This window comes from Streptomyces sp. NPDC001020, assembly GCF_053599115.1.
Map to the genome: position 1 here is coordinate 1 of NZ_JBSFLQ010000019.1, position 57,671 is coordinate 57,671.

Genomic DNA, 57,671 nt, shown 5'->3' on the forward strand with positions numbered 1-57,671 from the left:
AACCAGCCGTACACACCCGAAGAAGTCCGCGAAGCCCTGCAGATCGGCCCGGACGCCCCGATCATCACGACCGACGCCCGCCACCGCGCGGACGCGAAGTCGACGCTCATCACTCTCGTGGAGCACGCGCTGATGGCACGTCTGCGGTAAGCACCGCCGGGTAGCGGCTCGTTCGCCGGCGCCCCCGGGCCCCTCCTCACAGGAGGGGCCCTTCTTCATGTGTCGGCACACGCGATGTGCGGGTACGGCAAGAGGGGCCTCTCCGAAGCGGAGAGGCCCCTCGAAACGCGGCTGAGCGGCGGTCAGCCCTACGCGTGCCAGCTGTGCGGTGCGTGAAAACCCGGCTCGCGCTCCAGGCGGCGCCAGCCTGCCTTGGCGCGGCCTCGGTGGGCCGGGGTCGTGGTAAGCGGCTGGGCGGCGGCACGGGCCAGGAGGACGGCCGTGATGGCGGCCACTTCCTCGGGCTCGGCGTGGCCCTTCTCGACGCGGATGTCAGGGTTGCTCATGGGTCAGTCTCCGTGAGAGAGGGGTCCGCGGGGTCGCCGCGGCGGGTCCGCTCGGTTACTGCGGGGGGTTGCCGTGCTTACGGGAAGGCAGATCGGCGTGCTTGGACTGCAGCATCGCAAGTGACCTGATCAGGACTTCACGCGTCTCGGTGGGGTCGATGACGTCGTCCACGAGGCCTCGTTCGGCCGCGTAGTACGGGTGCATCAGCTCGGACTTGTACTCCTTGACCATCCGCGCTCGCATGGCCTCCGGGTCCTCGGCCCCGGCGATCTGTCGGCGGAAGATGACGTTGGCAGCGCCCTCGGCGCCCATCACGGCGATCTCGTTGGTCGGCCAGGCGTAGGTGAGGTCCGCGCCGATGGACTGGCTGTCCATCACGATGTAGGCGCCTCCGTACGCCTTGCGCAGGATCAGCGAAATCCTCGGCACGGTCGCGTTGCAGTACGCGTACAGCAGCTTCGCGCCATGACGGATGATTCCGCCGTGCTCCTGGTCGACTCCGGGAAGGAAGCCGGGGACGTCCAGGAACGTCACCAACGGGATGTTAAAAGCGTCACACATCTGAACAAAACGCGCAGCTTTTTCCGAGGCCTCGATGTCCAGGACCCCGGCGAGCGTCTGCGGCTGGTTGGCGATGATGCCCACCACCTGGCCGTCCAGACGGGCCAGCGCGCAGATGACGTTACGTGCCCAGCGCTCGTGGACCTCCAGGTATTCGCCGTCGTCGACGATCTCCTCGATGACCTTCGCCATGTCGTAGGGCCGGTTGCCGTCCGCCGGCACCAGGTCCAGCAGGCTGTCGCCGCGGCGGTCCGCCGGGTCCGTGGCCGCGACCCGGGGCGGGTTCTCCCGGTTGTTCTGCGGGAGGAGGGAGAGGAGGTAGCGCACCTCGGCGATGCACGTCTCCTCGTCGTCGTAGGCGAAGTGGCAGACGCCGGAGGTCTCGGCGTGCACATCGGCGCCGCCCAGCCCGTTCTGGGTGATCTCCTCACCGGTGACGGCCTTGACCACGTCCGGCCCGGTGATGAACATCTGCGAGGTGTCACGGACCATGAACACGAAGTCCGTGAGCGCCGGGGAGTAGGCCGCACCGCCCGCGCACGGGCCGAGCATCACCGAGATCTGCGGGATCACCCCGGACGCCTTGGTGTTGCGCTGGAAGATACCGCCGTAGCCGGCGAGCGCGGAGACACCCTCCTGGATACGGGCACCCGCGCCGTCGTTCAGCGACACCAGCGGCGCACCCGCCGCGATCGCCATGTCCATGATCTTGTGGATCTTCGTGGCGTGGGCCTCGCCCAGCGCACCGCCGAAGATGCGGAAGTCATGGGCGTAGACGAAGACCGTACGGCCCTCCACCGTGCCCCAGCCGGTGATCACACCGTCCGTGTACGGCTTCTTGGCCTCCAGGCCGAACCCGGTCGCCCGGTGCCGACGCAACTGCTCGACCTCTTGGAACGAGCCCGGATCCAGCAGCAGCTCGATACGCTCCCGCGCCGTCAGCTTGCCCTTGGCGTGCTGTGCCTCGGTCGCCTTCTCGCTGGGGCCTGCCAGGGCCCGTGCACGAATCTCGTGCAGTTCGGCGACGCGCCCGCGTGCGTCCGTGGGCCCGCTCCCGGTGTCTACAGCCTCGTCCAAAACGGTCATGTAGTGACCTTACGAAGCCGACCATGGAAACCGGGCCGTCGACTCCGCACAGTCTCCGGCCCGTTTTCCTGGTACCACCGAACAGAACCACACCCTTATGCAGCCGATCTGACTGCTCAGGGGGCCTTGGCGTTGTGGGGGTCACACAAACCCGTCAGTCGAGTGCCACTTCACACACATGGGTCACACATGCCATCCCTGGAGTGACACGGAACCTCGAACGGCCCCCTGAGGTCTCCACCTCGACGCTCGGGTCGGTGCGTACGACGGCTCGTACCGGACGGTCCCAGACGATCTCCAGTGGCTCCCCGGTGCGGGGTGGCTCGCTCACGCAGAGTGTCGCCGTCCTGCCCCGGTGGCGCAGAAGGACACTAGCGCCCTCCCCCATCGCGGTCAGCCCGTCCACGGTACCCGCCTGCCAGAAGTTCGCCGCCGTCACACCGAGGGAGGGCACACCGACGGCCTGGCATGTCGCGTCGTTCGCGAGGACGGCGAGCCAGTGGTGGTCGGCGGCACGGGCCGCGACCTGCCCGCGCGTGGCGCCCGGCATCAGGACGTAGGCGTACGAGGCGTCCCGCGGGTCCGTGCCGTGGTCGAGCCAGAGTGTCTGCCACTGCCGGGTACGCCGTTCGGGGGTACTGCTGGTGTTGATGTCGGACCAGGCGCCGGTGCGCTGCTCCCGCAGCGCGCGCAGGTCACCCCCGGCGGGGAACAGCCAGCCGCCGTGGCCCTCCAGGTGGGCCCAGCCGTGTCCCCGTACGAGGGAGTGCGTGCCGCGCTCGCCCAGGTCGCGGTTGTCGACGACCGTCTCGACGGGGACGCCGTCCGAGCAGGTGATCCCGGCGCCCAGGCAGATCACGGCTTCGTCGACACAGAACCACGACTTGCGGGCTTCGAGCGTGGACTGAAGGCCTTTCAGGTGCTGGCCGACCGCCGCGTAGGTGCCGTCGGTCGTGCCGCCCACCCACCGCACGTCCGGCTTCGGCTCGCCCCACTCGCCGCCCGCCCGGTCGGCGAGCCGCTTGGTGGAGACGGTGGTGCCGGGCAGGCGGTACCAGTCGACCGTGGGCCAGTACCAGTCCGTGTACTGGCCCGACTCCCCCGCCGCCCACCACAGCACCATGCCGGCGCCGGTGTGCCAGCCGCGCGGGTTCTCGCCGTTGCCGCTCTCGTAGTGCGCGATGCGGTTGGAGGACATCGAGATGTTCAGGGTGAAGCGGGCGCCTCGGTGGACAGCCCGGTCCATGGCGGCGAACAGGCGGTGGCCGGCGGGCTCGGGTGCGGCGGGCACCGCGGAGCGGGCGATGGCGTGCAGCCGGGCCAGGTCCGCGACGTCGAACTGAGGTGCGGTGAGGATCGGGGTCACGGTGTCCCGGGCGATCCACCCCTTGACCAGTCCGTGCCAGCGCCGGCGCTCGGCTTCACTCGCCGCGCCCGCGAGGAGGGCGATCGCCGCGATCAGCGCCTGCCCGTGGAAGTGGTCGCTGCGCATGACGTGCAGGTCGTCACTGGTGAGGTAACCCCGGCTGATGGCACGCCCGTTGACGCTGTCCATGACGAGTCCGTCATGGATGAGGGGTGCGTAGGCGTGCTCGACGCTGTCGAGGACGATCTGCCGCTGGGGGTCGGTGACCTCCCAGGAGGAGTCGGCGAGGAGGGTGAACAGCCGTCCGAGGCCGTCGAGCATGACCTGGCCGTAGGTGCCGGAGTACGCGATCTGGGTGTGCTGCACGAACGAGCCGTCGGCGTAGAGCCCGTCGCCCCGGGTGACGTACGGGAAGACCGGCGAGAGGGCGTCGCGGGCGAGGGCGATCCGGTCGGGCGCGCGTCCCGCGATGCCGCGCAGGGCGACGCTGCGGCAGAGGTCGACGCGGTTTGCGCCGGTGGAGGTGCCCGAGTAGTCGTGCAGCGCGGAGTCGGGGATGAAGTGGTCGACGGCGGCGAGGGCGGCGTCCCGCAGTGTGTCGCTCAGGTGGTCGTGCAGGGCCGTCACGATGTCCATGAGCGGGCGGGGGCTGCCGATCTGCCAGTGCCACCAGTTGCCGTAGGGGGTGGTCGAGGGGTTGAAGACGGCGGTGAGGACGTGCTCGAGGCCCCGCAGGACGTCGGCGAGGAGATCCGCGTCGCCGGTCGAGCCGGTGCCGCCTTGGACGTACGCCTGGGTCATCGTCCACAGCCGGTCGAAACTCTGGGTGATGCCGTCGGGCGGGTCGAACGGGTACTGGGGCCAGAGGGAGCCGGTGGCCGGTGCCATGGTGGCGCGAAAGCCCCGGGCGAGATCGCCGGTGCGGGCCAGGCGGGAGGCGTAGGGCTCGGCGGCGGGGTCGTAGCCGGTGCCCAGGGCGAGGTCGAGCCAGCGGCGGCGCAGGGTGTCGAACTCGTCGGAGGAGGAGGGGACTTCGCCCGGCGGGACGGAGGCGGGGACGGCGACGGTGGCCGCCAGGGCTGCGGTCAGGAACGTGCGACGGTCGGACGTCATGACCCTTCATCGTCGTCACGCACGGCAACACGGGCAACACGTTTTTCAATGCAGTTGAAACTTGAACAGAATGGGCTTACTGTCGACGTAGTCCAAGTCGTTGAAGCTTAAACAGCTTCGGCGTCGCGGCCTCCTGCGGAGACCGCGCACCCGTCCCCCAAGGAGCACCTCATGGGCATCTTCGGCCGCAAGACCAGCACCGACCTCACCGCCGCCGCCACCGTGCCGGCCGCCGCCGTGAACCCCGACCTCGCCGCGCTGACCGGCGAGTACACGCTGGACCCGGCGCACAGCACGATCGGTTTCGTGGCGCGCCACGCCATGGTCACCAACGTCAAGGGCGGCTTCCAGGACTTCGAGGGCACACTGCGCCTCGACGGTACGGACCCGTCGCGGTCCACGGCCTCGATCGACGTCCGGATGGAGAGCATCGACACCGGTAACGCGGACCGCGACGGCCACCTGAAGAGCGCGGACTTCTTCAAGACCGACGAGCACCCGACGATGACGTTCCGCTCCACCAAGGCGCAGGCGCTGGGCGGCGACGCGTTCCGGATCACCGGCGACCTGACGATCCTCGGCACCACCAAGCCGCTCGCCATCGACCTGGAGTTCAACGGCGCGGCCAAGGACCCGTTCGGCAACGAGCGCGTCGGCTTCGAGGGCACGACGCAGATCCTGCGGTCGGAGTGGGGCCTGACCTGGAACGCGGCGCTGGAGACGGGCGGCGTGCTGGTCTCGGACAAGATCAAGCTGGTGTTCGACATCTCGGCGATCAAGCAGGCGTGAGCCCGGCCGCCGGGTCACGCTCGGCGCCCGTCCTTGCGATGGGGAGGGCGGGCGCTTGGGCGTGGGACGGGCGGGCACCCAGGGTCATTCCCCTTCGTACAACCGCGGCAGATCGACCAGGATCACCTCACCCCGGGTCTCCGCCGCCCTCAGGTCGTCGTTGAATCCCGCCCCGCTGTAGCACGCGAGCCGCACGGCGGACATGTCGACGCCACGCGCGGCGAGCAGCGACCGGACCCGGCGCAGACGGTCCAGATGACCCATGCCCATGACCTGGTCCCACTTGGCCTCACCCAGGGACAGCAGCACTCCGTTGTCCTGCCCGACCGCGCCGCGCACCACCACGTCGATCTCATGGCTGGTGCGCGCTTCCGGATCTGCGACGGTCCCGTACGACACCTCGATGGGCATGCCGCCCAGCGTGTCCGGCGACGCGAAGTGCGCCACCCACTCCCGGCAGACCTGCTCGAAATGCGGTCCCACGACGGCGGAGAGGAATCGGGCGCGGGAACTCTCCCAAACCTGTTCCGCCGAGCCGCGGTCCAGCAGGGCACGTCTGGGCCGGGCGATGGCGTGGTCGAAGCCGATCAGTGGCTCGTCCACCCGGTAGACGCTCCGGTTCGCCCGGAAGGCGTCAGTCTCTCTGCGCACGAGTCCGCAGTCCTGCAGGACGGTCAGCGGATGCGTGATGTCGCTGGTGGGGCGTTCCAGGAAGCTCGCGATACCCCCCGCTGTGGCGTTGCCCGAGGCGAGCGCGGCGAGGACGGAGTGGTACAGGGCCCGGTCGCGCAGATCGGATTCGTCCGCCAGGAGATAGCGGGCCTCGCGGTACAGCGGAGAGCGAGGGGAGAGCGCGGTACGGCAGACCCAGGCGTCGAAGTCGTCAAGGCCATCGGGTACGTCGTCGCGTACGAACTCCTTGCGGTACGCCGGGGTACCGCCCACCACGCTGTGGACGAGTAGCGCGAGCCGTGGGACGTCGATGCCCCAGAAGGCCGCGGCCTGTCGGAAGTCCAGTGGCTGGACGACGAGTTCGAGTCCCGCGCGCCCTCGCAGGGGCGAGGCGTCACTGAGCAGCTTGCCCATGAAGGAGAGCGAACTGCCGCAGAGCAGCAGCCTGGTACGGGATTCCAGCCGCTCGGGGCGGCGGGGGCCATAGGCGACCTGCACGATGGAGGGCAGGGACGGCGTCGCCCTGGTCAGGTAGGGGAACTCGTCGAGGACGACGGGCAGGGGCCGCTCTTTGCCGAGCGCCAGGAGCGCGTCGATGGCGTCCTCCCAGCGGTCGAACCGCATCGGGGCGACGCTGCCGCTGTACTGGCCCAGCTCCTCGCCGAAACGGCGCAGCGACTCCGCCTCGGTCGCCTCGTACGCACAGAAGTAGAACCCTCCGGCTGCGCGGGCGAGGGAGTCGAGGAGGAAGGACTTGCCCTGCCGCCGTCGGCCGGAGACCACGGCCATCGTGGCCTCCGGGCCGTCGTCGGCCGCGAAGGCGGTCAGCTCGCTCCACTCCCATTCGCGGTCGAACATGTCGGAGGGCCGAGGGACGCTGGGCCGGGGGCGGGGCATGGGTCTCCAGAGGATAGGGAAGTGCGTTTCCCGGAAGTACGTTTCCCCTAACGAGCGACGCGGGTCGGTCACGGCGTAGATGAACGTAGGTTCGAATTCGCAACCAATACGATCTTGCCGAGCGCCGCTCCCCGACGCGGAGGACTCCGTCGGCGTGCAGGGTCAGGCGCAGGCCGAAGCCCGCGAGGTTATCGCCCGATGCTCCGGTGCCATCGGAGCTCGCCTTCGTGCCATTCGCCGGTGGGCGTGAGCCCGGCGGCGGTGGCGACGGCAGCGGATGCCCGGTGCTCGGGGTGGATGTGGGCGATGACGGTGTGTACCGGCTGTCCGCTGAGCCAGTCGACGAGGCCTCGGGCCGCTTCGGTGGCAATGCCTCTTCCCTGCCACGGGGTCCCCACAACCCAGGCGATCTCGGCGAGGAGGCCCTGCCCGGAGGGACTGACTGTCGCCTGGACCGTGCCCGTCAGGCAGGAATCATCGCGGAGTCGGATCACCCAGTTCAGCCAGGTGACGGCCGGATCGGGAGAGCCTGCGCTCATGCGCTGGTAGCGGGAGCGCAGGGCCTGCGGGGTGTCCGGAGTGCCGCCGATGAAGGCGTGCAGGGCCGGATCGGACAGTGCTGCGGCCATCTCCTCGGCGTGCTCGATGTCCAACGGCAGCAGGTCCAGCCGCCTGGTTCTGATGGCCTGGGCCACGAACGTGCTCACACTGCTCCCCCGGTGCGTCGACCTCACGATCAGGCGGTGACCGGCGTACCGATGCCGTGCAGCAAGGTGCCGACGACGCGTGTGGCAAGGGCGTCCATGGCGGCGTCGCTGTCCGGCGCCTGAGTGGCGGCTTCGTGGATGAGGGCGTAGTAGACGCGCCGTGCCCAGTCCAGGTCGGCGTCGGGTGGGAGCAGCCCGGCGTCGCGGGCGCGGACGAACAGCCGCTCGCACTGGGCCAGTACGTCGGCGTGCACGCGTGCCACCTCGGGAGAGTCGGTGGGCAGAGCACCCATGGCGAAGCCCCATCCGATCTTCACGCGGAGCACGTTCACGGTGACCTGGTAGAGCGCGACGGCGGGCGGGGCGGTGTCCGGCCGGGCCGCTTGGACGGCCTCGTGGAACCGCTGCGTCGCCCATGCTGCCAGCGCCCCGATCAGCGCCTCCCGTGAGGCGAACCGCCGGTGAACGGTGGTCCGCGCGACTCCGGCGGCCTCGGCGATCTGCTCCATCGTGGCCGCCGGGTTCGCGGACAGCACGCGCTCGGCGGCTTCGAGGATCGCACGCACCGTCCGCTCGGTGTCGGCGCGCAGCGGTTTCGCGGAGGCGGGCAGCGCCATGGGTGCGGATCCTTCCGGATGGGTGACGACCCCATGAGAGTACGCCCGTGCGGCAACTCATCAATAACTTGCAACATTGGTGATGCATGTTCTAGCTTCTGTGCAGCTTTGGAGATGCATCTAACTGTGGAGGACCTCATGGATCTGCATTTGAGCGGGAAGACTGCCCTGGTCACGGGCGCCAGCCGGGGTATCGGGCTGGCCGTCGTCCGCGCCCTGGCCGCCGAAGGGGTACGCGTGATCGCCGCTGCCCGGACTCCCACCCCGGAACTGACGGCGGCCGGCGCGATACCGGTGGCAGCGGACCTGTCCGACCCCGCCGCAGCCGGGCCTCTGGTCGCCGAGGCCGTGGGGGAGCTGGGCGGTATCGACATCCTGGTCAACAACGTCGGCGGCGGCGACGGTGGTCTGAACGGCGGCTTCCTCGATGTGACCGACGCGCAGTGGGCACAGGTGGTGGACCTGAACTTCTTCGCCACCGTCCGCGTCACCCGCGCCGCCCTGCCCACCCTGACAGCCACCCGCGGCGCGATCGTCAACGTCTCCTCCATCGGCGCCCGCGTCCCGCACGGCGGCCCCATCGCCTACACGACGGCCAAGGCCGCGCTCACGGCGTTCGGCAAGGCGCTGGCGGAGGAGTTCGGGGCACAGGGCGTACGGGTGAACACCGTCTCGCCAGGGCCGGTCCGCACCGCCATGTGGGAGAGCCCGACCGGCTACGGCGCCGAACTCGCCACGGCCATGGGTGTTCCCCACGCAGAACTCCTGGCCGGACTGCCCACGGCGATGGGCATGCTCATCGACCGGCTCGTCGAACCCGAGGAGGTCGCAGCCCTCGTCACCTACCTCGCCTCGCCGCTCGCCGCCGCGACAACCGGCACCGACCACCTCATCGACGGTGGAGCGGTCAAGACCGCGTAGTCGCTCACGCGTCACGCCACCTGAACAGGGCCGAGCCCACCGCCAGCAACCCCAGCGCGTACGCCGCCAGGACGCCCAGGCCCGGCCAGGGGGCGATGGGCAGGTGGGCCAGGTTTCTCGTCGCCTGGATCGACAGGGCCGCCGGCATCGGAGCCCAGCGTTCCAGCCGGTGCTGCCAGGTGGGTGAGTGGAGGATGTCCGCCATGAGCGGGGCGAGGTAGAGCAGGCCCAGGCCGAGGGTGATCGCGGCTGCCGTGTCCCTCAGCAGCGTGGCCAGGGACAGGCCCAGCAACGCCACCAGCATGAGGCAGAGGACCGTGCCCGTCGCGGGGCGCGCCGGGTGCACGAGCCGGACGCGCTGCGCGACTCGTCGATCAGCTCCATGAGCTGACGCAGGCCGGGCTGCGGCCGGCGCTGCACACCGGTGTCCGCGTCCTCCCGCAGCACGCCCAGCAGCCGCCGCATCTCCGGACCGGCTGCTGGCGGAGGGGCTGTCGAACCCGGAGCTCGCCGGCCGCCTGCGGGTCGGTGAGGAGACGGTCAAGACGCACGTCAGCCGCGTGCTGTCCAAGCTCGGGCTGCGCGACCGTACGCAGGCCGTCGTCCTGGCGTACGAGTCGGGGCTGGTCGTGCCGCGGATGCCGTAGGCCTCCCGGGCACCGGGAGGCCCCTGCGGACTCCGCCGGCTGAGTCAGAACCCTCCGCCGAAGTCCCCGCCGCCGCCGAAGTCCCCTCCGCCGCCGTCGCCGAAGCCGCCGCCGAAGTCTCCGGGGTCGAAGTCGGCGCCCGAGACGTCCCCGCCGTCGTAGCCGGCACCACCGAAGTCGCCGTAGCCGGTGCCGTAGTCGGCCGCGTACGACGGGGTGGACATCATGCTGCCGAGCACCGTGCCCACCAGCAGGCCGGGCAGCATGCCGCCGCCGAAGTAGCCGCCCGCCCAGGGGCCGTAGGCCGGGCCGGCGTCCCAGTAGGGGCGGCGGCCGTACTCCGTGTCCACCTCGCGGACCATGGGATCGCGGCCGTCGGCCAGCCGGGCCTGGTCGGCCGCGCAGACGGGAACCTCGCGCGGGCTGCCGCCCGGGGGAGTCCAGGTCGCGTCGGCCAGGGACGGGCCGTGGCGCGGGTCGAAGAAGCAGGGCGCCCGGCGTTCGGGCAGCGGCCTGCCCTCTCGCCTGGCGGCGAGCACCGCCAGCGAGAAACGACCGTCCTCCAGGGCCTGGGTCACGGCCTTCACGTCCTCGGGGCGCTGTGCCGACGCCATGAACGACTTCGCCTGTTCGTACGCGTCCAGCGCCCGCTCGTAGTCCGCGCGCATGGCGTCGTCCGCACCCGGCTCCCCCGGCTGGAAGTCGAGGCGGTCCAGTTCTTCGCCGAAGGCGGTGATGTCCTCGTCGACCACGACCCGCAGCCGCTCGAGCGAGGCCCGCTGCTCCTGCTCCCGCCGACGCCTGTTCACCCGTACGAGTGCGTAGGCGCCCGCGCCACCCGCGACGATCACCGCGCCCGCCGTGATCAGGGCGGTGGACGAGAGGCCGCCGCCCGTCCCCGAGGTGCCCCAGGTCGACGGGGCGTGGCCGCGGACATTGGCGAGCGACCGGTCGGTGAAGTCGTTCAGCTGGGCCGTGGCGCTCTCGCCCCGGACGCTGGCGGTCAGGTTCCGCACGGCGTTGCGGGACAGGACCGAGGAGTCAGCCCGCGCGTCGAAGCGGTCACCGAGACGGATCGCGTACACACCGGTGATGCCGGTGGCCGTGCGCAGGTTGGAGAAGAGGTTCTGGGTGGGGTAGTCGGCGGGCAGGACCACCACGAAGACGGGCTTGCCGGCGTCCTTGATCTTCTTCGCGAGGGCGTCGGCGTCGTGGGGCGGCAGTTGTCCGGAGGCCGCGGGGTCGACGTACACCGGGCCCTTGCGCAGTGCCTCGGCGATGACCGAGACACTCGTCGCCGCGTGCGCGCGGGGTGCCCCCGTGGTCAAGACCGTCAGGACCGCTATGAGCAGGGCGACCAACGGTACGGCGAATATACGAACTGGCCTGGCGTTCATATTACGAAGCTACCTGAATGCCCCGTAAAGGTGCCGTTCCGCCCCGGGAGGCGGGACGGCACCACGGCCCCGGTGTTACTCCGCCGGTTCCACGCCCGCGCGCAGCAGACCGTACGTGTAGGCGTCCTCCAGCGCCTGCCACGACGCCGCGATCACGTTGTCCGCCACGCCCACCGTGGACCATTCGCCCGTGCCGTCCGACGTGGAGATGAGGACGCGCGTCGTGGACTGCGTGCCGTGCTTGCCCTCCAGGATGCGGACCTTGTAGTCGACCAGGCCGAGGTTGGCGAGCTCGGGGTAGATCCGCTCCAGGGCGACCCGCAGGGCGCGGTCCAGGGCGTTGACCGGGCCGTTGCCCTCCGCCGTGGCCACGATGCGTTCGCTCTTCGCCCAGAGCTTGACCGTCGCCTCGTTGGCGTGGCTGCCGTCGGGGCGGTCCTCGACGATCGCCCGCCAGGACTCCGTGCGGAAGTAGCTGAGCGGCTTGCCCGCCACCTCCTCGCGCAGCAGCAGCTCGAAGCTCGCGTCCGCCGCCTCGTACGTGTAGCCCTTGAGCTCGCGCTCCTTCACGCGCTCCACGACCCGGCCGACCAGCTCCCGGTCGTCGCCCAGGTCCACGCCGAGCTCCTTGCCCTTGAGCTCGACGGACGCCCGGCCCGCCATGTCGGAGACCAGCATCCGCATGGTGTTGCCGACCAGCTCGGGGTCGATGTGCTGGTACAGGTCCGGGTCCACCTTGATCGCGGACGCGTGCAGGCCCGCCTTGTGGGCGAAGGCCGATACGCCGACGTACGGCTGGTGCGTGGAGGGGGTCAGGTTCACGACCTCCGCGATCGCGTGCGAGATGCGCGTCATCTCGCGGAGCCTGCCCTCGGGGAGCACCTTCTTGCCGTACTTCAGCTCCAGGGCCGCCACCACCGGGAACAGGTTGGCGTTGCCCACCCGCTCGCCGTAGCCGTTCGCCGTGCACTGCACGTGTGTGGCGCCCGCGTCCACCGCGGCCAGGGTGTTCGCGACCGCGCATCCCGTGTCGTCCTGGGCGTGGATGCCGAGGCGGGCGCCCGTGTCCGCGAGGACCGTGGACACCACCGCGTGGACCTGGGCGGGCAGCATTCCGCCGTTCGTGTCACAGAGGATGACGACGTCCGCGCCCGCCTCCGCCGCCGCGCGCACCACCGACTTCGCGTACTGGGGGTTCGCCCGGTAGCCGTCGAAGAAGTGCTCGCAGTCCACGAAGACCCGGCGGCCCGCCGCGCGCAGATGGGACACCGTGTCCCGGATCATCTCCAGGTTCTCGTCGAGCGTCGTGCGCAGGGCCAGCTCGACATGGCGGTCGTGGGACTTCGCGACCAGGGTGATCACCGGTGCGCCCGACTCCAGCAGCGCCTTGACCTGGGGGTCCTCCGACGCCTTGCCGCCGGGCCGACGTGTCGCGCCGAAGGCGACCAGCTTGGCGTGTTTGAAGTCGATGTCCTGCTGTGCGCGAGCGAAGAACTCGGTGTCGCGTGGATTGGCACCGGGCCAGCCGCCCTCGATGAAACCGACGCCGAAGTCGTCCAGGTGCCGTGCGATGGCCAGCTTGTCCGCGACAGTGAGATTGATGCCCTCGCGCTGCGCGCCGTCACGCAGCGTCGTGTCGAAGACGTGGAACGAGTCGTCGAGCTCGCTGGTTTCCGTCATGGTGTCAAGGCTCCTGTGTTGAGTCTCGGTCTTACCGGAATGACCGGTTCCACCGTCCTCCCATGATCCCTCGCGCTCCCCTCCCGGCTGCAGGTGGGCCAGGAAAAACGAAAAACCCCTCGCGGATGCGAGAGGTCTGCGCGCGGGTCGAGGACGACGGTGGCCGCCCGTACCGGGTCGTACGTGGCGGTCACTGCGGACCGGCGCGCCTGCTGCCAATAATCATGGCGAACGTGAGCACGGGGGCAGTTTGGCACATTTCCGCCCCCGCGCTCACAGTCGTCTCAGGATGCGGTCGTCACTGTGGACGGCTCGGCGCCCTTCACCCGGGTCAGGTCCAGGTCCCGCGTCTCCCGCATGGTCAGGTACACCACCAGGGACACGGCCGCGCAGCCCGCCACATACCAGTAGAAGCCGGACTCGGCGTCCGCGTTCTTGAACCACAGGGCGACGTATTCCGCCGTGCCGCCGAAGAGGGCGTTGGCGATGGCGTAGGGCAGGGCCACGCCCAGGGCGCGCACCCCCGTCGGGAACAGCTCCGCCTTCACGCACGCGTTGATCGAGGTGTAGCCGGTGACGACGACCAGGGCCAGCAGGGACAGGCCGAGCGCCGGCCAGAAGCCGTCCGCGTGCTTCAGCAGCGTCATGATCGGCACGGTCAGGAAGGTGGAGCCGAGGGCGAAGGTGATCAGCAGCGGACGGCGGCCGATCCGGTCGGAGAGCCGGCCGGCGAGCGGCTGGAGACAGGCGAAGACGATCAGCGCAGTGAAGGAGACCAGGGTCGCGGTCTGCTTGGACAGGCCCGCCGAGTTCGACAGGTACTTGGTCAGGTACGTGGTGTACGTGTAGTACGCGACCGTGCCGCCCATGGTCAGCGCGATCACCAGGAACGCCTCACGCTTGTGCCGCCACAGCGCGCGCAGCGTGCCCCGCTCCTCGCCGCCGCTCTCGTCGGCCTCGTAGACGTCCGTCTCCAGCATGTTCCGCCGCAGGTAGAAGATCACCGCCGCGCCAAGCGCACCCACCACGAAGGGGAGACGCCAGCCGTAGCTGTGCAGCGCGCTGTCGGACATCGTGTGCTGGAGCAGGATCAGCAGGCCCAGGCCGACGATCTGACCGGCGGTCATCGAGACGTACTGGAAGCTGGAGGCGAAGCCGCGCCGCTTCGGGTCGGACGCCTCGGTGAGATAGGTCGCGCTGGCCGCGTACTCGCCGCCCACCGAGAGCCCCTGCAGCAGGCGGGCGACGAGCAGCACGAGCGCGCCGCCGTAGCCCGCCACGGCGTATGTCGGCGCGATGGCGATGAGGATCGCGGAGGCGGACATCAGGGTGACCGTCAGGGTCAGCGCGGCCTTGCGTCCCTTGCGGTCACCGACCCGGCCGAGCAGCCAGCCGCCGACCGGGCGCATGAAGAACCCGACCGCGAAGATGCCCGCGGTGTTCATGAGCTGGGCCGTGGGGTTCCCGTCAGGGAAGAACGCCCCCGCGAAGTAGGTGGCGAAACTGGCGTAGACGAACCAGTCGTACCACTCCACCATGTTGCCGGCCGAACCGATCCAGATCTTCTTCCAATGCTCTCGTCCCATGGCCGGTAACGTGCCGGTCGTTCGCGGATGCGACAAGAGCGCCTCGCGTTTCGTTCATTGCGTTCACGGCGCGAGGCGGGACCATTCGGCCGACAACACGTGATCACGCCTTTGCGAGCGCGCGGTAGCCGGTCGCCGGTCAGCCGAGGGATGTGTCCGGGAACTCCGTCGCCCATACGCGACAGGGCCGCCCCGGACGCGACGTCCGGGGCGGCCCTGAGTGTTGTTGTGCGGGCGGGGATCAGGCCAGACGGTGCATCCAGCCGTGGCTGTCCTCGCGGGTGCCGCGCTGCAGGTCCAGGAGGGCCTCACGAAGCCTGAGGGTGACCTCGCCCGGCTCGCCGTCGGACTGCTTCCACTCGGCGCCCGCGCGCTTGACCGTGCCGACCGGGGTGATGACGGCCGCGGTGCCGCAGGCGAAGACCTCCGTGAGGGTGCCGTTCTCGGAGTCGGCCTGCCACTGGTCGACGGAGACGCGGCCCTCCTCGGCCTCGTAGCCGAGCTCGCGGGCGACGGCGAGGAGGGAGTCACGCGTGACGCCCTCGAGGATCGAACCGGTCAGCGACGGGGTGACGATCTTGTTCCCGTACACGAAGCACACGTTCATGCCGCCGAGCTCCTCGACCCACTTGTGCTCCACGGCGTCGAGGTAGCAGACCTGGTCGCAACCCTTTTCCGCGGCCTCGGCCTGGGCGAGCAGGGAAGCGGCGTAGTTGCCGCCGGTCTTGGCGTCGCCCATGCCACCGGGGACGGCACGGACGCGGTCCTCCGACACCCAGATGGAGACCGGCTTCACCCCGCCCGCGAAGTAGGCGCCCGCCGGGCAGGCGATGACGACGAAGAGGTACTCGTTGGCCGGCTTCACACCGAGACCGACCTCGGTACCGATCATGAACGGGCGCAGGTAGAGGGACGCCTCGCCGCCGTGCTCAGGCACCCAGTCCTGGTCCTGCCGGACGAGGACGTCACACGCCTCGATGAACGTCTCGACCGGCAGCTCGGGCATCCCGAGACGGTGGGCGGAGTGCTGGAAGCGCCGGGCGTTCTTGTCGGGGCGGAAGGTGGCGACCGAGCCGTCGGGCTGGCGGTAGGCCTTGAGACCCTCGAAGATCTCCTGCCCGTAGTGCAGCACGTTGGTGGCCGGGTCGAGCGGGATCGGCGCGTACGGAACGAGCTGTCCGTCGTGCCAGCCTCGCCCCTCGGTCCACTTGATCGTCACCATGTGGTCGGTGAAGTGGCGGCCGAATCCGGGGTTGACCATGATCGCCTCGCGCTCCGCGTCGGAGAGCGGGTTGGCGGAGGGCTTCAGCTCGATCGTGGGCGTCGTCATGTGTGATGTGTCCTTCACCGGTTGTGTGTGACGGGCCGCGCTCGCGCCCGTACCGCCAGAGGCGGGTGCGAGGACGTCCGAGCATTCCCTCATTCCGCGGCTCCGCGTCCGATTATCGCAACAGCGGAACGTGGAGGAAACGGTGTGAACGCGGCCCTTGTGCTTGCCCAGGGGTGGTTCGATGGTGGCACCCGGCGAAGGCAGGGAAAAGCCGCCGGGCGCGATGGCGACCCGGCGGCTTCTCTCAAGGAGTGTGAGTGGCGGCCTGGGTCAGCCTGCTACTCGTACGACGAGCGCGTCACCGATCTCGTCGGTGCTGCGGGCGGGCTTGCCCACACGCTCCGCGAGGTCGGCGGAGACGGCCTCTTCGATACGGGAGGCCTCGGCCTCGTAGCCGAGGTGGCGCAGCAGGAGTGCGACGGACAGGACGGTGGCCGACGGGTCGGCCTTGCCCTGGCCCGCGATGTCCGGTGCCGAGCCGTGCACGGGCTCGAACATCGACGGGAACGCGCCGGACGGGTTGATGTTGCCGGAGGCGGCGACCCCGATACCGCCGGAGATGGCGGCGGCCAGGTCGGTGATGATGTCGCCGAAGAGGTTGTCGGTGACGATCACGTCGAAGCGCTCGGGCTGCGTGACGAGATAGATCGTCGCCGCGTCCACGTGCATGTACTCGGTCGTGACCTCGGGGAACTCCTCGCCCACCTTGGTGAAGATGTCCGTCCACAGGTGACCGGCGTGCACCAGCACGTTGTTCTTGTGGACGAGGGCCAGCTTCTTACGGGGGCGGGCCTGCGCGCGGGCGTACGCGTCGCGTACGACGCGCTCGATGCCGAACGCGGTGTTCAGCGAGACCTCGGTGGCGACCGCGTGCGGAGTGCCGGTGCGGATCGTTCCACCGTTGCCCGTGTACGGGCCTTCGGTGCCCTCGCGGACGACGACGAAGTCGATCTCCGGCTGGCCCGCGAGCGGGGTCGGGACACCCGGGAGCAGCTTGGACGGCCGCAGGTTGACGTGGTGATCGAAGGCGAAGCGGAGCTTGAGCAGGAAGCCGCGCTCCAGGACGCCGGACGGGACCGACGGGTCACCGATCGCGCCGAGCAGGATCGCGTCGTGCCGCCTCAGCTGCTCCAGGTCCGCGTCGGTGAGGGTCTCACCGGTGGCGTGGTAGCGACGGGCGCCGAAGTCGTACTCCTTGGTCTCCAGCTTCACATCCTGCGGGAGGACGGCGGAAAGGACCTTGAGTCCCTGGGCCACGACCTCCTGGCCGATGCCGTCACCGGGGATCACTGCGAGATTGATGCTGCGAGACATGACGGCACCGTACTCCTTGTCCCATGGAATGACATGAGCTGTCCGGGATACGGACAGATCACTCCAGCGGGTACGGGGTCCACCAAGAGTCGGCGGACCCCGTACCGCTCCGGCTCACGGCATGGGGGGGGAAGCCGCGGCCCGAATGGGGGCGCCGCGGCTCAGTGGCCGGCCTCTCCGCCGTTGTCCCTGCGGTCGAGGGCGCGCTGGAGCGCGGCGGCGGCGTTCTTACGGTCGGACTCGCTCGTACGGGACACGTGACGGACTCGGCGTCGGGCGGTCGTCTCGGCCATGGGGAATCGACTCCTTCAAGGTGGAGTGCGGAAACGGGAGACGCCGGAGGGGCGGGGAGCGGTGCCGCAGGGGTTGCCTGCAAGGGGCCCGGCTCACGGCCGCCATTCGCTTGATCGAGCGAGACGTTCGGCTCCTTCAAAGCTAAGTGAGCGCGGGGCGTCTGTCTCCACAATTACTCGGACTTCCTACTATCTGAGACGGGAAATCGGGCCGCACCGCTGTGACCTGCGGAGATCCTCAGTACCAGACAGAGCACACCCGCCCCGGCGGTCCGCCCGAACCGCCGCGCACATGGAGCCGCCCCCGTCCCCGGCGTATGCCGTGAACGGGGGCGGAGTCAGTGCCCGAGAGCCTCAGCCCATGTGCGGATACGTGTAGTCCGTCGGCGGGACCAGCGTCTCCTTGATGGCGCGGGTCAGGGTCCAGCGCATCAGGTTCTGCGGGGCACCCGCCTTGTCGTTGGTGCCGGAGGCACGGCCGCCGCCGAAGGGCTGCTGGCCGACCACGGCGCCGGTCGACTTGTCGTTGATGTAGAAGTTGCCGGCCGCGAAGCGGAGCTTCTCCATCGTGTAGGCCGCGGCAGCGCGGTCGTTCGCGATGACCGAGCCCGTCAGGGCGTAGTCCGACACCGACTCCATCTGGGTCAGCATCTCGTCGTACTTGTCGTCCTCGTAGACGTGCACGGCGAGGATCGGGCCGAAGTACTCGGTCGTGAAGACCTCGTTCTCCGGGTCGGTGCACTCGATGACGGTCGGGCGGACGAAGTAGCCGACCGAGTCGTCGTAGGTGCCGCCCGCGACGATCGTGCAGGCCGAGTCCTCCTTGGCCCGGTCGATCGCGGCCTTGTTCTTGGCGAACGAACGCTCGTCGATGACCGCGCCGATGAAGTTCGACAGGTCGGTGACGTCACCCATGGCCAGGCCGTCGACCTCGGCCGCGAACTCCTCCTTGAAACCGGAGTTCCAGATGGAGGCCGGGATGTACGCCCGGGAGCTGGCCGAGCACTTCTGGCCCTGGAACTCGAAGGAACCACGGGTCAGGGCGGTCTTCAGCACCGCGCGGTCGGCCGACGGGTGGGCCACCACGAAGTCCTTGCCGCCGGTCTCGCCGACCAGACGCGGGTAGGAGCGGTACTTCTCGATGTTGGTGCCGACCGTCTTCCACAGGTACTGGAAGATCCTGGTCGAACCGGTGAAGTGGATGCCCGCGAGGTCACGGTGGTTCAGGGCGACCTCGGAAACCTCGATGCCGTCACCGGTGACGAGGTTGATGACGCCCTTGGGCAGACCGGCCTCCTCCAGAAGCTGCATCAGCAGCACGGCGGCGTGGGTCTGGGTCTGGGACGGCTTCCAGACCACCACGTTGCCCATGAGGGCCGGTGCGGTGGGCAGGTTGCCCGCGATCGCCGTGAAGTTGAACGGGGTGATCGCGTAGACGAAGCCCTCCAGCGGGCGGTGGTCCATGCGGTTCCACACACCCGGGGAGTTGGCCGGGGGCTGCTCGGCCAGGATCTGCCGGGCGTAGTGGACGTTGAAGCGCCAGAAGTCGACCAGCTCACAGGGCGTGTCGATCTCGGCCTGCTGGGCGGTCTTCGACTGACCCAGCATGGTGGAGGCGGCCATGGTCTCGCGCCACGGGCCGGCCAGCAGCTCGGCGGCGCGCAGGATGATCGCCGCGCGGTCGTCGAAGGACATCGCACGCCAGGCGGGGGCCGCGGCCAGGGCCGCGTCGATGGCGTCCTGCGCGTCCTGCTGGGTGGCGTTGTGGAACGTGCCGATGACGGCCTTGTGGTTGTGCGGCTGCACGACCTGGTGAGCCTTGCCGCCACCCATGCGCTTCTCGCCACCGATGGTGCACGGCAGGTCGATCGGGTTCTCGGCCAGCTCCTTGAGCTTGACCTCCAGACGGGCACGCTCGGGCGAGCCCGGGGCGTAACCGTGCACCGGCTCGTTGACAGGGGTGGGGACCTGGGTTACAGCGTCCATGAGGTTCCGAAACTCCTTACTGAGCGGGGTGGGTCGGGCTCAGCCCTTGCTGACCATCGAACGGAGGAAGAAGCGCAGGTTCGCCGGCTTCTCCGCCAGGCGGCGCATGAAGTAGCCGTACCAGTCGGTGCCGTACGCCGTGTAGACACGCATCCGGTGCCCCTCGGCGGCCAGCCGCAGATGCTCCTCGCTGCGGATGCCGTACAGCATCTGGAACTCGTACTCGTCGAGCTTGCGCCCGGCGCGGCGGCCGAGTTCCTGAGCGATGGAGATCAGCCGCGGGTCGTGGGAGCCGATCATCGGGTATCCCTGGCCCTCCATGAGGATCTTCAGGATACGGACGTACGCCTTGTCGATCTCGGCCTTGTCCTGGTACGCGACCGACGCGGGCTCCTTGTACGCCCCCTTCACGATACGCACCCGGCTGCCGTTCGCGGCGAGCCGTCGGGCGTCGTCCTCGGTACGGAACAGGTAGGCCTGGATCACACAGCCGGTCTGCGGGAAGTCCTTCCGCAGCTCCTCGTGGATGGCGAACATCGAGTCGAGGGTGGTGTGGTCCTCGGCGTCCAGCGTGACGGTGGTGCCGATGGCGGCGGCGGCCTCGACGACCGGGCGGACATTGGCGAGGGCCAGCTCATGGCCGCCCTCCAGCGCCTGGCCGAACATGGAGAGCTTGACGGACATCTCGGCCTTGGTGCCGAGGTCCAGCGTCTTGAGCTGCTCGATCAGCTGCAGGTACGCGTCACGCGCGGCCGCGGCCTGCTCGGGAGTGGTGATGTCCTCGCCGACCACGTCCATGGTGAGCTCGAGGCCCTTGCCGGTGAGGTCCTTGACGATCGGGACGATCTCACCGACGGTCTCGCCGGGGATGAAGCGGTCGACGACCTGCTTGGTCACGGGCACCGCCGAGATCAGGCGGCGCATCCGGTCGCTTCGCGACGCGGCGAGAATCACGGGACCCAGCACGGGGCACCTCCACAACACAATCATCAGGAGGCCGAATCCCGAGCATTTCGGGTACGGCACGGTGAACCACTGTGAAAGCTACGGATCACTCCGGTCGACGACCATCGACAGCTGTCACGCATTCGTGCCCTGGATCTCATACATCCGTATGAAGGGTGAGGGGAAGTGCGGGAGAATGCCTGTGTGGCGGATGTTTTCAAGTCAGGGCGGGGCGACTACCAGGAGCTCGTCGACGAGATCTCGGCGCTGCTGGGCGCCCCGGCGACCTTGGAGAACCGGGATTTCGAACTGATCGCCTTCGCCGCCTACGACAGCGACGGCGACTTCGACGAGGCGTCCCTCGACCCGGTCCGCACCCGCTCGATCCTCACGCGCCGCTCCACGGCGGCGGTACGCAAGTGGTTCGAGGGCTTCGGCATCGCACGGGCCACCGGACCGGTGCGCATCCCGCCCACGCCGGAGGCGGGCGTCTACCGGGGACGGATCTGCCTGCCGGTACGCCATCGGGGTGTCGTCCTCGGCTATGTGTGGCTGCTCACCGACGAGCCGGGCCCGCCCGAGAAGCAACTGGCCACGGCGATGGAGGTCACCACCCGCATCGGCGCGCTGCTCGCGGACGAGGCGCAGGCGGGCGCCGACCTGACCCGTGAACTGCGCGCGGTCCTCACCGCAGAGCGCGGCTGGCAGCAGGACATGGCGGTGGCCGCGATGCGTACGGCGCTGGGCGTGCGGGGCGACGGCCTGCACACGGTGGTGTGCGTGGCCCCCTGGCTCTCGGCCGACCCTGACGACGCCCCCTCGGCCCGTACGATCCCCGGGGCGACCGCGCTGTGCACGGTGCCCTGGGGCGCGCAGGGCCACAGCCTGGCGCTGCTGGTGCGGCTGCGCTCGACGGACGTGCCGACCCCGGCCTTGACGGCGGCCTCGCGCCTGCTCCGGGAGGCGGAGGGGGCGCGCGGCGGTGGACGGGCCGCGGCCGGGGTGGCCGACGCCCGCCACGGCCTCACCGAGTTGCACACCGCCTGGCGGGAGGCCTCGGCGGCGGCCCGCGCCGCCCTGGCGGAGCCCCGCCTCGGCCCGGTCGCGCAGTGGTCGGCCATCGGCCCGTACCGCCTGCTGACGTCACTTCCGCCGCAGGCGGCCCACGACCCCGCCGTCCAGGCCCTGCTGTCCCCCGCCCACCGCGAACTCGCCCGCACCGCTGAGGTGTTCCTGGACTGCGCGGGTCAGGCGGGCCGCGCGGCATCGCAACTGGGCGTCCACCGGCAGACCCTGTACTACCGCCTGTCCCGCGTCGAACAGCTCACGGGCCTGGACCTGGACGACGGGGAGGACCGGCTGTTGCTGCACATGGCGTTGAAGGGGGCGCGACTGTAGAGGGCCTGAACCGGTCGCAGGTCATCGCCAGGCGGTGGCCTCGGTCGCCTGGAGGCAGTACCGCTCGAACGTGCTGCCGCCACCAGGCTTGGGGATCACGCAGGTCGTGACCTGGAAATCACCGTCCGGAACAACAGCCATGTTCGTAAATTTGTCGTCGCCGTACTCGACCTCGGCACTTCGCATGGTCCCACCGGACACCTTCACCGTGACCATGTCCCCAGGGCGGCCGTGCTCGATCTTCCCCCACACCGCCTTGCACTCCTCGCTGTAGCGGATCTGAAGGAGGGCCGGGTTGTTCACAGCAGGTTTGAAGGTGCGGGCATCCTCACCGCAGCCCTGGCTCTGCGGGTTCTTGCCCTCGCATGCTGCTCCCGGACAAGTCGGCTCGTCGAAGAACGACTTCATCACATGGTCCCAGAGCGGAGTCAGCACGGCAGCCGCCACCGCGCCGACGATGGCAACCGCATACGCCAGCGCAGCAGGGCCGCTGAACCACCTTCTTCTTGCAGCCCGTTGCGGTAGAGGGTCGGGCCTTGCGGCGGAGTTGCCGTCGGAGTTGCCCGTGGTCATGAGGGTCCCCCTCGAGACTGCAAGATCAACCCATTGCCACTTTGACGCGTACCTGACCTATACCCCGATCGCGCTCTCCCAAGCAGTACGGCGCGGAGGGCACCATCGGCCCAGCCGCACACCCGTGGCTGCACGGCGTGTCGGACCCGGTACGCGCGTTTCCCGAACCAGGCCGGGAGGACCTCGGAAGCGAACGCGGCAGGGGGCTCTTGGTCGTCGCTCAGCTCGCGGAGGAGTTGGACTGGTTCCTACGGGCCGAGATCGGCACGACGGTACGGGCGCGTCTGGGTGTCGCGAGCCCGACATCTGCCGGTGATGGCGGCGCGCGCCAGGTCCAAAGCAACTACATTGGGCGGGCACCCCCTTACCCCAGGCTCAGAGCCGCCCCTCACCAGTGCCCGGGCCCGCAGCCTCGATGATCTGCCGTAGGCCTTCGGTGAGCGCGGCCCCGTCGGGTGCGGTCTTGGCGTCGAACGTCCACTGGGCGATGAGCCCGGTCATCAGCGTCAGATAGAAGCGGCCCAACGTGTCGGCACGCTCGTCGGTGACCTCCTCCTCCGGCACCCCCATCAGCAGCGCCACCAGACCGCGCCCGCCCTCCCGCTGCGCGCGGGCCAGATGCTCGCGCACTTCGGGGAGTTCGATGGTCATGACCTCCATGCTGAGCCGCCAGAGGGAGCCGGGCTCGCGCATGGTGTCGGCGATGTTCGTCCACACCCACCGGAAGCGTTCCAGCGACCCCGGCGCCCCCTCCGGCTGGACGTCCCCCTCACCGCCGACGGGCGTGCTCTCCACCAGTGCGATGTACGCCTGCGCCAGCAGCGCGTCCTTCGAGCCGTAGTGGTAGCCGATCGACGCCAGGTTGGTCCCGGACTCCTTGACGATGTCGCGCGCGGTCGTGCGCGCGAACCCCTTCTCCAGCAGGCAGCGCTTGGCGCCCTCGAGTAGATCCTCACGGTGTCCCATGCGACTCACCCTACTTCGGATCCATACGACCGTCCTAGACAATCGATTTACACACTCGTTCTAGACAAGCGTTTAAGACGTGCGTACAGTCGCTGTCATGACGAACCCGACGAGCACCACCACGACCGCGACCGCCGGCGCCGGCCGCCGCGAATGGACCGCCCTCGGCGTGCTGATGCTGCCGCTGCTGCTGGTCTCGATGGACGTCTCCGTCCTGTACTTCGCCATCCCGGAGATCAGCGCGGACCTGGAGCCGAGCGGTACCCAGCAGCTGTGGATCTTCGACATCTACGCGTTCGTCCTGGCCGGTCTGCTGATGACGATGGGCTCGCTCGGTGATCGCATCGGCCGCCGCAAGCTGCTGCTGTTCGGCGCCGCCGCCTTCGGCGCCGCCTCGCTGACGGCTGCGTACGCGAACAGCGCCGAAACCCTGATCGCCGCCCGCGCGGTCCTCGGCATCGGCGGCGCGACCCTGATGCCCTCGACGATGGCGCTGGTCCGCACGATGTTCACCGACCCCGGCCAGCGAGCGAAGGCGATCGGCATCTGGTCCGGTGTGATGACCGGCGGCATCGCGCTCGGCTCGGTGCTCAGCGGTGTCCTGGTGCAGTACTTCTGGTGGGGCTCGGTCTTCCTGGTCAACCTGCCCGCGATGGCGCTGCTGCTGGTGCTGGGCCCGATCCTGCTGCCGGAGTCGAAGAACCCTGCGCCCGGCCGTTTCGACCTCATCAGCGTGCCGCTGTCCATGGCGGCGGTGCTTCCGGTGATCTACGGCCTGAAGGAGCTGCCCTCACAGGGCGTGCGCCCGCTGTACGTCGTCTCGATCGCCGTCGGCCTGCTCTTCGCCGCCCTCTTCGTCCACCGTCAGCGCACCACGGCCTCTGCGATGATCTCGCCGGCCCTGTTCCGCGGCCGCGGCTTCGCCCCCGCGGTGGTCCTCAACCTCGTCTCCGCGTTCGCCATGATGGGCTCGGCATTCTTCACCACGCAGTACCTGCAGTCGGTGCTCGGCAAGAGCGCGCTGGAGGCAGCCCTGTGGGCCCTGCTGCCGTCGGTACCGATCGGGATGGCGGCTCCGGTGGCGGCCACGCTGGTGCAGAAGGGCGTCAACCGGGCCTACGTCGTCATGGCGGGCTTCTTGATCGCCGCCACGGGCTACGGGATGCTGGCCCTGGCCGGGACGGATTCGCTCTGGCTCGTGCTGGCCGCGTCCGGGGTGCTGGCCTCGGGCATCGTGATGATCATGTCCCAGATGACCGATCTGGCGCTGGGTGCGGCCCCGGTGGAGCAGGCCGGTGCGGCCTCCTCGCTGCTGGAGACGGGGTCGGAGTTCGGCGGCGCGCTGGGCATGGCAGTCCTCGGCTCCATCGGTACGGCCGTCTACCGCCACGAGATCCCGTCCGCCGCGCCGGCCCCGGCCCACGAGACCCTCGGCGGCGCGCTCGCGGTCGCCGGACAGCTTCCGGGACGTACGGGCGAGGCCCTGGTGACGGCGGCGCGGGAGGCCTTCACCAGCGGGATGCACGGAGCCGCGATCGCGGGGATGGCGGTGCTGATCCTAGCGGCGGTCGCGGCGACGCCCTTGCGCCGGATCCACGTCAGGGAGACCTCGCCGCTCGAGCACGAGGCGGTCGAGGCGGCAAAGGCCATGGCTTGAGAGCCCCCCAAGTACGGAAAACGCCGGACGGGCCACTGGAGCCCGTCCGGCGTTCACGTATGAGCCCGTTCCACGCGAACGGGACTTCCGACCGGGCGACCGCACACGGCGGTCGCCCGAAAGGCACCTCAGACCAGGTTCACCGAGCGGGCGAACGTCGCGCCGATCTCCGCGGCGACCTCCGTCAGCACCCCGGACGGCACCGTGTCGTCCACGGTCAGTACCGCCAGCGCCTCGCCACCGACCGCCGCGCGGGCGACCTGCATGCCGGCGATGTTGATGCCGGCCTCGCCGACGATACGGCCGACCGTGCCGACGACACCGGGACGGTCCTCGTAGCGCAGGACGACCATGTGGTCGGCGAGCGTCAGGTCGACGTCGTACTCACCGACCGCGACGATCTTCTGGAGGTGCTTGGGGCCGGCCAGCGTGCCGGAGACCGACACCTCCTGGCCATCGGCGAGAGTGCCGCGCACAGTGACGACGTTGCGGTGGTCGGTGGCCTCCGAGCTGGTGGTCAGCCGCACCTCGACACCGCGCTCCTGGGCGAACAGCGGCGCGTTGACGTACGAGACGGTCTCGTCCACGACGTCCTCGAAGACGCCCTTGAGCGCGGACAGCTCCAGCACCTTCACGTCGTGCTGGGTGATCTCGCCGTAGACCTCGACGTCCAGCCGGGCCGCGACCTCGCCCGCGAGGGCGGTGAAGATCCGACCGAGCCGCTCGGCGAGCGGCAGGCCCGGCTTGACGTCCTCCGCGATGACACCGCCCTGGACGTTCACCGCGTCCGGCACCAGTTCACCGGCGAGCGCGAGACGCACGGACTTGGCGACCGCGATACCGGCCTTCTCCTGCGCCTCGTCCGTCGAAGCGCCCAGGTGCGGGGTGGAGACGACCTGGTCCAGCTCGAACAGCGGCGAGTCCGTGCACGGCTCCTTCGCGTACACGTCCAGGCCCGCGCCCGCGACCCGGCCCTCCTTGAGCGCCGAGTACAGCGCCGCCTCGTCGACGATCCCACCGCGCGCGGCGTTGACGATACGGACGCTCGGCTTGACCTTGTGCAGCGCCTCGTCGCCGATCAGGCCGATCGTCTCGGGGGTCTTCGGCAGATGGACGGTGATGAAGTCGGAGGCCTCGAGCAGCTCGTCCAGTGTCAGCACCTTGACGCCCATCTGCGCGGCCCGCGCGGGCTGGACGTAGGGGTCGTAGGCGACGACCTTCATACCGAACGCCGACATGCGCTGCGCGACCAGCGCGCCGATGCGGCCGAGACCGACCACGCCGAGGGTCTTCTCGGCCAGCTCGACGCCCGTGTACTTGCTGCGCTTCCACTCGCCGTTCTTCAGCGCGGCGTTGGCCTGCGGGATGTTGCGGGCGGTGGACAGGAGCAGGCCACAGGCGAGCTCGGCGGCGGTCACGATGTTCGAGGTGGGGGCGTTGACGACCATCACGCCGGCCTTGGTGGCGGCGGAGACGTCCACGTTGTCCAGGCCGACGCCGGCTCGGGCGACGACCTTGAGCTTGTGCGCGGCGGCGATGGCCTCGGCGTCGACCTTCGTCGCGGAGCGGATCAGGATGGCGTCGACGTCGGCGATCGCGGGGAGCAGTTCGGCGCGGTCGGCGCCGTTGCAGCGCCGGATCTCGAAGTCGGGGCCGAGGGCGTCGACGGTCGCGGGCGACAGCTCTTCAGCGATGAGTACCGTGGCTTTTCGACGGGGGTACGAGCTCACGTGAGTCCTCACATGTCCAATGCGGACGGCCGTCCCAACGGCCGCAGGCGGTGGAGGGGTGCTAGCCGCGTGGAAGACGCACGACACTGTGGGCCTGACGCGTTGTTGTCCAGCAGTCTAGTGGCGCCGCGCGTATCGTTTTACGCCGCTGCGGAAGGATCACCCGTCCGTGGCTGGACGGGCTGGACAACGCCGGTTTTCCGGGTATTGCCCGAGATGCACCGAAGGGGCCGGAGCGGACTGCTCCGGCCCCTCGGCCATGAGGCTTACGCCTCCTCGTTCACCCAGCTCATGAGCTTGCGCAGCTCCTTGCCGGTGGTCTCCAGCAGGTGCTCGGAGTCCTGCTGCTTGTACTCGTTGTACTTCTTCAGGCCGCCGTGGTACTCGTCCATCCAGTTACGGGCGAACGTACCGTCCTGGATCTCGGCGAGGACCTTCTTCATCTCGGCCTTGGTGGCGTCCGTGATGATGCGCGGGCCGGTGACGTAGTCGCCCCACTCGGCGGTCTCGGAGATCGACCAGCGCATCTTCTCCAGGCCGCCCTCATACATGAGGTCGACGATCAGCTTCAGCTCGTGCAGGCACTCGAAGTAGGCGATCTCCGGCTGGTAGCCCGCCTCGGTCAGCGTCTCGAAGCCCGCCTTGACCAGCGCCGCCGCGCCACCGCACAGGACGGCCTGCTCGCCGAACAGGTCGGTCTCGGTCTCCTCGGTGAAGGTGGTCTTGATGACGCCGGCGCGGGTGCCGCCGATGCCCTTGGCGTAGGAGAGGGCCAGCGCGAAGGCGTTGCCGGAGGCGTCCTGCTCGACGGCGGCGATGCACGGAACGCCGCGGCCCTCCTCGTACTGGCGGCGCACCAGGTGGCCAGGACCCTTCGGGGCGACCATGCACACGTCCACGCCGGCCGGGGGCTTGATGAAGCCGAAGCGGATGTTGAAGCCGTGGCCGAAGAACAGCGCGTCGCCGTCCTTCAGGTTCGGGGCGATGGACTCCTCGTAGACCTGGGCCTGGATCGGGTCCGGCACCAGGATCATGATGACGTCGGCCTCGGCGGCGGCCTGAGACGGCGTCACCACGCGCAGGCCCTGCTCCTCGGCCTTCGCCTTGGACTTGGAGCCCTCGTGCAGACCGACCCGGACGTCGACACCCGAGTCACGCAGCGACAGCGCGTGGGCGTGGCCCTGGCTGCCGTAACCGATGACCGCGACCTTGCGGCCCTGGATGATGGACAGGTCGGCATCAGCGTCGTAGAACAGCTCGGCCACTTTCGGTTCTCCTTGGTGTGCAGATGGTGCGTCCCACCGTATGACGGTGGGCGAAGGGACGTTGCAGGGTGTCGGATACGGGCGGTCGGCAACCGGCCGCTCTTCTCCGGTCGTACGGGGTCCTAGGCGGACCGGTCGAGGGCGCGCAGCGACCGGTCGGTGATCGAGCGGGCACCCCGGCCGATCGCGATCGTGCCGGACTGGACCAGTTCCTTGATGCCGAACGGCTCCAGCATCTTCAGCATGGCCTCCAGCTTGTCGGTGGAACCAGTGGCCTCGATGGTGACGGCCTCCGGGGAGACGTCGACGGTCTTGGCACGGAACAGCTGGACGATCTCGACGACCTGGGAGCGCGTCTCGTTGTCGGCGCGCACCTTCACCAGAACGAGCTCCCGCTGAACGGCGGACGACGGCTCGAGTTCGACGATCTTCAGGACGTTGACGAGCTTGTTGAGCTGCTTGGTGACCTGTTCGAGCGGAAACTCCTCGACACTCACCACGATGGTGATGCGGGAGATGTCGGGGTGCTCGGTGACACCGACGGCGAGGGAGTCGATGTTGAAGCCGCGGCGGGAGAACAGCGCGGCGATCCGGGCGAGGATGCCGGGCGTGTTCTCGACGAGGACCGAGAGGGTGTGCTTGGACATGGTTCTCACTCAGCTCTCTCAGTCGTCTTCGCTGTCGCCGAAGTCGGGACGGACATCCCGGGCGGCCATGATCTCGTCGTTGGAGGTTCCGGCGGCGACCATCGGCCACACCATGGCGTCCTGGTGGACGACGAAGTCGATGACGACCGGCCGGTCGTTGATGGAGTTCGCCTCTTCGATGGCCTTGTCGAGGTCGTCCGGGGACTCGCAGCGGATCGCGTAGCAGCCCATGGCCTCCGACAGCTTCACGAAGTCGGGGACTCGGGTGCCCCTGGCCTGCGGGTTGATGTCGTCCGGGCCGGAGTGCAGGACCGTGTTGGAGTACCGCTGGTTGTAGAAGAGGGTCTGCCACTGGCGGACCATCCCGAGGGCGCCGTTGTTGATGATGGCGACCTTGATCGGGATGTTGTTCAGGGCGCAGGTCGTCAGCTCCTGATTGGTCATCTGGAAGCAGCCGTCGCCATCGATCGCCCAGACGGTCCGTCCGGGCTGTCCGGCCTTGGCGCCCATGGCGGCCGGGACCGCGTAGCCCATTGTTCCGGCGCCGCCGGAGTTCAGCCAGGTGGCGGGCTTGTCGTACTGGATGAAGTGCGCGGCCCACATCTGGTGCTGGCCGACGCCCGCCGCGAAGATCGTGCCCTCCGGCGCGAGCTGCCCGACGCGCTCGATGACCTGCTGCGGGGAGAGCGTGCCGTCCTCGGGCTGGTCATAGCCGAGCGGGTACGTGTCGCGCCAGCGGCTCAGATCCCTCCACCAGGCGGTGTAGTCGCCCTTGTGGCCCTCACTGTGCTCCTTCTGGACGGCCTGGATCAGGTCCGCGATGACCTCGCGGGCGTCACCGACGATCGGCACGTCGGCGGCGCGGTTCTTGCCGATCTCGGCCGGGTCGATATCGGCGTGGACGATCTTGGCGTACGGGGCGAAGCTGTCGAGCTTGCCGGTGACGCGGTCGTCGAAGCGGGCTCCGAGGGCGACGATCAGGTCGGCCTTCTGCAGCGCGGTGACGGCGGTGACCGCACCGTGCATGCCCGGCATTCCCACGTGCAGCGGGTGGCTGTCGGGGAATGCGCCGAGCGCCATCAGTGTGGTGGTGACGGGCGCTCCGGTGAGTTCGGCGAGGACCTTCAGCTCGGCGGTGGCCTGCGCCTTCAGGACGCCGCCGCCGACGTAGAGGACGGGCCGCCGGGCGGAGGTGATCAGCTTGGCCGCCTCGCGGATCTGCTTGGCGTGCGGCTTGGTCACCGGACGGTAGCCGGGCAGGTCCGTGACCGGCGGCCAGCTGAAGGTGGTCCGGGCCTGGAGGGCGTCCTTGGCGATGTCGACCAGGACCGGGCCCGGACGGCCGGTGGAGGCGATGTGGAAGGCCTCCGCGATCGTCCGCGGGATGTCCTCGGCCCGGGTCACCAGGAAGTTGTGCTTGGTGATCGGCATGGTGATGCCGACGATGTCCGCCTCCTGGAAGGCGTCGGTGCCGATCGCCCTGGAGGCGACCTGGCCGGTGATCGCGACCAGCGGCACCGAGTCCATGTGGGCGTCGGCGATCGGGGTCACCAGGTTGGTGGCGCCGGGACCCGACGTAGCCATGCAGACGCCGACCTTGCCGGTGGCCTGCGCGTACCCGGTGGCCGCGTGGCCCGCCCCCTGCTCGTGCCGCACCAGCACGTGCCGCACCCGAGTGGAGTCCATCAGCGGGTCGTACGCGGGAAGGATCGCACCGCCGGGAATGCCGAATACGGTGTCGGCGCCGACCTCCTCGAGAGAGCGAATGAGGGACTGCGCACCCGTGACGTGCTCGGGCGCAGACTGCTGTCCTCCGTTACGGGGCCGCGGATGCGGGTGATGGGCCCCGGTGGCCTGCTCGGTCATCGGCATTCTCTTCTCGATGCTGAGGGTTTTTGCGAGTTTTGTGCGTTGTGCGGCTGGTGCTTGTGCAACAAAAAACCCCTCGTGCCATGAGGCAAGCGAGGGGAGCGCGCCGGGTGTGGTCGCTGGGATTCCGGTTGCATTCCGGTGGGTCCAGCTCAGCCGACGCGCTGTCCAAGTACGAGAATTCGGGTGCGCATGGCACTGACCCTCCCCCCGGCACACCACCACTGTCAAGTAGGTGGGACGGATGTCTCAGTATGTGAGCGAAGGGTCGTGCCACCTCCGAAAACAGCCGGCACACCACCGGTGTACACCTCCACGCCGCCACCGGCGAGGACCGGCTCCGCCGAGCCGTGCGGCACGGGGTAGCCGCCAGAAGTCAGCGCCCGGCGCAGCCGGTGCTCGTCCAGTGGCCCGGAGAACGCCATGCCCTGCCCGTGCGTACAGCCCATCGCGCGCAGCGCGACGACCTGCTCGGGCAGGTCCACGCCATCGGCGACCGACTGGAGCCCCAGGTCCGTGGCGATGCGCAGCAGCCCGTTGGTGATCTTGTGCAGCCGCGGGGACTCGACGACCCCCTCGACCAGGCTGCGGTCGATCTTCAGCACGTCGATGGGAAGCCGACGCAGCGCCATGATGGCGGCGTAGCCACTGCCGAGGCCGTCGAGAGCGATACGAACGCCGATCCTGCGCAGGGCGCCGAGACGGCGTTCCAGCTCGTCCAGGGATACCCGCGGGTCGGCTTCGGACAGCTCGATCATCAGGGAGCCCGAGGCCAGGCCATGCCGGGCGAGCAGAGCCTCGACCGAGCCAAGGGGCAGGGAGCGGTCGAGGAGGCGACGGGCGCTGATCCTCACGGCGACGGGCACGGCGCGCCCGGCGGCGGTGCGTTCGGCGGCCTGCTCGATGGCCTCTTCCAGGGTCCAGCGGCCCAGTTCGGCGGCCTTGTCGTTGTCCTCGGAGACGCGCAGGAACTCGGCGGGTGTGAAGAGCACGCCCTGGGAGGATCGCCAGCGCGCCTGGACGCTGACCGATGCGATCCGGCCGTCGTCCAGCGACACCACGGGCTGGTGCAACAGGGTGAACTCGCCGTCGTGCAGCGCTGCCCGCAGCCGGGTGGCCAACTCGGACTTGCGCACCACGTCCTGCTGCATCTGGGGGGCATAGAGCTCGACGCGGCCCTTGCCCGCCGCCTTGGCGCGGTACATGGCGAGGTCGGCGTTGCGGAGCAGCTCGCCGGCGTCCAGGCCCGGTTCGGAGAACGCCACTCCGATGGACGCGGCCACCCGGACGTCCCTGCCGTCGATGTCGTACGGCTGGGAGAGGGTGACGCGGAGCCGGTCGGCGAGTTCGAGAATGTGGCGTTCGCGTGCGGCGCGGTCATGGGTGGCGTCACCGACGATCAGGGCCGCGAACTCGTCGCCGCCCAGGCGTGCGGCGGTGTCGCCCTGCCGGACCGCGTCCTGGAGTCTGCGGGCCGCCTGGACGAGCAGTTCGTCCCCCGCATGGTGTCCGATCGTGTCGTTGACGGCCTTGAAGCCGTCGAGGTCGAGGAAGAGTACCGCCGTGTTGCGCAGGGCAGTGCAGCGGTCGGAGGAGCGGCGCCCGGAGAGTGCCTGCTGGACACGCTTGGTGAACAGTGCGCGGTTGGGCAGGTCGGTGAGCGGGTCGTGCTCGGCGCTGTGCTGGAGCTGCGCCTGCAGGCGCACTCTTTCGGTCACGTCGCGGCTGTTGAAGATCAGTCCGCCGTGGTGGCGGTTGACGGTGGACTCGACGTTGAGCCAGCCGCCGCGGCCCGACTTGAAGCGGCACTCGATGCGGGTGGTGGGTTCCTCGGCATGGCTGGCCGTGAGGAAGCGGCGTACTTCGTGCACCACGGAGCCCAGGTCCTCCGGATGGATGAGCGCCGCGAGTTCGGTTCCGACGAGGTCCTCGGCGGGCCGTCCGTACACACCTGCGGCGGCCGGGGAGACGTACCTGAGGGTCCCGTCGGGCGCGGCGATCATGATGACGTCGCTGGAGCCCTGCACCAGGGAGCGGAAGTGGTTCTCCTTCTGCGCGAGTTCCTGGGTGAGGGTGATGTTGTCGAGCAGCATGATGCCCTGGCGCACGACGAGCGCGAGCACCACGGCACCCGCGGTGATGAGCACCACGCGGTCGACACTGTGGCCGTTGAGGAGGTTGTAGAGGATCCCCAGGGTGCAGACGCCGGCAGCCAGGTAGGGCGTGAGCGCGGCCAGCGATCCGGCGATCGGGCGCGCGACCGTGGCCGGGTACCGGTCGCGGCCCGGCTCCTGCGGGAGCCCCTCACCCAGGTCCCGCCGGAGTCCGGGGTCCGGTTCATGGGAGAGCCCCTGGTCCCGGTCCCAGTCCTGGGCGAGCGCGTGCGGGTGCCCTCCCTGGTGGCCCGTTCTCCGTGGACTCGCCTGCCGCTGCCCGGGCACGTGGTCGTGCGCCACGCGCGCGTGCCCGCCGTCGCACGGCGGCCCGTCACACGGCAGCCCGTGCCGGGTGCCGACCCAGGGGGCGTAGGCGAGGAGCAGCGAACCGGAGAACCAGCCCGCGTCCAGCAACTGGCCGGAGCGGTAGCTGCTGTGGAGCAGCGGCGAGGTGAACAGGGCGTCGCACATCACGGTCAGGGCGAGCGCGCCGATGGCGGTGTTGACCGCGGACCGATTGACCGCCGAGCACCGGAAGTGCAGCGCGAGGACCATGCTGATCAGCGCGATGTCCAGCAGCGGGTACGCGAGTGAGAGCGCGGCGTGCGCGACGCTCGGCCCGTCGAACTTGGCCGCCTGGGCGAGCGCGAGGCTCCATGACAGCGTGAGCAGCGACCCGCCGATCAGCCACGCGTCCAGCGCGAGGCATACCCAACCCGCCTTGGTGACGGGCCTCTTGGCAAGTACGAGCAGCCCCACGATGGCGGGTGGAGCAAAACAGACGAAGAAGAGGTCGGCACAGCTGGGCGAGGGCACGGGGTGCTCGAGGACGACCTCGTACCAGCCCCAGACCGCGTTGCCCAGCATCGCCATGGCCGAGGAGAGCGCGAACAGCAGCCAGGCGGGTCGAAAACGGCTGCGCCTGCTACGGGCGTAGACGAAACAGGAGACCGCCGCGATGCCCGCCGCGACGCTCAGCCCGAAGTCACCCATGAACAGCGCGACCCTCCGGGAACCCCAGTCGAGCGCGGAACCGACGGCGTATACCGCGCACACCAGGGCCAGGACGAGTTGCGCAATCAGGCGCGTCCGACCGCCGGACACCGGGCGGCGGACCGACAGAACTCCGGGGGAGCTCACCGGGTCCTCCCGCTCCGAGGTGTCACCGGGTCCGTGTGGGCTGGGTGCGCGTGTTTCTTGTGGCCGCTGTGGCTGCGGTGGTGATAGCCGGCGTGACCGCTGTGACCACGTCCGTGCGTCACCGTTCGCCAGGGTCGCCGCCCGTGGCCCCGCCGCGTCGGATCGCTCGTCCATAGGCTGTGCATCGCCCGTCGCCCCCCTCGCATGTCTCAAAGTTCCGTCCCCGGCACCGAACGTACGTGGCGCGTCCCCTGTCGGGACGATACACCAGGCTCGTCACTCAGGGACATAGTCCCTCTACGCTCTGTAACGATCAGTGGGAACTCGGGTACGTACCGCATACGAGGGACTGCGGAGTGTGCCCGAAGCGTACGGGGAGCGAGCGGCGGACGACGCGTACACCGGTGGTACGAGCGTCGGCCGGCGCGTGCGCACAAGGCCGCCGCGGCTGAAAACGTGCGCCGGGCGGGCCCTTTCACATGCCGGCCGCCCCTCCCCTCGCCGTACCCCTCCGCCCGCTACGCGCCGGTCGTCAGTACCACGTTCTCCATCGGTTCCCCCTGTACGAAACGGTTCAGCTGGGCCCTCAGAAGGCGCTTGGCGCGGGGCCAGAACGCCGACGTGGGGCCACCGACATGTGGGCTGATGAGCACGCCCGGCGCGTGCCACAGGGGGTGTCCCTCGGGCAGCGGCTCCGGGTCGGTGACGTCCAGGGCCGCCGTGATGCGGCCGGTCCCCAGCTCGGCCAGCAGCGCACCGGTGTCCACGACAGGGCCGCGGGCGACGTTGACGAGTAGCGCACCGTCCTTCATCCGGGCCAGGAAGTCCGCGTCGACCAGGCCCTTCGTCTGGTCCGTGAGGGGTGTGGCGAGCACCACGACATCGGCGTCGGGAAGAAGTTCCGACAATCGGGAGATGGGATGCACAAGGCCGCGCGCCGTCTCGCGCGGGTGGCGCGCGACGCGCGCCACCCGCGCGAGCTCGAACGGCGCGAGCCGCTCCTCGACGGCCGCGCCCACCGACCCGTATCCGACGATGAGGACGGACTTGTCGGCGAGCGCCGGACGGAAGCCGGCACGCCACTCCTCACGGTCCTGACCCCGGACGAAGTCGGGGATGCCACGCAGGGAGGCGAGGATCAGGGTCAGCGCGAGTTCGGCGGTGCTGGCGTCGTGCACCCCGCGGGCGTTGCACAACTGCACGCCGTCGGGGAGCAGATGAAGGCCCGGCTGCACGTGGTCGACACCGGCGGAGAGGGTCTGCACGACGCGAACGGATGTCATCGCGGCCATGGGGCGCACCGCGACCTCGCCGCCCTTCATGTAGGGCACGACGTACAGCGCGCAGTCGGCCGGGTCCGCGGGAAACTCCTGTGCGCCGTCCCAGAAGCGGTAGGTGAGGCCCTCGGGGAGACCCTCTATCTCGTTGGTGCGGAACGGGAGCCAAACGTCATAGGTCATGGTCAGGAGGCTATGCGAGGGCCTCGGCATCGCATTGGTTAGTTTGGGGTGCCAGGAAAGGGAGGGCACGTCGAGGTGGAGCGCAGGACGATCGGCGCGGCAACGCTCGAAGTGGGGGCCGTCGGACTCGGGTGCATGCCGATGAACTGGGCGTACTCCGGTTCGCGGCAACGGGGCGACGAGTCGCTGCGGACGGTGCACAGAGCGCTCGACCAGGGGGTGACCCTGCTCGACACGGCCGACATGTACGGGCCGTTCACCAACGAGTTGCTGGTCGGCCGGGTGTTGAAGGAGCGGCGCGCCGAGGCGTTCGTGTCGACCAAGGTCGGCCTGCTGGTGGGCGAGCAGCACATCGTGGCCAACGGCCGCCCCGGCTATGTGAAACGGGCCTGCGACGCCTCGCTGCGACGCCTGCAGACGGACGTCATCGATCTCTACCAACTGCACCGCGCGGATCCCGAGGTCCCCGTCGAGGAGACCTGGGGCGCCATGGCGGAGCTGGTGCGGGCCGGCAAGGTACGGGCGCTGGGGCTGTGCGCGATGGGTGTGCGGGGCGGGCGGCGGAACGGCGTCGGGTTGTACGACGGCACGCTTCGGCAGCTGGAGCGGGTGCAGCAGGTCTTCCCGGTGAGCGCGGTGGAGGCCGAGCTGTCGGTATGGTCGACGGAGGCGCTGGACGCGCTGGTGCCGTGGTGCGCGGCGCGCGGGGTCGGTTTCCTGGCGGCGATGCCGCTCGGCAACGGCTTCCTGACCGGCACGCTGACCCCGGGCAGTGGCTTCGAGCGGGACGACCTGCGCGCCCGGCATCCCCGCTTCACGGCCGAGATGATGGCGGCGAACCAGCCGATCGTGGCTGGCCTGAGGCGGGTGGCCCGCCGCCACGGCGAGGGCGTCACGCCCGCACAGGTGGCGCTGGCCTGGGTGCTGACGCAGGGGCGGCACGTGGTCCCGATACCGGGTGCCAAACGGGAGCGCTGGGTCACGGAGAACGCGGGCGCGGCCGGGCTGCGGCTGACGACTCAGGACCTGACGGAACTGGCGGAACTGCCTGCTGTGCAGGGTTCCTGGGACTGAGCGGGGGGAGGCGCACGCCTTCCCGACGGCCACGGGGCGCTCGTCCCCGGAACGGGTCCCGGCCGGGACCGGTTCGCAACCCGCTTCTCCACGATCGTGCTCGTCGATCCGGAACCCTTGGGACGTGGGCGGTGTAAGTAAGGGAAGACACCCCGTGGCGAAGGGACTTGGATCGTGCGATCTCGAGCTGTGCCGGCCATGTTGGCCGCTACCGCGCTCTTGCTGGCCGCCGGCTGCTCCTCCGGCGGCGGAGACGGGCCGGACGGCGGCACGAGCGTGTCGTCGGGCGGTACGTCACCGGGGTCGCCCTCCGGTCCGGCGGCCGAAGAGACCCCTCCGGCGAAGGGGGCGGTCCGTGTGGTGCGTACGGTCGCCGAGAACCTCAACACGCCCTGGGGCCTCGCCCCGCTGCCCGACGGCGGACTGCTGGTCTCCTCCCGGAACGACGGGACGATCGCGCGGATCGACGAGAAGTCCGGGAAGAAGACGGAGCTGGGCGCGGTGCCCGGAGTCGCGGTAGCAGGTGAGGGCGGACTGCTGGGTATCGCCCTCTCCCCCGGCTACGCCTCGGACCACCTGATCTACGCGTACATCACGACGGACTCCGACAACCGCATCGTTCGCATGCTGTACAACGCGAAGAGGCCGCCAGGTGACCAGCTCGGCGCGCCGAACACGGTCTTCAAGGACATCCCCAAGGGTGTCGTCCACAACGGCGGACGGATCGCGTTCGGCCCGGACGGAATGCTGTACGCCGGTACGGGTGAGACGGGCAACCGCGGCCTGGCCCAGGACAGGAAATCGTTGGGCGGAAAGATCCTGCGCATGACCCCCGAGGGCGAGCCCGCCCCCGGCAACCCCTTCGGCGACTCGCCCGTCCTCTCCTACGGCCACCGCAACGTCCAGGGCCTGACCTGGGACGACAAACAGCGCCTGTTCGCCGCGGAGTTCGGCCAGGACACCTGGGACGAGCTGAACGCGATCAAACCGGGAGACGACTACGGCTGGCCGGACGCCGAGGGCAAGTCGTCGAACCCCAAGTACCACAACCCGATCGCCCAGTGGCACACCGACGAGGCCTCCCCCAGCGGCATCGCCTACGCCGAGGGCTCGATCTGGATGGCGAGTCTGCGCGGTCAGCGACTGTGGCGCATCCCTCTGAAGGGCACCGAGGCCTCCGCGGCACCGCAGGCGTTCCTGAAGGACACATACGGCCGCATCCGCACGGTGGTCCCAGCGGGCGGCTACAGACTGTGGCTGACGACCAGCAACACGGACGGCCGGGGCGGTCGGTCGACGGGAGACGACCGGATCCTGGAGGTGGAGGTCTCGTAGGGCGGGCGACCCGGCTCAGTCCGGGCTCGTTTCCGGCTCGGCGTGATCCGGTTTCGGCAGGCGTATGACCACCTTGCCCGAAGCCAGGTCGATCGGGCCGCGGCCCCCGTCGCCGTCCGTCACATCCACACGGGTCAGCTCCAGGCGCTTCTTCTCGTCGTTGGTGTGCTTGCGACCTGGTGCGAAGAGCTCCTCGAACATGTTGAACATGGCGCCTCCCTCGGCCCGGATCTCTGACAGCCTAGGCCTCAGCCCGCTGCCGGGACAGCGGGCGCGTCGGGTGGGAACAGCCGTAGCCGGTGCGCCAGTGCCGCTGCCTCCCCGCGGCCCGAGACGCCCAGCTTGCCCAGGATGTTCGACACATGGACGCTGGCGGTCTTCGGGGAGATGAACAGTTCCTCGGCGATCTGGCGGTTGCTGCGGCCGACCGCGACCAGGCGGAGCACGTCCCGCTCGCGGCTGGTGAGCCCCAGGGACTCGGCCGGATCCAGCGCGGTCGGCTCCGCGGTGCGCGACAGCGTGAGGCGGGCGCGCCGGGCGAGCAGGGCGACGGACTCGGTGAGCGGCCGGGCACCGAGGTGCTCGGCCACCGCGCCGGCCAGCCGCAGCAGTTCGACGGCCCGCTCGCGCGCGTCCTCGCCGTCACCCGCAGCCAGCAGGGACGCGGCGAGGCGGTGGCGGGCGCGGGCCAGGTCGTACGGGCGGTCGAGGGCCTCGAAGGCGGCCACCACCCCGGACCAGTCGTCCGGGTCGTCTCGGCCCTCGGCCCGCAGCAGCTCCGCGCGGACCCAGCGCTCATGCGCCTGCCACACCGGCACGTTGACGGTGAGCGCCTTGGCCGCCCCGCGGATCCGCTCCAGGGTCTCGGCACGGCCCGGCTCCGCGGCGGGCAGGCCGAGGGCGTCGGCCTCGGCGGTGGCGGCGGCCAGCAGCAGCGGCCATCCGTAGCGCTGGGTGCCCGGCGGGAAACCCGCGTCGAGCGCGTCGTCGAGGGCGGCGCGCGCGTCGGCGATGCGGCCCTCACCGGCCGCGATCCCGATGGTGAGGCGCGCCAGCGGCAGCCGGTGCTGTGGGACGGTGTCATGCGTGCCGAAGTACTCGCGTGCGACGCTGATTTGGCGCTCGGCCTCGGCCAGGTCGCCCCTGGCGAGGGCGAGATGGGCGTGTCGCTTGGCCCCCCAACCGCGCGGCACGACGCTGTGACCGACACGTTGCGCGGCGGTTGCGGCCTCGGCGGCCTCGTCCCAGCGGCCCAGGGAGTAGAGGGATTCTCCGAGGTTGCCCCACACCCAGGCCTCGGTGCCCGTCAGGCCGAGCCTCGGGGTGAGGTCGAGCCCCTCGCGGAGCACCTCGACGGCCTCCCGGGAGCGGCCGATGCCCTCCAGATGGGACGGCAGGTTCACATGGAGACGGCCTGTCACCTGGGCGTTGCCGAGGGCCTCGGCCTGCTTCTTGACCTCGTACATCTCCGCGAGCCCGGTTTCGATGTCACCCGCCTCGACGAGCAGACCGGCCAGGGTGAGGCGCGCGTTCAGCTCGATGTCGCGGGCGCCCACCATGCGCGCGTACTCCACGGCGCGCTCGGCGGCGGAGAGCGCGTCGGGGCCGGGAATGTGCAGCATCGACCAGTTGGCGACCAGGGCGAGGACCTCGGCGTGCACCTCCGAGGGCGGCAGTCCGCGCACCAACTGCTGCGCGGTGGTGAGTTCCTCCCAGCCGTCGCTGCGGGACGTGTGCTGCATCAGTCGCGCGCGCTGCACCCAGAACCAGGCGGCCCGGAGGGGGTCGTTCTCCTCCTCCAGAAGATGCAGGGCGCGCTTGGTGATCTTCAGGGCGCGCTCGCCCTCCCCGCACAGGCGGCCCGCGACGGCGGCCCCCGCCATCAGGTCGAGGTAGTGCAGGCACCCGGTCGCCGGGTCGCAGTCGGAGGGCGGATACGCCTCGGCGTAGTCCAGTGGACGCAGAGCGGCCCGTACGGATTCGGGGGTGATGTCCCACAGCTCCATCGCCCGCTCCAGCAACCGCAGTCGCTCGGAGTGAGCGCGCCGCCGGCGGGCCTCCGAGGCGGCATCGAGGACGGCGGGCAGGGCCTTGGCCGCATCGTGCGCGTGGTACCAGTAGCTGGCCAGGCGTGCGGCGCGTTGGTCGGCCGGTACGAGCGTGGGGTCGGCCTCCAGGGCCTCGGCGTACCGCCGGTTGAGGCGTGAGCGTTCACCGGGGAGCAGGTCGTCGCTGACCGCCTCGCGGACGAGGGAGTGACGGAAGCGGTAGCCGTCGCCGTCGGGTGTGGCAAGCAGGATGTTGGCGCCGACCATGGCACGCAGGGCCTCGATGAGGTCGTCCTCGGCAAGCCGGGCGGCGGCGGCGAGGAGGCGGTGCTCGACGGTGGAGCCGCCCTCGGCGACGATCCGGGCGACGCGCTGCGCCGTTTCCGGCAGGTTTTCGATACGGACGAGGAGGAGGTCGCGCAGGGAGTCGGTGAGGCCCGTGCGGCAGTCCTCGCAGGAGGCGACCGCCAGTTCCTCCACGAAGAAGGCGTTGCCGTCCGAGCGTTCGAAGATCTCGTCGACCTGGGCGGGGTCGGGTTCGGCGGCGAGGATACCGGCGATCTGGCGTTCGACCTCGGTGCGGTTGAACCGGCCGAGTTCGATGCGGCGGACCGTGCGGAGCCGGTCGAGTTCGGCGAGGAGGGGGCGCAGGGGGTGGCGGCGGTGGATGTCGTCGGAACGGTACGAGGCGATGACGACAAGGCGGCCGCTGCGCAGCGTGCGGACGAGGTAGGCGAGCAGGTGACGGGTGGAGGCGTCGGCCCAGTGAAGGTCCTCCAGGGCGAGGACGACGGTGCGGCGGGCTGCGACGCGCTCCAGCAGGCGGGTGGTGAACTCGAAGAGACGGGCCATGCCCTCCTCGTCGTCCCGAGGGCCGCGGTGCGGGTCACCGAACTCTGGCAGCAGCCGGGCCAGTTCCTCCTCCTGACCGGCGGACGCCTCGGCCAGTTCCTCGGGCAGTTGCCGGCGCAGGGCGCGCAGGGCGGTGGAGAACGGGGCGAAGGGCAGCCCGTCGGCGCCGATCTCGACGCAGCCGCCGAGCGCGACGACCGCGTCCTCGCGGGCGGCCAGGGCGGCGAACTCCTCGATCAGTCGGGTCTTGCCGACTCCGGCCTCACCACCGACGAGCAGCGCCTGCGGCTCTCCGGCGGCAGCGCGGGCGAGCGCGTCGTGCAACACCCCCAACTCATCGGCTCGACCGACGAAGACGGGGCTGACGGACCTTGTCTCCACGCCCCCGAGGATCGCACGGAGTTCTGACAACGCGGTACCGGATATCGCCGTTCGGTCACCTGGACCGTCGGCCCGCGCCGCCTCTTCCCCGGGCGCTGACGTCACGCGACCCGCGGGGGCGAACCTCCGCGTGAACGCCACAGCGGTCGTCCCGGAAGGTGTCGGGACGACCGCTGTGGCAGGTTGGCCGGGTTCGGCCCGCGTCGTTGCGACGGCTGTCGCGTGGTCGGCGGCGGGGAGCGCGGCGCCCACGTCGTCGCAGTCCCCCACCGGCCCGCTCATGCGGCGCGGCCGATGCGGAGTCGGCGCCGCCGGCCGCTATGGGATCGGCTCTCCTTTTCGAGTTCCCCGTCGGCCCCGCGGGCGGCGTGGCGCTGCCGCAGCGTCTCACGGGCCAGCCGGTAGTGGTCCGCCTCACGGATCAGCTCGGCGGAATAGACCCGTTGCAGCTCATACTCGTTCACGATGTCTCCTCTGGAGGGACCGGTTGCGGCATCGCTTTCTGCGATGCCCCAACCTTCGTCCCCCAGAGGGGTCCGCCGCATCGGGAGAGTTCCGCATCTTCCGCAGCGCGCGGGGACCTTAGACACGCCTGAGGGGCCTCAGGGCTTCCCTAAGGTCTCACGGGAAGCCCTAAGGCCCCTCAGGACCGGCGCCGGGTCAGCCGGCGGACGGCAGTCCGAGCAGGATGTCGGTGTACTTCAGGACGGCCAGCAGCAGCCCGATGACGCCCAGGGAGACACCGCCCCAGGCGACCGACTTGATCCAGGCGGCCTGTGGCTTCCCGGGTACCCCGAAGGCCGGGCGGGCCAGCACCACGACGCCCACGATCAGCGCGGCCAGCGCGAACAGGCCGCCCCACAGCGCGGTCGTGTGCCAGGCCTCGCCGTACACCGCCTTGATCTGATCGCCGACGCTCGCCGAGGTCGAGGTCTTGAGCTGGCCGAGCAGGGTCTCGCGCGCGGAGGCCACGGTGGAGACCCAACTGCCGGAGAGGGAGATCATCCCGAGCCCTGCGGCGACGACCGCTCCGGCGCCCTGGCCCACACCGGACGGCCTCTCCGGGGCGGTCTCGTCCGCTCCGTCCTCGGCCCCGGTCTCCTCGACGGTCTCCCCGGCGTCGGTGACTGCCGCCTTCTCCTCGTCGTTCGTCGCCTCGGCGCCGGTCTCGGCCCCGGCCTCGTCAACTGTCTTCGTTTCCATGCCTCGCACCGTACGGACGCTCTCTGAGACGTTTCTTAATGATTGTCGCGGATGCCATGCGCGCGTGCCGCCCGCCACTCGGGCGCGAGCACCGACCACACCTCGGTGTCCCGGCGTACGCCGCGGTACAGGAACTCCTCCCGGAGCACACCGTCACGGCTCATGCCCAGCCGCCGCGCCACATTGAGGCTCGCCACATTGGCGGACGACGCCTGCCACTCCACACGGTGGATGCCGCGTTCGTCGACCGCCCAGTCGATCAGCACCCGCATGGCGCGCGTGATCAGTCCCCGCCCGGCCACGGCGGGCTCCAGCCAGCAGCCGACCTCGCAGTTGCCGCCCTGTGCGTCGAAGACGCGGAACAGCACGCCGCCGACCAGCTTCCCGTCCAGCCACAGTCCGTGCAGGCTGCCGGTGTCGGCGGCGCGCTGGTCGGCTGCCCGCTGCAGGAGGGCGCGCGCGCTGTCCACGTCCGTGGCCTTGGACCCGAACGGAACGTGCTGGTTGATGAACTCACGCCCGCGGTCGAGGTGCGCCAGGAACTCCTCGGCGTGCCAGGGCTCCAGGGGGCGCAGTTCGGCTCCGTCGTCACCCAGGGATATCGCGTACATCCGGTTGCGGCTCCTTCACCAGTACGTCCGTCAGCGCGTCCTCGTGCGCGTTCTCCCCGGGAATGGTCGCACGGCACTCCGGCGGCTCGATGCTGATGTGCGGCAGCCGGCGCTCCAGCCAGGACGGCAGCCACCAGTTGGCGCCGCCGAGCAGGTGCATCAGGGCGGGGACGAGGAGTGTGCGCAGGACGAAGGCGTCGAGAGCGACGGCCGCGGCGAGCGCGATGCCGAACATGGCGATCACCCGGTCGCCGCTGAGCACGAAGGCGAGGAAGACGGAGATCATGATGACCGCCGCCGAGTTGATGACCCTGCCGGTCTCGGCCAGGCCGACGCGCACGGCACGCCGGTTGTCGCCGGTCTCCAGCCACTCCTCGTACATGCGGCTGACCAGGAACACCTGGTAGTCCATGGAGAGTCCGAAGAGCACCGAAACCATGATCACGGGGAGGAAGGGCTCGATCGGCCCGGCCCGGCCGAGGCCGAGCAGTTCACTTCCCCAGCCCCACTGGAAGATCGCGATGACCACGCCGAACGCGGAGGCGACGGCGGCGACGTTCATCACGGCGGCCTTCAGCGGGATACCGAGGGACCGGAAGGCGAGCAGGAGCAGCACACAGCCCAGGGCGATCACGACCCCCACGAACAGCGGCAGCTTGCCGACGATCACGCCGGCGAAGTCGTCGTAGGCCGCCGTCATCCCGCCCACCGCCAGGTCGAGCGTGGTGCCCTGCTCGGCGCGCGGCAGCACGTCGGAGCGCAGCCGGTCCACGAGGTCACTGGTGTGCCGGGACTGCGGGGCGGAGTCAGGGACGACGGTGAGGACCGCCATGTCGCCGCCGCTGTTGTAGGTCACCGGGCTCACGGAGGCGACCCCCCGGGTGGCCGCGAGCGTGCTGTCGAGGTGGTCGAGCGCGACCTTGTCCTCGGCGCTGCCGACCCGGGTGACGAGGGTGAGCGGGCCGTTTGCACCGGGCCCGAACCCGTCGGCGACGAGGTCGTACGCCTGCCGGGTGGTCGACGACTTCGGGCCGTTGCCCTGGTCGGCGGTGCCCAGCTGGAGGGAGAGCGTGGGCAGGGCGAGGACGGCCATGACGCACACGGCGATCGCGCCGAGCTTCTTGGGGTGGCGTTCGACGAACGCGGACCAGCGGGCGGCGAACCCTCCCGGCATCTCCGGCTCGGGCCCTTTCTCCTCCAGCCTGCGCCGCTCGCGCCTGCTCAGGGCGCGGGGGCCGATGAAGGACAGGAGGGCGGGCAGCAGGGTCACGGAGGCCGCGACGGTGAGCAGGACGGTAAGACAGGCGGCAAGCGCGACACCGTTGAGGAAGCCGAGCCTGAGGATCAGCATGCCGAGGAGCGCGATGCACACCGTGGCGCCCGCGAAGACGACGGCCCGGCCGGTGGTGGCGACGGCGCCCACGGCGGACTCCGTCACCGACATGCCCCGCTTCAGGTTCCGGCGGTGCCGGGTCACGATGAACAGGGCGTAGTCGATGCCGACGCCGAGCCCGATCAGCAGGCCGAGCATGGGCGCGAAGTCGGCGACGGTCATGGCGTGCCCGAGCAGTGCGATACCGGCGTACGCGGTGCCGACGCTGATCAGCGCGGTCGCGATGGGCAGCAGGGACGCGGCGAGCGAGCCGAAGGCGAGGAAGAGGACCACGGCGGCGACGACCACGCCGACGGCCTCGGCGAGGTGCCCGCCCTGCGACTCGGTGAGGCTGATCGCGCTGCCGCCCAGCTCGACCTGCAGCCCACCGTTCTCCGCGGCCTTGGCGGTGTCGACGACGGCCTGGGCCTCGCCCTTGCTGATGTTCTCCGACTGCTCGTCGAAGGTGATCGTGGCGTACGCGGTGCGGTCGTCGCCGCTGATCTGGCCGCTGTGGCTGCCTTCGTAGGGGCTGGTGACGGAGGCGATGCCGGGCAGTTCCGCGATCTTGTCCAGGGTGCGGGTCATCGTCTGCTCGACGGCGGGCGCGCGCACGCTGCCGGGGCTGGTGCGCCAGACGACGGTGTCGCTGTCGCCGCCCTGGTGGGGGAAGCCCTCCTGGAGCAGCTCGGCGGCGCGGCCCGCCTCGGTACCGGGGGCGTCGTAGTGGTTCGAGTACGCGGAACCCGTGACGGCGGCGGCAGCGCCGACCCCGCCGAAGGCGAACAGCCAGAGCAGGACCGCGACGAGGCGGTGTCGGACACACCAGCGTGCAAGGGCGGCCACGGACGTGCTCCCTGGAGTGGTTCATGAATCTTTGACCGGGAGCAGACACAAATGGAAGTGAACAGCCCGCAAAGAACGAATGAGCAATTACTGACACTCTTGCAGGCAGAAGAGATCGTTTGTCGCTTTCGTGGGTTTACTCACAGGGATGCGACTCGATTCACAGGGCGAAGCCGGCAACTCCGTCGCCACATAAGGCCCTTGTAAACGCACTCGGGGCGGTACATCACATTCGATGCACCGCCCCGGGCGACCGTTCTACGGCTTTTCTCAGCCCTCGCTGACGCCCAGCTTCTCCAGGATCAGCTCCTTGACGCGGGCGGCGTCCGCCTGGCCACGGGTGGCCTTCATGACGGCGCCGACCAGGGCGCCGGCCGCGGCCACCTTGCCGCCACGGATCTTGTCCGCGATGGCCGGGTTACCGGCGATGGCCTCCTCGACGGCGACGGTCAGGGCGCCCTCGTCGGAGACGACCTTCAGGCCGCGCTTGTCGACGACCTCGTCCGGGGTGCCCTCGCCCGCGAGGACGCCCTCGATGACCTGGCGGGCCAGCTTGTCGTTGAGGTCGCCGTCGGCCACGAGCCGGGTGACCCGAGCGACCTGCTGCGCGGTGATGGGCAGCTCGTCCAGGGCCTTGCCGGTCTCGTTGGCGTGGCGGGCCAGCTCGCCCATCCACCACTTGCGCGCGGACGCCGCGTCGGCGCCCTCCTCGATCGTCGCGACGATCAGGTCGAGGGCACCGGCGTTGAGGATCGCCTGCATGTCGGTCGCGGAGACGCCCCACTCCTCGCGCAGCCGGTTGCGGCGCACGAGGGGCAGCTCCGGCAGCGCGGCGCGCAGTTCCTCGACCCACTCGCGCGGGGGCGCGACCGGGACCAGGTCCGGCTCGGGGAAGTACCGGTAGTCCTCGGCCTCTTCCTTCACCCGGCCCGAGGTCGTCGAGCCCGTGTCCTCGTGGAAGTGACGGGTCTCCTGGATCACCGTGCCGCCGTTGTCCAGGACCGCGGCGTGGCGCTGGATCTCGAAGCGGCAGGCACGCTCGACGGAGCGCAGCGAGTTGACGTTCTTGGTCTCACTGCGCGTGCCGAACTTGTCGGCGCCCTTGGGCATCAGCGACAGGTTCACGTCACAGCGCATCTGGCCCATCTCCATGCGGGCCTCGGAGACGCCGAGCGCACGGATCAGCTCGCGCAGCTCGCGCACATACGCCTTCGCCACCTCGGGCGCGCGCTCGCCGGCACCCACGATCGGCTTGGTGACGATCTCGATGAGCGGGATGCCGGCACGGTTGTAGTCCAGCAGGGAGTGGGACGCACCGTGGATACGGCCGGTGGCGCCGCCGACGTGGGTCGACTTGCCGGTGTCCTCCTCCATGTGGGCGCGCTCGATCTCCACGCGGAAGGTCTCGCCGTCCTCCAGCTGCACGTCGAGGTAGCCGTTGAAGGCGATCGGCTCGTCGTACTGGGAGGTCTGGAAGTTCTTCGGCATGTCCGGATAGAAGTAGTTCTTCCGGGCGAAGCGGCACCACTTAGCGATCTCGCAGTTCAGTGCGAGACCGATCCGGACCGCGGACTCCACGCCGATCGCGTTGACGACCGGGAGCGAGCCGGGCATGCCGAGGCAGGTGGGGCAGGTCTGCGAGTTCGGCTCGGCGCCGAGCGCCGTCGAACAGCCGCAGAACATCTTGGTCTTGGTGCCGAGTTCGACATGGACCTCGAGGCCCATGACGGGGTCGTACGACGCCAGCGCGTCCTCGTACGACACCAGGTCGGTCAGGGTGGTCACGGTGAAACTTCCCTCTCAGCCCAGCAGGACGTCGTCGTCGCCCAGCCGCTTCAGCTCGCGGACGAGAAGGGCGAGACCGGTGACGATGGCGGCGGCGGACACGGCGGCGTCGATCAGGCGCAGCGTGTCGTGCTCGCGGCGGGCCTTCTTGACCTGCTTCGCGATGCCGAACGCGCCATAGGCGGTGGTGGCCATGGACAGGTACGTACCGGACTTGGACTGCTTGAAGCCCTTGGCCTTGGACAGTGCCTTACTCACAGCGACGGAGCCTCCTCGAGAAGCGGGTGTCCCCACTGTTCCACGAAGGCGGCCTCGACGGCAGCGCCGACCTTGTACAGTCGGTCGTCCTTCATCGCCGGGGCGATGATCTGCAGACCGACCGGGAGGTTGTCCTCCGGCGCGAGGCCGCAGGGCAGCGACATGGCGGCGTTGCCGGCCATGTTGACCGGGATGGTGCACAGGTCCGCCAGGTACATCGCCATCGGATCGTCGGCGCGCTCGCCGATCGGGAAGGCGGTGGTGGGGGTCGTGGGCGACACGATCACATCCACCTGCTCGAACGACTTCTCGAAGTCGCGGGTGATGAGCGTACGGACCTTCTGGGCGGACCCGTAGTACGCGTCGTAGTAGCCGGAGCTGAGGGCGTACGTGCCGAGCATGATGCGGCGCTTGACCTCGGGACCGAAGCCCGCCTCACGGGTGAGGGAGGTGACCTCCTCGGCGGAATGCGACCCGTCGTCGGCGACACGCAGGCCGTAGCGCAGACCGTCGAAACGGGCGAGGTTGCTCGAGCACTCGCTCGGGGCGATCAGGTAGTACGCGGCCAGCGCCAGGTCGAAGGAGGGGCAGTCCAGCTCGACGATCTCGGCGCCCAGCTCCTTGAGGAGCGCGACGGACTCGTCGAAGCGCTGCACGACACCGGCCTGGTAGCCCTCGCCGCGGAACTGCTTGACGACACCGATGCGCATGCCTTGCACGGAGCCGTTGCGCGCGGCCTCGACGACCGGCGGCACCGGGGCGTCGATGGAGGTGGAGTCGAGCGGGTCGTGTCCGGCGATGACCTCGTGCAGGAGGGCTGCGTCCAGAACCGTACGGGCGCAGGGGCCGCCCTGGTCGAGGCTGCTGCTGAAGGCGACCATGCCGAAGCGGGAGACGGCGCCGTACGTGGGCTTGACGCCGACCGTGCCGGTGACGGACGCGGGCTGGCGGATGGAGCCGCCGGTGTCGGTGCCGATGGCGAGGGGGGCCTGGAAGGAGGCCAGCGCGGCGCTCGACCCACCGCCGGAGCCACCGGGGATACGGGTGAGGTCCCAGGGGTTGCCGGTGGGCCCGTAGGCGCTGTTCTCGGTGGAGGACCCCATGGCGAACTCGTCCATGTTGGTCTTGCCGAGGATGACCACGTCGGCGGCCTTCAGCCGCTTGGTGAGCGTGGCGTCGTACGGCGGGATCCAGCCCTCGAGGATCTTCGAACCGACCGTCGTCGGAACGCCCTCGGTGGTGAAGATGTCCTTGAGCGCCAGCGGCACGCCGGCCAGCGGGCCGAGCTTCTCGCCGCGCTCGCGCTTCTCGTCGACGGCGCGGGCCTGTGCCAGGGCACCCTCGCGGTCGACGTGCAGGAAGGCGTGCACCTTCTCGTCGATGGCCTCGATACGGGCCAGGTGGGCCTCGGTGACCTCGACGGCCGTGAGCTCGCCGGAAGCGATCTTCTCGGCGGTCTCGGCGGCGGTGAGCCGGATGATGTTGTTCTTGTCCGTCATGACGGGCTACTCCTCCCCCAGGATCTGCGGCACCTTGAAACGCTGCTGCTCCTGGGCCGGGGCGCCGGAAAGCGCCTGCTCGGGGGTGAGCGAGGGACGGACCTCGTCCGCGCGCATGACGTTCGTCAGCGGAAGCGGGTGAGAGGTCGGCGGTACGTCTTGGTCGGCGACCTCGCCGACGCGGGCGACCGCGCCGATGATGTCGTCGAGCTGGCCTGCGAAGTGCTCGAGCTCTTCGGGCTTCAGCTCCAGACGCGCCAGCCGGGCGAGGTGGGCGACCTCCTCGCGCGTGATGCCAGGCATGCAGCGATCCTCTGGGGTGAGAGTGTGTGGTTTGGGCTCAATCCTATGGCGCGGGGCCATGTGCCCGTGAAACGGATTCCCGGCGGTGCGGATGTGACCCGCACCGCGCGCGGTCGGACGGCGGAGAACAGCACGGCCGAAGGCGTCGCCCCTGAGGCCCTTGAAGGTGAGGTGGGCGACATCGCCGTCCGGTTTACCGGGCACGCCGCAAACCGGCGACGGAGGGCGGCCCCATCCGGCCCGGGTCGGAGCGAGGCTAGCCGACCCGCCCCGGATCGTCCGCGGCAGCCGCGGGCAGCGCGGCCTTCGGGCGTTGCCAGCCCCTCGATCCCCGTGCCAGCAGCCACGCCGTGGTCTTCTCCGGCGGCATCGCGGCGGCGACCAGCCAGCCCTGGACCGCGTCGCATCCCAGGTCCCGCAGCCGCTCCCACGTCTCGTCGTCCTCGACCCCCTCCGCGACGACGAGCAGTCCCAGCGAGTGCGCGAGGTCCACGGTGCAGCGCACGATCTCCGCGTCCTGGGCGTCCACGGCCAGCCGGGCCACGAACGACCGGTCGATCTTCAGTTCGCTCACCGGCAACCGCCGCAGATGCACCAGCGACGAGTACCCGGTACCGAAGTCGTCCAGCGACATCTTCACACCGTGCCCGGCCAGCCCGGCCAGCGTGTCCGCGGCCCGCTGCGGGTCCTCCAGGAGCACATGCTCCGTTATCTCCAGCTGCAGCGCCCCCGCCGGGACGCCGTGCCGCGCCAGCCGCGCGGCCACCGCGCCCGCGAAGCCCGGCGTGTGGACGTCACGCGGGGAGACGTTGACGGCCACCGGGACCTTCAGACCCTGCGCGCGCCACCGCGCCACCTGGCCCAGCGCCGTCTCCAGCACGTACTCCGTCAGGTGTGGCATCAGCCCGGACGACTCCGCGATCGCGATGAACTCGTCCGGCGGCACCTTCCCACGCTCGGGGTGCATCCACCGCACGAGCGCCTCGAGACCGGCGACCTGTCCGTCGAAGCGGACCTTCGGCTGGTAATGCAGCTCCACCTCGTGCGCGTCCAGCGCACGCCGCAGATCCCCCAGCAGCCCGAGCCGGTCAGGCGTGTTCGAGTCCCGCTTGGACTCGTACACCTCCACCCCCGTACGGTCCCGCTTCGCCTGGTACATGGCGACGTCGGCCCGCCGCAGCAGCCCCTCCGCGTCGAGAGCGTGGTCGGGGAAGACAGCGACGCCCGCGCTGGCCTCCAGTACGAGCGTGAGCCCGTCCAGGTCGAGCGGTGAGCCCAGCGCGGCCACCAGGTTGCGGGCCGCCCGTGACGCGGACGTCGCGGAGTCCGCGACGGGCAGCAACACGGCGAACTCGTCGCCGCCGAGCCGCGCGGCCTCCGCCCCGCGGGGCAGCGCCAGTCGCAGCCGCTCGGCGATCTGCAGCAGCAGCCGGTCACCGGCGAGATGACCGAGCGTGTCGTTCACGGAGCGGAAACGGTCGAGGTCAATCAGCATCAGGGCGGATCGCGCCCCGATCCGCTCTGCGTCGTCGAGCGCCGTCCAGGTGCGCTCCAGCAGCCACTGCCGGTTGGGCAACCCGGTCAGCGGGTCGCGCAACTGCTCCTCGGCTCGGGCACGGGCTATCCACAGGGTGGAGTCGAGGGCGATGAGCGGGACGGAGAACAGCGGCAACAGGATGGGAAGCGTCGCGGCGACGACGCAGAGCAGTGGCGCAATTCCGAGCAGCGCGACGGCGACGAGGCCCTGCCTGACCAGCGCGGTGCGGGCGACGGTCGGCAGTCCGCCGATGCGGGGCGCGTTCAGGTACCACACCAGCAGCCGGGTCACCGCGAGGTACGCGGCGGCGGCGAGGATGATCTCGGGTACGGCGGCGACGGTCCAGCTCTGTGGGTCCCAAGGCGTCTCGACGGTCGGGACGCGTCCGAAGGCGGCCAGGACGAGCGCCGCTGCGCCGATGCCGAGGATGTCGACCGCGCCGTGCAGGACGCCCTGCCGCCAGCAGCCCAGCCGGACGACGCCGACGAGTACGACGACCGTGAGGCTGACCATTCCGGCGGGCACCCAGCCGTACAGCAGCAGGACGGCGAGGGTCAGGGCGGCGCCCGAGCCCGTGCCGCCCCACCAGCGGGCGCGGCCGAGGGCGACCAGGTGGCCGACGATGATGCCGGTGAGGACGGCCAGGGACCAGCCGACCGTGCCGGACGGGAAGAGCGCGTGGTGTCCGCCGAACGCGTGGTAGAAACCGGCGCCGAGGAACAGCCCGGCCGCCGCGAGCACCACCCCGGGCAGCACGGGCCGGGACGGCTGCCCTCCGTCGTCGTGGCCGGGCGGCCCGGACGGGTGCCCGGCGGCGAGCGGACCGGTCCCGGGGGCTCCCCCGGGCAGGGGTCCGGCGCCCACGGCGGCCCTCGGTGCCCCTCCCGGTGAAGAGGGTCCGGGGGCGACCCCCGGCACGGCACTTCGGCCGTCCGCGCCCACACGCTCCGGCAGCCGCGCTGCCCGGCGGCCCGCACGCCAGGCACCGGACATCCGGCGCAAGCGCAACCATGAGTCCGGGGCGGCGCTCTCGGTCCGATCCATTCCCGTCCCTCTCACAGCCGGCGGTGCCGACGCCACGCGGCCCGATGCCCGACGAACCGTCCACCGCACCGTGCCTGACAGCCCACCACGCGTTCGGGCACGGTAGGCGCACACCCTCAACAGTAGGCCGCAGCAGGCTTCCACGGGCAGCGGTCGCCGACGGTTGCCTCAATGCGCCCCGGTCACCCGGATGCATCTGGTATGCGCCGAACAAGTGACCTTCGTCCGCTACTCCCCTGTCGGAAGCGCCACTTCGCTGGCCGCCTCCGGTCCTTGTTCCAACAGGACGGTGAAACCGTCCTCGTTGAGAACCGGAACCTTCAACTGCATTGCCTTGTCGTACTTCGAACCAGGATTCTCGCCCACGACGACGAAGGATGTCTTCTTCGAAACAGAACCGGTCACTTTCGCGCCACGGTTCTGCAGTGCCTCCTTCGCACCGTCACGGGTGAACTGTTCGAGGGTGCCGGTGACCACGACGGTGAGCCCCTCCAGCGGACGCGGGCCCTCCTCCTCGCCGGAGCCCTCTTCCTCCAGCCGTACTCCGGCGGCCTTCCACTTGCGGACGATCTCCCGGTGCCACTCCTCGGCGAACCACTGCTTCAGGGAGGCGGCGATGATCGGGCCGACCCCGTCGGTGCTCGCCAGTTCCTCCTCGGTGGCCTGCTCGATGCGGTCGACGGAGCGGAACTCACGGGCGAGGGCCTGTGCCGCCACCGGCCCGACATGCCGGATGGAGAGCCCGTTGAGGAAGCGGGCGAGCGGACGCGCCTTGGCCTCCTCGATGTTCCTGAGCAGCGCCAGCGTGTTCTTCTTCGGCTCGCCCTTCTGGTTGGCGAAGACCGTGACGATCTTCTCCTTGCCCGTCTTGGGATCGTGCTTGGGCAGGCCGCTGTCCTGGTCGAGGACGTACGCCTTGATGGGAAGCAGCTTCTCCACGGTGAGGTCGAAGAGATCACCCTCGTCGACGAGCGGCGGATCGACCGGCTCCAGGGGGCGGGTGAGGGCGGCCGCCGCCACGTCGCCGAAGTGCTCGATGTCGAGGCACTCCCGGCCCGCCAGGTAGGAGACGCGCTCCCTCAACTGAGCCGGGCAGGTACGGGCGTTGGGGCAGCGCAGGTCGATGTCGCCTTCCTTCATGGCCCGCAGGGGCGTCCCGCACTCCGGGCACTCGGCGGGCATCACGAACTCGCGCTCAGTGCCGTCCCGCAGGTCCACGACCGGTCCGAGGATCTCCGGAATCACGTCACCGGCCTTGCGAAGCACCACCGTGTCACCGATGAGAACGCCCTTGGCCTTGACCACGTCCTGGTTGTGCAGGGTGGCGAACTCGACCTCGGAACCGGCCACCGTGACCGGTTCGACCTGCGCGTACGGGGTGACTCGGCCGGTACGCCCGACCCCCACCTTGATGTCGATCAGCTTGGTGTTGACCTCTTCGGGCGCGTACTTGTAGGCGATCGCCCAGCGGGGTGCACGAGCCGTGGAGCCGAGACGGCCCTGAAGCCGGATCTCGTCGAGCTTGACCACGACTCCGTCGATCTCGTGCTCCACGGAGTGGCGGTGCTCGCCGAAGTACGCGATGAACTCCCGTACGCCGTCGAGGTCGTCGACCACCTCGTTGTGCCTGGCGGTGGGAAGACCCCAGGACTGCAGCAGTTCGTACGCCTCGGAGAGGCGGGTGAGGCCGTCCTTGAAGCCCTCAAGGGCGCCGATGCCGTGCACCACCATGTACAGCGGGCGGGTGGCCGTGATGCGCGGGTCCTTCTGGCGCAGGGAACCCGCCGCTGCGTTCCGCGGGTTGGCGAAGGGCTTGTCGCCGCCTTCCACCAGACGGGCGTTCAGCTCCTCGAACTTCTCCATCGGGAAGTAGACCTCGCCGCGGATCTCCACGAGGTCGGGGACACGGTCACCCTTGAGGCGATCCGGAATACCCGCGATCGTCCGCACATTGGGGGTGATGTCCTCTCCGGTGCGGCCGTCGCCACGGGTCGCCGCGCGCGTGAGGCGGCCGTGCTCGTACGTCAGGTTGACCGCGAGACCGTCGACCTTGAGCTCGCACAGGAAGTGGTAGCCGGAGGTGCCGACCTCCTTGACGATGCGGTCGGCCCAGGCGGCGAGTTCCGCGTCATCGAACGCGTTGTCGAGGGAGAGCATGCGCGCGCGGTGCTCGACGGCCGTGAACTCCGTCGCGTAGGCCCCCGCGACCTTCTGGGTCGGCGAGTCGGGGGTGCGCAGCTCGGAATACTGCTCCTCCAGCGATTCCAGGGAACGCAAGAGCCGGTCGAACTCCGCGTCACTGATGACGGGAGCGTCCTTCACGTAGTACCGGAAGCGGTGCTCCTCGATCTGCTCAGCGAGCTGCGCGTGCTGCTCCCGCGCCTCGGCGGGCACCGTCGTCTCCGCTTGCTTGTCGCCGGCCACCGTGTTGTCCTCCCGTTACTCAGGGTTGTCAGCGAGGGATCTCGCCGCCCGGACGCAGTGGGCGAGCGCCCTGCGCGCGTAGTCCGGGGAAGCGCCCGCGAGCCCGCACGTCGGCGTGAGCGTGACCGCTTCCGCGAGAAGCCCCGGATGCAGCCCCAGCCTGCGCCACAGCGTCCTGACACCCATGACGCTACCGGCAGGGTCTGACAATGGGCCGTCCGTGCCCGGGACGACGCCGGCGAAGAGCCGGGTGCCCCCTTCCACCGCCTCACCGATCACGTCGTCGTCACGTTCGGTGAGGAGTGAGAAGTCGAAGGAGACCGCGGCGGCCCCCGCCCTGCGGAGGAGGGCGAACGGCACGTCAGGGGCGCACGAGTGCACCACGACCGGGCCGTCGGCGTGCACGCCGACGACGTCCCTCAGCGTGGCCTCGACGATCTGCCGGTCGACGGCCCGGTGGGTCCGGTAGCCGCTCGCGGTCCTCACCTGCCCGCGCAGTACGGAGGTGAGCGACGGCTCGTCGAGCTGCAGGACGAGCCCGGCACCGGGCACGCGCCGCCGCACCTCGTCGAGGTGGAGGCGCAGCCCCTCGGTGAGCGATCCGGCGAGGTCGCGGCAGGCGCCGGGGTCGGAAAGGGCGGCCTCGCCGCTCTTCAGCTCGAGCGCCGCGGCCAGCGTCCAGGGCCCGACGGCCTGGACCTTCAGCGGCCCTTCGTACCCTTGTGTGAACTCCTCCAGCGCGTCGAGGTCCTCGCCGAGCCAGGAGCGGGCCCGCTTGGTGTCCCGCCCCGGCCTGTCCCCGAACCGCCAGCCGCTGGGCTCCACGCGCGCGTACAGGTCGACGAGCATCCCGGCGGTCCGCCCGATCATGTCCGCACCGGGCCCACGGGCCGGCAACTCGGCAAGAAACGGGAAATCCTCGAAGCTTCCGGTGACGGTCTTGGCCGCCTCCCGCGCATCCCCGCCGGGCATGGACCCGACCCCGGTGGCGGCACCGAACCTGAACTGGCTGTTTTCGCTCACCCCGGAAGCCTACGGAACCCTCCGGGGGTGGGGCCGTTCCAGGGGTGCCGTCTGGAACGGCCCCAGGGTCTCCCGTTCGACTCAGGCCGGTCAGGGAGCGGCGCCGGGCGAGCCCGGCATGACCCGAAGCGAGACGCCCCGGGACGTCAGCCGCCCGGGCGTACCGTCAGATCGTTGACCTCCGCGTCCCGCGGCAGGTCCAGGGACATCAGGATCGTCGTCGCCACCGACTCGGGGTCGATCCACTGGGACGGGTCGTACGGCTTGCCCTCCTGCTGGTGCACCTTGACCTGCATCGGACTCGCGGTGCGGCCCGGGTAGACCGAGGTGACCCGCACGCCGTTCGCGTGCTCCTCGATGCGCAGGGAGTCCGCGAGGGCCTTCAGGCCGTGCTTGGAGGCCGCGTACGCCGACCACGACGCGTGGGCGTTCAGGCCCGCACCCGAGTTCACGAACACCACATGGCCGCGTGCGGCACGGAGCTGGGGCAGGAAGTGGCGGGTCAGCTCGGCGGGGGCGATCAGGTTGACGTTGAGCTGGTGGTGCCAGGACTTCGGGGTCAGCTCGCCCACCGGGCCCAGGTCGACCACTCCCGCGATGTGCAGGAGCGAGTCCACCCGGTCCGGCAGGGTCTGGTGCGAGAAGGCCCAGGACAGCTTGTCCGGGTCCCCGAGGTCGCCCACCAGGGTCTTCGCCCCGGGGAACTCCGCCGCCAGCTCCTTCGCCCTCCCCGCGTCGCGCGCGTGCAGGACGAGGTCGTCCCCGCGCGCGTGCAAACGGCGGGCCACGGCCGCGCCGATGCCGGAGCCGGCTCCGGTGATCACATGTGTAGCCATACCCGCCATGCTCGCACCAGGGGGCTCACGGACGGCTATCGGATCCCGTGCGACTCCTCCAGATACGCCAGCGCCCCCACCGGCTCCTCGGCGAAGAACACCAGTTCCGCGAGCGGCCGCGGCAGGAAGCCCTCGTCCTCCATGCGCCGGAACTGCTCCTTCAGACCGTCGTAGAAGCCCGCCGTGTTCAGGAGGACCACCGGCTTGTCGGTGTGTCCGTGCTTCTTCAGCTCCAGGATCTCGGTCGCCTCGTCGAGCGTTCCGGTCCCGCCGACCATGATCACGACCGCGTCGGCCTTCTCCAGGAGCAGCCTCTTGCGCTCGGCGAGGTCCTTCGCGACCACCATCTCGTCGACGCCCGCCCGGGCCTTGGCCTCCAGGAACTCGACGGACACGCCCAGCAGCCTGCCGCCTGCCTCTTCCACTCCGTCGGCTACCACCTTCATCAGTCCGACGTCGGAACCGCCCCACACCAGGGTGTGCCCGCCCTTGCCCAGCAGGGCGGCGAACTCACGCGCGGGGCGTGTGTAGCGGTCGGCGAGGTCGGCGGCGGAGAGGAAGACACAGATATTCATGCCGATACCGTACGCGGGAAGAACCAGGGGCCCGCGAGCGCTTCCCCGATATGACCGACGGACACACCATCATCATCGAGCAGGGCGACCGGCACGTGCGCGTGGTGCACGACGGACAGGTCCTCGCGGAGACCGACCGCCCCCTCGTACTGCGCGAGACCGGTTGTCCCGACCGGTACTACATTCCGGCCGAGGACGTACGCCTCGAACTGCTGACCCCTTCCGAGACCCACACCGTCTGCCCCTTCAAGGGCACAGCGTCGTACTGGTCCCTGCCGGACGCCGCCGACCTCGTCTGGGCGTATCCGGTCCCCAAGGCGGATGTCGCCCAGCTCAAGGACCACTTCTGCTTCTACGACGCGGAGGTGTCGTAACCGAGGAACGCCCTGGACTGCGGCAGTCTGCACAGATGGACAAGCAGACCATCTCTCGCGACGGCACCCGCATCGCGTACCGACGCACCGGACAGGGCCCGGCGGTCGTCCTCGTGAGCGGCGCGATGTCCACGGGCGCCACGGTGGCGCCCCTGGCCGCGCGCCTCTCCGACGACTTCGGCGTCATCGTGTACGACCGCCGGGGCCGCGGCGGGAGCGGTGACACGGCGCCGTACGCGGTGGCCCGCGAGGTCGAGGACCTCGCGGCGCTCATCGAGGCCGCCGGCGGCGAGGCATCGCTCTACGGCATCTCGACGGGCGGTGCGCTGGCACTGGAGGCGGCGGCCTGCGGGCTGCCGGTCCGCCGGGTCGCCGTCTACGAAACGCCGTTCGCCGACTACGGGGGCGGCGCCGGCGAGCGAGCCGAGTACACCCGGAACCTCACCGAAGCACTGGCCCAGGGCCGGCGCGGGGACGCGGTCGCCCTGTTCCTCGGGCTCACCGGCCTTGCTCCGGAGATGATCGCGAACGCCCGCCGGTCACCCATGTGGGCGGGCATGGAGGCGCTCGCGCCGACCCTCGCTTACGACAACGCCGTGATGGGCGACGGTCTGGTGCCCCGGTACCGACTGGCCTCGGTCACCGTTCCCGTCCTGGCCATCGCAGGCGACGCGAGTCCCCCGTGGCTGCGCCGGGCGAGCGAGGCGGTCGCGGACGCGGCGCCCGAGGGCCGCTACCACGTCCTGGAGGACCAGAACCACATGGTGGAACCGCAGGCGCTCGCCCCGGTGCTGGCGGAGTTCTTCGGGGCCTGACACCCCGGGGTGCCCGGCAGCGCACGTGCCGGGCCGTTCGTCACATCGCCACTTCGGCCACACGTCCCATCGCGGGGCCCGTCGGCCGGGACAGGTGAGCGTAGGAGGGCAGGGGAACCATGCCGGCGACCGGATCGTGGCGGATGCGGTCGGCCGGCAGCCCGAGACCGGACAGCCGCCAGACCACCGAGGTGACCATCG

At 70.1% G+C, this 57,671-nt stretch carries 47 protein-coding genes and 2 pseudogenes (1 of these 49 running past the window's edge); 10 read left to right on the forward strand and 39 right to left on the reverse strand.

Features of this window, described 5'->3' with window-relative positions:
• A pseudogene (locus ACWDEX_RS19380) lies at nt 1-150 on the forward strand (ATP-binding protein); the annotation flags it as partial.
• 158 nt (nt 151-308) lie between these two features.
• Here ACWDEX_RS19380 and ACWDEX_RS19385 read toward each other — a convergent pair.
• The 3 genes from ACWDEX_RS19385 to ACWDEX_RS19395 all read right to left on the reverse strand — a co-directional run bounded on the left by ACWDEX_RS19385 (nt 309) and on the right by ACWDEX_RS19395 (nt 4,633).
• Nucleotides 309-506 carry an acyl-CoA carboxylase subunit epsilon gene (locus ACWDEX_RS19385; RefSeq protein ID WP_450464810.1) on the reverse strand — a complete coding sequence of 66 codons (198 nt, stop codon included), beginning with the start codon at nt 504-506 and terminating at the stop codon, nt 309-311.
• A gap of 55 nt (nt 507-561) precedes the next feature.
• The gene (locus tag ACWDEX_RS19390; RefSeq protein ID WP_450464811.1) at nt 562-2,154 is read right to left on the reverse strand and encodes an acyl-CoA carboxylase subunit beta; all 1,593 of its coding nucleotides are present in this window, start codon (nt 2,152-2,154) and stop codon (nt 562-564) included.
• Nucleotides 2,155-2,308: 154 nt separating this feature from the next.
• Nucleotides 2,309-4,633 carry a polysaccharide lyase 8 family protein gene (locus tag ACWDEX_RS19395; protein ID WP_450464812.1) on the reverse strand — a complete coding sequence of 775 codons (2,325 nt, stop codon included), beginning with the start codon at nt 4,631-4,633 and terminating at the stop codon, nt 2,309-2,311.
• Between the two features lie 171 nt (nt 4,634-4,804).
• On the opposite strand from ACWDEX_RS19395, the gene ACWDEX_RS19400 reads away from it, so the two are divergent.
• Complete coding sequence (locus ACWDEX_RS19400) at nt 4,805-5,422, forward strand: YceI family protein (RefSeq protein ID WP_450464813.1); 618 nt, start codon at nt 4,805-4,807, stop codon at nt 5,420-5,422.
• 84 nt (nt 5,423-5,506) lie between these two features.
• On the opposite strand, the gene ACWDEX_RS19405 is transcribed toward ACWDEX_RS19400, so the two are convergent.
• The 3 genes from ACWDEX_RS19405 to ACWDEX_RS19415 all read right to left on the reverse strand — a co-directional run bounded on the left by ACWDEX_RS19405 (nt 5,507) and on the right by ACWDEX_RS19415 (nt 8,315).
• Nucleotides 5,507-6,991 carry an ATP-binding protein gene (locus ACWDEX_RS19405; protein ID WP_450464814.1) on the reverse strand — a complete coding sequence of 495 codons (1,485 nt, stop codon included), beginning with the start codon at nt 6,989-6,991 and terminating at the stop codon, nt 5,507-5,509.
• Nucleotides 6,992-7,179: 188 nt separating this feature from the next.
• Nucleotides 7,180-7,698 carry a GNAT family N-acetyltransferase gene (locus tag ACWDEX_RS19410; RefSeq protein WP_450464815.1) on the reverse strand — a complete coding sequence of 173 codons (519 nt, stop codon included), beginning with the start codon at nt 7,696-7,698 and terminating at the stop codon, nt 7,180-7,182.
• A 29-nt stretch (nt 7,699-7,727) separates the two neighbouring features.
• Complete coding sequence (locus tag ACWDEX_RS19415; RefSeq protein WP_450464816.1) at nt 7,728-8,315, reverse strand: TetR/AcrR family transcriptional regulator; 588 nt, start codon at nt 8,313-8,315, stop codon at nt 7,728-7,730.
• 138 nt (nt 8,316-8,453) lie between these two features.
• Between ACWDEX_RS19415 and ACWDEX_RS19420 the strand changes: the two genes are divergently transcribed.
• On the forward strand, nt 8,454-9,236 hold the full coding sequence (locus ACWDEX_RS19420; protein ID WP_450464817.1) for an SDR family NAD(P)-dependent oxidoreductase: 783 nt from the start codon (nt 8,454-8,456) through the stop codon (nt 9,234-9,236).
• 4 nt (nt 9,237-9,240) lie between these two features.
• Here the strand turns inward: ACWDEX_RS19420 and ACWDEX_RS19425 are convergent, their stop codons facing one another.
• Nucleotides 9,241-9,540 carry a hypothetical protein gene (locus ACWDEX_RS19425; protein ID WP_450464818.1) on the reverse strand — a complete coding sequence of 100 codons (300 nt, stop codon included), beginning with the start codon at nt 9,538-9,540 and terminating at the stop codon, nt 9,241-9,243.
• Nucleotides 9,541-9,652: 112 nt separating this feature from the next.
• Between ACWDEX_RS19425 and ACWDEX_RS19430 the strand changes: the two are divergent.
• A pseudogene (locus ACWDEX_RS19430) lies at nt 9,653-9,883 on the forward strand (response regulator transcription factor); the annotation flags it as partial.
• 44 nt (nt 9,884-9,927) lie between these two features.
• On the opposite strand, the gene ACWDEX_RS19435 reads toward ACWDEX_RS19430, so the two are convergent.
• From ACWDEX_RS19435 to ACWDEX_RS19470, 8 genes are all read right to left on the reverse strand, one after another.
• Entirely contained in the window at nt 9,928-11,280 is a 1,353-nt protein-coding gene (locus ACWDEX_RS19435) for a hypothetical protein (RefSeq protein WP_450464820.1), read from the reverse strand.
• A 75-nt stretch (nt 11,281-11,355) separates the two neighbouring features.
• Entirely contained in the window at nt 11,356-12,960 is a 1,605-nt protein-coding gene (gene cimA, locus ACWDEX_RS19440) for a citramalate synthase (RefSeq protein WP_450464821.1), read from the reverse strand.
• Between the two features lie 284 nt (nt 12,961-13,244).
• Nucleotides 13,245-14,546, reverse strand: a complete 1,302-nt coding sequence (locus ACWDEX_RS19445) for an MFS transporter (protein WP_450464823.1) — start codon at nt 14,544-14,546, stop codon at nt 13,245-13,247.
• Between the two features lie 241 nt (nt 14,547-14,787).
• Nucleotides 14,788-15,876 carry a branched-chain amino acid aminotransferase gene (locus tag ACWDEX_RS19450; RefSeq protein WP_450464824.1) on the reverse strand — a complete coding sequence of 363 codons (1,089 nt, stop codon included), beginning with the start codon at nt 15,874-15,876 and terminating at the stop codon, nt 14,788-14,790.
• Between the two features lie 270 nt (nt 15,877-16,146).
• Entirely contained in the window at nt 16,147-17,190 is a 1,044-nt protein-coding gene (locus ACWDEX_RS19455) for a 3-isopropylmalate dehydrogenase (protein ID WP_450464825.1), read from the reverse strand.
• 161 nt (nt 17,191-17,351) lie between these two features.
• Nucleotides 17,352-17,483, reverse strand: a complete 132-nt coding sequence (locus ACWDEX_RS19460) for a hypothetical protein (RefSeq protein ID WP_361360871.1) — start codon at nt 17,481-17,483, stop codon at nt 17,352-17,354.
• A 354-nt stretch (nt 17,484-17,837) separates the two neighbouring features.
• On the reverse strand, nt 17,838-19,469 hold the full coding sequence (pruA, locus tag ACWDEX_RS19465) for an L-glutamate gamma-semialdehyde dehydrogenase (RefSeq protein ID WP_450464827.1): 1,632 nt from the start codon (nt 19,467-19,469) through the stop codon (nt 17,838-17,840).
• Between the two features lie 39 nt (nt 19,470-19,508).
• Nucleotides 19,509-20,435: a proline dehydrogenase family protein gene (locus tag ACWDEX_RS19470; RefSeq protein WP_450464828.1), complete on the reverse strand. Its 927-nt coding sequence runs from the start codon at nt 20,433-20,435 to the stop codon at nt 19,509-19,511.
• Between the two features lie 165 nt (nt 20,436-20,600).
• Between ACWDEX_RS19470 and ACWDEX_RS19475 the strand changes: the two genes are divergently transcribed.
• Nucleotides 20,601-21,812 (forward strand): PucR family transcriptional regulator, encoded by a 1,212-nt coding sequence (locus ACWDEX_RS19475; protein ID WP_450464829.1) that lies wholly within the window; start codon nt 20,601-20,603, stop codon nt 21,810-21,812.
• 21 nt (nt 21,813-21,833) lie between these two features.
• Here ACWDEX_RS19475 and ACWDEX_RS19480 read toward each other — a convergent pair whose 3' ends face one another.
• Nucleotides 21,834-22,385 (reverse strand): DUF2690 domain-containing protein, encoded by a 552-nt coding sequence (locus ACWDEX_RS19480; RefSeq protein ID WP_450464830.1) that lies wholly within the window; start codon nt 22,383-22,385, stop codon nt 21,834-21,836.
• A gap of 375 nt (nt 22,386-22,760) precedes the next feature.
• Nucleotides 22,761-23,351: a TetR/AcrR family transcriptional regulator gene (locus ACWDEX_RS19485; RefSeq protein WP_450464831.1), complete on the reverse strand. Its 591-nt coding sequence runs from the start codon at nt 23,349-23,351 to the stop codon at nt 22,761-22,763.
• A 97-nt stretch (nt 23,352-23,448) separates the two neighbouring features.
• On the opposite strand from ACWDEX_RS19485, the gene ACWDEX_RS19490 reads away from it, so the two are divergent.
• On the forward strand, nt 23,449-25,008 hold the full coding sequence (locus tag ACWDEX_RS19490) for an MFS transporter (protein WP_450464832.1): 1,560 nt from the start codon (nt 23,449-23,451) through the stop codon (nt 25,006-25,008).
• 128 nt (nt 25,009-25,136) lie between these two features.
• On the opposite strand, the gene serA is transcribed toward ACWDEX_RS19490, so the two are convergent.
• From serA to ACWDEX_RS19520, 6 genes are all read right to left on the reverse strand, one after another.
• Nucleotides 25,137-26,738, reverse strand: coding sequence for a phosphoglycerate dehydrogenase (gene serA / locus ACWDEX_RS19495; protein ID WP_450464833.1), 1,602 nt, complete (start codon nt 26,736-26,738; stop codon nt 25,137-25,139).
• Between the two features lie 266 nt (nt 26,739-27,004).
• The gene (gene ilvC / locus ACWDEX_RS19500) at nt 27,005-28,003 is read right to left on the reverse strand and encodes a ketol-acid reductoisomerase (protein WP_450464834.1); all 999 of its coding nucleotides are present in this window, start codon (nt 28,001-28,003) and stop codon (nt 27,005-27,007) included.
• A gap of 122 nt (nt 28,004-28,125) precedes the next feature.
• Nucleotides 28,126-28,650: an acetolactate synthase small subunit gene (gene ilvN, locus ACWDEX_RS19505; RefSeq protein ID WP_450464835.1), complete on the reverse strand. Its 525-nt coding sequence runs from the start codon at nt 28,648-28,650 to the stop codon at nt 28,126-28,128.
• An 18-nt stretch (nt 28,651-28,668) separates the two neighbouring features.
• Complete coding sequence (locus ACWDEX_RS19510; RefSeq protein WP_450464836.1) at nt 28,669-30,516, reverse strand: acetolactate synthase large subunit; 1,848 nt, start codon at nt 30,514-30,516, stop codon at nt 28,669-28,671.
• A 230-nt stretch (nt 30,517-30,746) separates the two neighbouring features.
• Nucleotides 30,747-33,815, reverse strand: a complete 3,069-nt coding sequence (locus ACWDEX_RS19515; RefSeq protein ID WP_450464837.1) for a putative bifunctional diguanylate cyclase/phosphodiesterase — start codon at nt 33,813-33,815, stop codon at nt 30,747-30,749.
• Nucleotides 33,816-34,333: 518 nt separating this feature from the next.
• Nucleotides 34,334-35,275 (reverse strand): 2-hydroxyacid dehydrogenase, encoded by a 942-nt coding sequence (locus tag ACWDEX_RS19520; protein WP_450464838.1) that lies wholly within the window; start codon nt 35,273-35,275, stop codon nt 34,334-34,336.
• A 75-nt stretch (nt 35,276-35,350) separates the two neighbouring features.
• Between ACWDEX_RS19520 and ACWDEX_RS19525 the strand changes: the two genes are divergently transcribed.
• Together ACWDEX_RS19525 and ACWDEX_RS19530 are read left to right on the forward strand one after the other, a co-directional pair.
• Nucleotides 35,351-36,349, forward strand: coding sequence for an aldo/keto reductase (locus ACWDEX_RS19525; RefSeq protein WP_450464839.1), 999 nt, complete (start codon nt 35,351-35,353; stop codon nt 36,347-36,349).
• Between the two features lie 198 nt (nt 36,350-36,547).
• Nucleotides 36,548-37,684 (forward strand): PQQ-dependent sugar dehydrogenase, encoded by a 1,137-nt coding sequence (locus tag ACWDEX_RS19530; RefSeq protein WP_450464948.1) that lies wholly within the window; start codon nt 36,548-36,550, stop codon nt 37,682-37,684.
• 15 nt (nt 37,685-37,699) lie between these two features.
• Here ACWDEX_RS19530 and ACWDEX_RS19535 read toward each other — a convergent pair whose 3' ends face one another.
• From ACWDEX_RS19535 to ACWDEX_RS19605, 15 genes are all read right to left on the reverse strand, one after another.
• Nucleotides 37,700-37,894, reverse strand: coding sequence for a DUF6191 domain-containing protein (locus tag ACWDEX_RS19535; RefSeq protein ID WP_450464841.1), 195 nt, complete (start codon nt 37,892-37,894; stop codon nt 37,700-37,702).
• A gap of 38 nt (nt 37,895-37,932) precedes the next feature.
• Nucleotides 37,933-40,977 (reverse strand): helix-turn-helix transcriptional regulator, encoded by a 3,045-nt coding sequence (locus ACWDEX_RS19540; RefSeq protein ID WP_450464949.1) that lies wholly within the window; start codon nt 40,975-40,977, stop codon nt 37,933-37,935.
• Nucleotides 40,978-41,243: 266 nt separating this feature from the next.
• Nucleotides 41,244-41,429 (reverse strand): hypothetical protein, encoded by a 186-nt coding sequence (locus ACWDEX_RS19545; protein ID WP_450464842.1) that lies wholly within the window; start codon nt 41,427-41,429, stop codon nt 41,244-41,246.
• 196 nt (nt 41,430-41,625) lie between these two features.
• Entirely contained in the window at nt 41,626-42,168 is a 543-nt protein-coding gene (locus ACWDEX_RS19550) for a hypothetical protein (RefSeq protein WP_450464843.1), read from the reverse strand.
• Nucleotides 42,169-42,203: 35 nt separating this feature from the next.
• Nucleotides 42,204-42,779, reverse strand: a complete 576-nt coding sequence (locus ACWDEX_RS19555; RefSeq protein WP_450464844.1) for a GNAT family N-acetyltransferase — start codon at nt 42,777-42,779, stop codon at nt 42,204-42,206.
• Complete coding sequence (locus tag ACWDEX_RS19560; protein ID WP_450464845.1) at nt 42,757-44,997, reverse strand: MMPL family transporter; 2,241 nt, start codon at nt 44,995-44,997, stop codon at nt 42,757-42,759. Before ACWDEX_RS19560 ends, ACWDEX_RS19555 begins: the two co-directional genes overlap by 23 nt.
• Before the next feature lie 270 nt (nt 44,998-45,267).
• Nucleotides 45,268-46,782, reverse strand: coding sequence for an Asp-tRNA(Asn)/Glu-tRNA(Gln) amidotransferase subunit GatB (gatB, locus tag ACWDEX_RS19565; protein WP_450464846.1), 1,515 nt, complete (start codon nt 46,780-46,782; stop codon nt 45,268-45,270).
• 15 nt (nt 46,783-46,797) lie between these two features.
• Nucleotides 46,798-47,040 (reverse strand): hypothetical protein, encoded by a 243-nt coding sequence (locus ACWDEX_RS19570; RefSeq protein ID WP_450464848.1) that lies wholly within the window; start codon nt 47,038-47,040, stop codon nt 46,798-46,800.
• Nucleotides 47,037-48,539 (reverse strand): Asp-tRNA(Asn)/Glu-tRNA(Gln) amidotransferase subunit GatA, encoded by a 1,503-nt coding sequence (gene gatA / locus ACWDEX_RS19575; RefSeq protein ID WP_450464849.1) that lies wholly within the window; start codon nt 48,537-48,539, stop codon nt 47,037-47,039. Before gatA ends, ACWDEX_RS19570 begins: the two co-directional genes overlap by 4 nt.
• 6 nt (nt 48,540-48,545) lie before the next feature.
• Nucleotides 48,546-48,842: an Asp-tRNA(Asn)/Glu-tRNA(Gln) amidotransferase subunit GatC gene (gene gatC / locus ACWDEX_RS19580; RefSeq protein WP_371214669.1), complete on the reverse strand. Its 297-nt coding sequence runs from the start codon at nt 48,840-48,842 to the stop codon at nt 48,546-48,548.
• A gap of 256 nt (nt 48,843-49,098) precedes the next feature.
• On the reverse strand, nt 49,099-51,423 hold the full coding sequence (locus tag ACWDEX_RS19585) for an EAL domain-containing protein (protein ID WP_450464850.1): 2,325 nt from the start codon (nt 51,421-51,423) through the stop codon (nt 49,099-49,101).
• Between the two features lie 228 nt (nt 51,424-51,651).
• On the reverse strand, nt 51,652-53,847 hold the full coding sequence (ligA, locus tag ACWDEX_RS19590; protein ID WP_450464851.1) for an NAD-dependent DNA ligase LigA: 2,196 nt from the start codon (nt 53,845-53,847) through the stop codon (nt 51,652-51,654).
• 15 nt (nt 53,848-53,862) lie between these two features.
• Nucleotides 53,863-54,870 (reverse strand): methionine synthase, encoded by a 1,008-nt coding sequence (locus ACWDEX_RS19595; RefSeq protein WP_450464852.1) that lies wholly within the window; start codon nt 54,868-54,870, stop codon nt 53,863-53,865.
• A gap of 146 nt (nt 54,871-55,016) precedes the next feature.
• Complete coding sequence (locus ACWDEX_RS19600) at nt 55,017-55,715, reverse strand: SDR family oxidoreductase (protein WP_450464854.1); 699 nt, start codon at nt 55,713-55,715, stop codon at nt 55,017-55,019.
• Nucleotides 55,716-55,741: 26 nt separating this feature from the next.
• Nucleotides 55,742-56,281: an LOG family protein gene (locus ACWDEX_RS19605; protein WP_450464855.1), complete on the reverse strand. Its 540-nt coding sequence runs from the start codon at nt 56,279-56,281 to the stop codon at nt 55,742-55,744.
• A gap of 50 nt (nt 56,282-56,331) precedes the next feature.
• On the opposite strand from ACWDEX_RS19605, the gene ACWDEX_RS19610 reads away from it, so the two are divergent.
• Both ACWDEX_RS19610 and ACWDEX_RS19615 read left to right on the forward strand, forming a co-directional pair.
• Nucleotides 56,332-56,655 carry a DUF427 domain-containing protein gene (locus tag ACWDEX_RS19610; protein ID WP_450464857.1) on the forward strand — a complete coding sequence of 108 codons (324 nt, stop codon included), beginning with the start codon at nt 56,332-56,334 and terminating at the stop codon, nt 56,653-56,655.
• 35 nt (nt 56,656-56,690) lie between these two features.
• Nucleotides 56,691-57,470, forward strand: coding sequence for an alpha/beta fold hydrolase (locus ACWDEX_RS19615; RefSeq protein WP_450464858.1), 780 nt, complete (start codon nt 56,691-56,693; stop codon nt 57,468-57,470).
• Between the two features lie 40 nt (nt 57,471-57,510).
• Here the strand turns inward: ACWDEX_RS19615 and ACWDEX_RS19620 are convergent, their stop codons facing one another.
• Nucleotides 57,511-57,671: the end of a globin domain-containing protein gene (locus ACWDEX_RS19620; protein WP_450464859.1), read on the reverse strand. It continues 1,231 nt past the right edge of the window; the window shows 161 of its 1,392 coding nt (coding positions 1,232-1,392); its start codon lies beyond the right edge, outside the window — the gene reads right to left on this strand; the stop codon is at nt 57,511-57,513.

Coding starts and splice junctions, on each gene's coding strand:
- ACWDEX_RS19420 (WP_450464817.1), top strand. CDS start 8,454: ATGGATCTGCATTTGAGCGGGAAGACTGCCCTGGTCACGGGCGCCAGC.
- gatA (WP_450464849.1), bottom strand. CDS start 48,539: ATGACGGACAAGAACAACATCATCCGGCTCACCGCCGCCGAGACCGCC.
- ACWDEX_RS19390 (WP_450464811.1), bottom strand. CDS start 2,154: ATGACCGTTTTGGACGAGGCTGTAGACACCGGGAGCGGGCCCACGGAC.
- ACWDEX_RS19605 (WP_450464855.1), bottom strand. CDS start 56,281: ATGAATATCTGTGTCTTCCTCTCCGCCGCCGACCTCGCCGACCGCTAC.
- ACWDEX_RS19615 (WP_450464858.1), top strand. CDS start 56,691: ATGGACAAGCAGACCATCTCTCGCGACGGCACCCGCATCGCGTACCGA.
- ACWDEX_RS19555 (WP_450464844.1), bottom strand. CDS start 42,779: ATGTACGCGATATCCCTGGGTGACGACGGAGCCGAACTGCGCCCCCTG.
- ACWDEX_RS19535 (WP_450464841.1), bottom strand. CDS start 37,894: ATGTTCAACATGTTCGAGGAGCTCTTCGCACCAGGTCGCAAGCACACC.
- ACWDEX_RS19485 (WP_450464831.1), bottom strand. CDS start 23,351: ATGGGACACCGTGAGGATCTACTCGAGGGCGCCAAGCGCTGCCTGCTG.
- pruA (WP_450464827.1), bottom strand. CDS start 19,469: ATGGACGCTGTAACCCAGGTCCCCACCCCTGTCAACGAGCCGGTGCAC.
- ACWDEX_RS19445 (WP_450464823.1), bottom strand. CDS start 14,546: ATGGGACGAGAGCATTGGAAGAAGATCTGGATCGGTTCGGCCGGCAAC.
- ACWDEX_RS19415 (WP_450464816.1), bottom strand. CDS start 8,315: ATGGCGCTGCCCGCCTCCGCGAAACCGCTGCGCGCCGACACCGAGCGG.
- ACWDEX_RS19520 (WP_450464838.1), bottom strand. CDS start 35,275: ATGACCTATGACGTTTGGCTCCCGTTCCGCACCAACGAGATAGAGGGT.
- ACWDEX_RS19395 (WP_450464812.1), bottom strand. CDS start 4,633: ATGACGTCCGACCGTCGCACGTTCCTGACCGCAGCCCTGGCGGCCACC.
- ACWDEX_RS19510 (WP_450464836.1), bottom strand. CDS start 30,516: ATGACCGAGCAGGCCACCGGGGCCCATCACCCGCATCCGCGGCCCCGT.
- ACWDEX_RS19610 (WP_450464857.1), top strand. CDS start 56,332: ATGACCGACGGACACACCATCATCATCGAGCAGGGCGACCGGCACGTG.
- cimA (WP_450464821.1), bottom strand. CDS start 12,960: ATGACGGAAACCAGCGAGCTCGACGACTCGTTCCACGTCTTCGACACG.
- ACWDEX_RS19425 (WP_450464818.1), bottom strand. CDS start 9,540: ATGCTGGTGGCGTTGCTGGGCCTGTCCCTGGCCACGCTGCTGAGGGAC.
- ACWDEX_RS19405 (WP_450464814.1), bottom strand. CDS start 6,991: ATGCCCCGCCCCCGGCCCAGCGTCCCTCGGCCCTCCGACATGTTCGAC.
- ACWDEX_RS19455 (WP_450464825.1), bottom strand. CDS start 17,190: ATGTCTCGCAGCATCAATCTCGCAGTGATCCCCGGTGACGGCATCGGC.
- ACWDEX_RS19435 (WP_450464820.1), bottom strand. CDS start 11,280: ATGAACGCCAGGCCAGTTCGTATATTCGCCGTACCGTTGGTCGCCCTG.
- ACWDEX_RS19530 (WP_450464948.1), top strand. CDS start 36,548: ATGTTGGCCGCTACCGCGCTCTTGCTGGCCGCCGGCTGCTCCTCCGGC.
- ACWDEX_RS19550 (WP_450464843.1), bottom strand. CDS start 42,168: ATGGAAACGAAGACAGTTGACGAGGCCGGGGCCGAGACCGGCGCCGAG.
- ACWDEX_RS19585 (WP_450464850.1), bottom strand. CDS start 51,423: ATGGATCGGACCGAGAGCGCCGCCCCGGACTCATGGTTGCGCTTGCGC.
- ACWDEX_RS19480 (WP_450464830.1), bottom strand. CDS start 22,385: ATGACCACGGGCAACTCCGACGGCAACTCCGCCGCAAGGCCCGACCCT.
- gatC (WP_371214669.1), bottom strand. CDS start 48,842: ATGCCTGGCATCACGCGCGAGGAGGTCGCCCACCTCGCCCGGCTGGCG.
- ACWDEX_RS19400 (WP_450464813.1), top strand. CDS start 4,805: ATGGGCATCTTCGGCCGCAAGACCAGCACCGACCTCACCGCCGCCGCC.
- ACWDEX_RS19385 (WP_450464810.1), bottom strand. CDS start 506: ATGAGCAACCCTGACATCCGCGTCGAGAAGGGCCACGCCGAGCCCGAG.
- ACWDEX_RS19460 (WP_361360871.1), bottom strand. CDS start 17,483: ATGGCCGAGACGACCGCCCGACGCCGAGTCCGTCACGTGTCCCGTACG.
- ACWDEX_RS19490 (WP_450464832.1), top strand. CDS start 23,449: ATGACGAACCCGACGAGCACCACCACGACCGCGACCGCCGGCGCCGGC.
- ACWDEX_RS19450 (WP_450464824.1), bottom strand. CDS start 15,876: ATGACGACGCCCACGATCGAGCTGAAGCCCTCCGCCAACCCGCTCTCC.
- ilvN (WP_450464835.1), bottom strand. CDS start 28,650: ATGTCCAAGCACACCCTCTCGGTCCTCGTCGAGAACACGCCCGGCATC.
- ACWDEX_RS19600 (WP_450464854.1), bottom strand. CDS start 55,715: ATGGCGGGTATGGCTACACATGTGATCACCGGAGCCGGCTCCGGCATC.